We start from the raw sequence: 56800 nt of genomic DNA, 5'->3' as shown, positions 1-56800 counted from the left end.
TCGTAGCCATAGCGCTGAGCGACTTTCAGAAACTCGGCCTCTAGATCGTTCTGCGCCTCATCCGGGAGTTCGCCATATTTAGCGCGCAGATACGGGGTGAAACTTGGTAGCTGCTCCTTGGGCATCCAATTGAGCGATGCGAATAGGTCGCTTACCGGTAGTTCAAGGACGCGGGCGATAGCGACGAGGGTCGTTGGCTGCGGAGGGTGCTGGAGTTGCGCGGCCTCCATCCTCGTGATGGTGCTCGGCTGCACTCCGGCACGGCGAGCCAGTTCGCTCGCTGAGTAGCCCTTTTCAGTGCGGGTCTCCTTGATTATTTTTGCTAGTTGTAGATATTCTTCTGAGCTCATAGTCCACACTCCGTTTTACTTAATTCCTTCCCTTTGATTATCCGCCTATCGTTGCGCGGACGCAACGAGATGTGCATTTTCTACAACACATTCTTTGTTGAATAGGACAGGCTGTCCTTGTGTTGTATCTATTGTTGGTGGATTAATGGGTGGGAGGCGGACGCGTTAGCGCTCCTGCCTCCCACCCGTGGGGGTGTCCGACTCGACCCGTGAGGGGAGTGGGACGGGTCAACCGAGGAGTGTTAGCTCTCCGGCTTGGGGGACGGGGCAGCCTTCTTGGCTGCCGCCGTCTTCCTGGCTGGCGTGGTGCCAGCTGCCTGAGTCGTGGACCCAAACAGCGACTCGATGGCGCCGCGCCGTTCGGCGGCCTCGCGCTCGATGTCCTCGAGTGCCTTGGCAACCCGAGCCTTGAAGTCTGGCTCGGCCTGCTTCTGCTCGACGTAGATCCGCAGTCCGCGGATGCAGGCATCCCGCAGGGAGATGTCGTCGAGCTTGGCGATCATGCTGGCCTGCGAGTGCAGGTCGTTGGGGATCTGTACCCCGATCGTCTTGTAGGTGCCGGGGGCACCGTTGCCGAACTCGCTCATGGCGAGTACCTCCTCAGTGGTGGTGCAGCCGGCCATCTCTTGTGAGATGACGCGTACGGCTGCACGGCACCGACGAGGCGTCGGTATCCGTATTGAGTTGTCAAAGTGCGATAGCTGGGTTCACACCCGGCCGTTGAAGACCCAGACGCCGCCCGGGTGATCGGCAAAACGGAAATCGCCGCTGGTCTCCATCTCGTGGATCATGTACTCGAAGTCAAAGCGCACGATGCCCCGCGTCCACTCGGAGAGCTTGGCTAGTTCCTCGTCGCCGTTCATCTCGTCGACGATGTGCTCGGCGTATTCCTCGCGGGATCCGAAGTCGCCCATGTACGCCTCCGAGAACCGGGCAAGGGTGTAGACATCGCGCTCGTCGTTGATCTCCGCCCACGCGGAGAATGCGAGGCCGTGCTCGGCGATGCCCTTGCCGAGGGCACAAACGACGTCGAGTGATTCGTACTCCGAGAGCGTGATCTGCCCGAAGCCGTCCTGGTCATGGATCGCCCACTCCTCGGCCGGCTGCCCAGTCCAATGCGCGTGCAGCGAGCGGGACAAGATGTTGCGGATGTCGGCGTGGATGTCCTCGAGGTCTTGGCTGGCGTCGATCCAGTCGCCGATGTCGTGGCCTTCGGTGTAGTCGACCAGCGAGCGGACGTAGATGCGCGGGTGGATGCGCCTCTCTGTCTCGCCGGCCTCTGCGGCGTCCCGACGCTCCTTGAGCATGTCTTCGTGCTCGATGAGCGCCTGGGCGTCCTCTTCGTTGAGCCCGTAGCTGACGTAGCGCTCCAGCTTCTCCCGGTTGGACTTTCGCTCCGCGCTCGCAGCCGCTCGGGCCGCCTCGATCTCGGCTTGTCGGTCGGGATCGTCGGTACCGTAGGTCTTGACGCCCTGCTCTGGGTTTGGTGGTTCTGGGGGTTGGTGTTCACTCATGTCACCTCCTTTCTTGTTAGTGGTTGGTTGCGGGAGGGCGGAGCTGCTAGGCGGCTTTGCCCTCCGGGGATACTCGTGCGGCGGCGATGCGCTCGTTCGCCAGCTCAGCGAAGTCGGGGTTGAGCTCGATGCCGAGCCAGTCGCGGCCGTGCTTTTCGGCGCTCACAGCGGTGGTGCCAGCACCCATGAACGGGTCGAGCACGATGGCCGTCTCGCTCGGGGCATCACAGGTACATGTCGCGATGAGGGCACCGCGGATGGCCGTAGCCCCGAGACGCATGGTCACCCGACGATGTGCCTTCAGACAGTTCGAGCAACGAGCTTCAGGACTGCCGGCCAGGATGGCGCGTTCAGCTAGGCGCTCCGGGAAGGTGGCGAAGTGGGCGCCCCGGTAGCTGCTGGTCGGCAGTTGCCACACGTCACCGGGGTTCTTGCCCAACGGGTGCCCAACGATGCCTCGCTGCTTGAGCGCGACCAGGCCACGGATGTTGTCGGTACTGCGAGCCCGCCACTGCCGTGGAATCGAGTCTCTGGCGGACGCCTGCGGCGCGGTGGCCTTGCTTGTGTGCGGGATCCGGATGGCATCCAGGTCGAAGAAGTAGCTGCGCTGCTTGGTGAGAAGGAAGACGACTTCGTAGGTGGTGGTCAGCCGGTCCGGGACGCTGCTCGGCATGGGGTTGGTCTTGCTCCAGATGATCTGGTTTCTGACCAGCCAACCGTCTGCCGCCAGTGCCGCTGAGAGTCGTGCCGGCCCCAGGAGCAGGCTCTTCCTTGGTGAGCCCTCGCGGTCGTGGATGGAGTAGCGGTCGGCCACGTTGAGCCAGAAGGTGCCCGTTGGTGTGAGGACTCGGCGGACTTCACCGGCTACGGCGGTGAGGTTGCTGACCCACTCGTGGATGGTCGCTTCCTGTCCGAGTTGGCCACCGACCTGGTAGTTACGCAGGTTGTAGTACGGCGGACTCGTAAGCACCATATCGACGGAGTCATTTGGGAGCTGTCGGACTTGCTCCCGAGCGTCGCCGACGAGGATGCGGTTTCGGGGTGCTTTGCTCATGCCGCACCTCCGATCACAACGTCGACGAGCTGCCTCATGGTGATGACACGGAACAGGTCCTGATCCAGACGAGAGCCCTGGATCGCAGTGGTGAGCTTGTCGGCGCGCTTCTGGTTCGGCACGACCCAGAGGATGCGGGGAAAGATGCCGCGGGCTTCTTGTTCGACGCCGGATGCCCGGTAGTCCTCGTAGAGCTGGCACTTGCGGATGACAGTGGGCGGGTGCTCGGTACTGAGATCGGCCTCGATGAACCAGTGATCTTCGAACTCGCCCTGAGCGGTGACGACGGCAAGGTCCGGACGGAGGAGTCGCCTTTCGCCACCGAGTCCGAGGAACTGTCGCCAGCTGCCAGGCTCTACATCGACGGTAACGAGTTCCAGCGCGTTGCGTTGCGTCGCTTCAGTAAGGGCCACGTGGATGTCTGCAACGGCGAGGGTGTGGTCAAGCAGTCGGAGCGACGGTTCTCGTAGACGGCGGTGCACGCTGTTTCCGGCTTCGAGCTGGACGATGCGATCTCCGGCAGAAGCGAGTTGCCAGATGTAGCTGGCTGATCCGGCTCGGATGCCTCCTACGCGACGCTCGAGGTGGTCGATGAGCCGGAGATTCTTCAGACGGCTGAGTACCCGGTTGGTGCTCCTGGTCGCAGCAAGTGGCGACCCGTGTGAGTGGAAATAAAGAGACTGAATGTGGCGAGTGGTTAGGAATCTGTGAGTCGAGACCGATTGCAGGATTGCGACGTCTCGGGGGAGTAGGCCGTCTCGGATGGCTTGGAGATCCCGGCGTCCAGCCCGCTTTATGGATGGACGTGGGGTAGGTCTGTCTCCACCAGAGGCGGAGACAGTATTCCCGGCTGTTAACGGCCGATCCTGGCGGTCTGACCTGCGAGGATGCGGATTGGTGGACGACGCGACTGGACGGGCGATCGGACGCCGCTGGTCCTCGTTGAACTCGGTCATGACGTCCTCCTTTTGCGTCCGGTTTGCCCCGTCGTCGTGTTGGCTTCCGTGGCGGTTTGCGCGATCTCGGCGAGATCCTGTTCGATCTCGTCAAGGGGACGGCCGTAGCGATCGCGGCTGAGCCGGCGGATCGCGTCCGGATCGCTGATAGGTGGCGAGAGCGACAAGGTGCGACCAGAGGCGTACGGCGTCACCTGACCGTCCTTGGTAGCCAAGCTGGCGTAGACATTGAAGGCAGGCAGAGCGGTGAAGTCGTTGGCCGTCAGCTCGGGGTGTCCCTTGGCGAGTAGCGTGGCGTCGTCGTGAGCGAGCTGGAACATGACGCGAGATCGGATGTTGCCGAGGAAACCTGCTCGGAGAACCGGAGTCAGCTGGGCGGCGTACTGGTGGGCCAGTACGAAACCAGCTCCGAGACCACGCGCCTGAGCGAGTGCATCCGCTAGATCGGTCGGCAACGTCAGATAGTCCTGGACCTCGTCGATGGCGATGAGGATGGGCGGCCGGTTGGCCGGTGACAAAGCCGTCCGTCGCTGAATGGCGTTCCAGGTCTCAGCTACGACGAGCGACCCGAGAAGGCGAGACGACTCAGCGCCAATGACTTGCTTTCGAAGCGGTACGAGTAGGACCTTGCCCTCAGCAAGGATCTGGTCGATGGTGATGCGTGGCTGTCGCTGGCCGATGACGGCTCGCAGTCCCGGGTTCAGCAAAAGGGGACGCAGCTTGTTCTGTAGGGGCGAGATGACGGTGGCTCGGGAGTCGTCCGACAGAGCTTCGTACCAGGCCCAGAACGGTCCTAGGGCGACGGGATCCGCGGCGGCAATACGTCGGACGATGGAACGGCGAAAGCCGGTGTTCGTCAGGAGCAACGGCACCATCGCGAGGCTGGCATCGCCGCGTCTGGCGAGTGTCAGAAGTGCTGAGTGAAGGATGTCCTGCGTCCGTGGACCAAGCCCGTCGCCGTACAGCGAGCGGAAGACGCTGAGGAGTGCCTCGGCACGGGATTCTGGAGAGTCGGTTCCGGCCAATGCGTTGAGTCCGACTGGAGTGTCATCTGTCGGGTCGAGGACGACGATTCTGTCCCAGTGGGCCTTCTTGACGCGAGCCAGGACGTCGTTCACAAGATCGCTCTTGGGCTCGATGACGACAGCGCCCCGACCCGCCTCAATGTTTTGAACGATTATCGAACAGAGGGCGGTCGACTTCCCAGTTCCATTCGGACCGAGGACCCAGGTGTGTCGCAGCGACGCTTCGACGTCAAGTCCGATAGTCCGTAGGTGTCCGGGTGCGGTTGCCTCAGCGACGACGAGGTCGGGCGTCACAGAGAGCATGTCGGATGGAGGCAATAGGCGAGGGTGAATGCCGGGCACTCCTGGTAGGTCCGAATCACCCATAGGCCACGCGGTAAGACTAAGAAGTTCTGAGCTGTTGAGGACCAGGGGCCACCACCAAGGACTTGACGCAGCGTTGAGTCGACGTGCCCGGTCGGGGACGAGCCTCAGATGTGCACCTGGTGCGTCGAGAGTCCGGGCGGCCGTCAGTAGGCCGGCCATCAGGGAACGGCGACGCTGTTGCGATGCCGCCTTGACGCCGAACCGGATCACGCAGTCGAAGCCTGATTCGCCTTCCTTCGCGAGTTGGGCGCTGCGGGCTTCGGCGTCCGGTCGGGTTGCCGGCCGAGGTCCGAAGATCCCAGCTGAGCGTGACGACTGCCGGGCAGGTACGACGCGAGCGGATTTGCGTGGTCCAAGCACGATCTGGATCACGGCGTGCTCGTTCTTGAGTACCCGATGCAGAGCGGCCAGAAGGGCTCGGGTTGATGGTTCTGGATCCGCTGTTCGGAGCGACCGTGTTCGACTGCTGATGCGGAGAGAGGCGGCGTGACTGACCGCAGGGCGATAGACATCGGCGGTGGTGATCTGTGTCCCGCGGATCGTCTGCTTCACCATGGCGGTGACGGCGCTCTCGGCCCGGCGTGGGACGCCGAGCAGGTACTGGGTCGTCAGGCAGGAACGAACTTCTAGGACGAGCCGTGGGTTGCGGGGATCACCGCTCCACAGGTGGAGGAGTTCAAGGACGGTGGCGGGCGGTACGGGCCGCTGGAAGTGAAGTTGCAGCCAGACGAGTTCGTCAAGGGACCTACGAGTCATCGGCACTCCTCGACGGATCAGCGTCGGGGGTCTTAACGGTCGATGATTGCGCGTTGTTCTCCGCCTGGGCCTCAGCTTCTGCTTGAGCCATGGCCAAGTCAATAATGGCGCGGGCGAGCTTGTTGATGTCCGGCGTTTCGCGGCGGACTGCCCTTACTGACAGCCGGTACTCACGAGTATCACGGCGCTTTCGATTGCTCTTCTTGTTGCTCATATTTGTTCCCTCCTTCCTATTGGTCGTTGCGTGTATGCAACGTTGTGTAACTATTTAATGTTGCCCGAGCGCAACGACCAATAGGGTTTGACGATTTCACAACAGCGATAGGAACGCGCTGTACTCTGATTGCGCGGCTGTTGTTTGCGCGCAATATCTTGTTGTGTATTTACCAACGAGACTGTCGCCACCGGATGATGAGGATGGCGGCCCACAGCACAATGCCGAGGATGACGCCGCCGATGAGCCACGGCATGATTGGCCGCAGAAAGCTGACTGCGAGATTGAGCAGGATCGAGGTGGCGAAGAGCACCAGCGCGCCGCGCCATAGCCACTGAAGCGGACTGGTGACGGGGTCCTTCTTCTCATTCATGAGGTTGGTCCTTGCTGTTGGGCATGGCCGAGCCATTCCTGGTCCTGAAGTCCTCACGGCACCTTGGTTGGGAGCCGTGAGGACGTACTGCGGACGGTCAGATCGGCCGAGCTCCTGGCCGGTGGTTGACGAGGCTGGCGAAGATGGCGCGCGCCACCGTGCCGGGCGGATCGGTGTACGTGGCTTTGGTGATCTGGACCCGTTCGTCCATCAGGCCGTCGACCTGGGTGCCGCCGAGCACGACGGCGTGTACGTCGCCGGGGAAGGTGGCGATGTCAGTTAGCACCCGATTGATATCGGCATCGAACAACTGGAAGTCGGTCAACAAGAGCAATGTGACCTTGTGATTCGGGTATTCATCCGCCAGTTGTCTAGCTGCGGTCAGCGACGGCGCGAGGTTGCTCATCCCGCAGGCGTCCGACGGTACTTTCAGCCCTCGCTCCAGTTCCCTGATGCCGGAGCGATTCAGTGGCATCGGCCCGATATCGCCGCTGGTCGGAGTGTCGAAGTGGACGACAGCCCCGAGTTCGTGCTGGGCGCCTCGCCGCGCGACAGCTTCAAATGCTCGACGGGCCTCTTCGTATCTGCCTGAAATCGGGTCGGCGCCAGCCGGACTGATGACCGAGCCGGAATCGTCCGCTACGACGATCAGGAGCGTCGGCTCCTTGGCAGGCCGGCCGGGGTTTCCGAGCTTGTAGCTGATCGGGTTCCTCCGGACCGGCTTACTGGGTCCGGAGGTCCAACGGAGTTCGACTCGAGCCAGCCGCGCCCGGGACAGTCCTGCACGGATCACTTGCGATCACCCCGCAGCCGGCGCCCCGTGCTGAATGACTTCGGGCCGACACCATGCCCAGCGACACCGGGATTGCGACTAAGAACATGCTTGGACAAAGCGATCAGGTACCACTTGGCAGCCTCGCCGCGGTGGGTGTGCTCTACCCGTAGCGACTTGGCCATCTCGATTGCGTCGGCCTGGCGGACGAACACCGGAGACGATGCGAGTTTGTCGTAGTCGGCAATCGCTTTGCGAAGACTGCGTTCGAGCGAGGCAAGCAGATCGGCGACGTCGTCGGCGTAGCTGTAGGTCGAGACGAAGGAGCCGAGCGCCGTGGCCGCTGCCATCCCACCGAACGCGATCCCTGACGCCAGGCCCTCGACGGACAGCCTCAAGCTGACGATGCCCATGGCGATGATGACCACGACCGTGACGCTGATGAAGCCGACCATCTTCATGATGGAAACGCCGGCCTCCATGCCGCCGAACAGATGCCGGTAGCGCGTCTCATCCTCACTCAAGCTGTCTGTGTCCCGTCGACGCTGACGAGACATCCGCAGATCCTTCAAGTCGGCACCGGCTTGGCCGCTGGCCACTCCGGCAAAGCCAACTGCCAGCGCCTGACCGAAGGCGACGATCGGGTACTCGCCCAGGCTGATCGCCGCCCCGAGGATCCCGGCCGTATCACCGAGAGCGAGAACGACCAGGCCGACGACGTATCGGTACCAGGCGGAGCGATCTCGTCTGGTCAGCACCTTCAAGGTGTCGACCGCGTGCTCGTAGCGCGCTTTGGCGCTGTCGACACTTGCGAGGCGGCGTTCTAGGAGGGCCGTCTTCGCGACCACCTGCTTTTCCAAGCTTCCCGCTATCGCCTGGTGCTGGCGTGCCTTCGCCTCGCCTTGGGCAGCGGTCAGCTCCTGCTGTTCGCTGCCATGGGCCCTGTTCCTCTGCTCGATCCAGTACTCGTGCACATCGCCTGGTTGAGCGACGGCCGTGGCCTGGTCGATCTGTTGCATGCCCTCGTTGTTGGCCTCATCCCGGGCTTGCAGCCAACCGTCGTACTTCGGATCGCTGGCCACGCTGTCACCGACCCAGGCTGAGGTCGGTGACGATGACACACCTGGTGGGTGAACTGCGCCGACAGATCTCTTCCCAGAGAGCGATGGTTCCGTTGACGATGGCCGTGCTCGCAGGCTTGCCAGCGGCGACCTGTCCGATACCTGCCACGGTCACCGTCGACCCTGGCAGTTTGGGTACGTCAAGACGAGCGGCCAACGCGGTGGCTTGCTTGCGGCTCAGCGGACTGCCGCCGAGGTTGACGTCGCCGGCGGCTTGGTAGCCATCAGTAAGGAGCAGGAAGTCCAGCACGTAGCTCGTGCCGAGCTCCCTGATGTACGACCCAGCTTCCTGGTACTCGCCGAGGATGTCCGAACCGTTGGGTGTCAGCTTCTGAAGGCTTGGCTTGTAGCCATCGGTGACGTGACGCATGACCTCGTCAACGGACTTCTGAACTCGCCTCAACCTCGCGTTGGCTGTTGCGCCAGGCAGGTTGAGATCTCCGTCGAACACCGTGACGGTGGCCGCTCGGGTCGCAGAGAACATCCGCACCCTGAGGTGACCACCGCAAATCGCGGTCCGCCGAACCAACGATGCAACTGCGTCTGTTCTCGCTCGGCCCAGCTCGGACGCTCGGCGGCTGCCGCTGACGTCGACGGATGCTTGAGCTGCGACCTTCTTGTCCTTCGGGCAGGTCTTCAAAATCTGGTGATCGCGAGACAGATCGGCTGGACTTGCCGGAGCAGGTCCACAGCCGGCCAAGGCTGCAAGGGTGCAAACGAGGAGTACGCCTGCGCTGAAACCGCGGCGGCGTAGAATCTTGGTGTTCACGATGGTGTTCCTTCCATCTCATGACTTGGGGTGAATCGGAATAAGTTCGTGGGCTAGGGGGTGGTCCGAGCTGGAACTTGGCCACCCCCGCTTAATTGCAGGTTTCACCTGCTGTCCGTTCGTGACAGACGTTTTTTCGCGGCATCTCTTCACTATTGAGTTCTCAAGAAACGAGCAGGAGACAGCGTGTGTGAAGACGATGCCGACCCTTGGTGGTACGGGTGAGGAGATGTCCCCGACGCGTCTTACGGGAGCGGCGCTCCTTGCGGTTGGACTGACACGAAGATCGGAACACGAAAGACGGCCTGAGGTTCGGCTTGTGCGAAGTACGCAGACTGTGTGCATGGCAAACGTGCAGGTCAGAGGCATGCTGTGCGTAGTGCCAGACGTACTACGCACAGCGGTCAGGGCATAGCAAAGGCCACCCGTAGAGACCAGGTGGCCGGGGAGGATCAGCGATCGTCTGCCGACTTCGTCAGCTCGGGCTCATCCGGCTGCTCGCGCGGATCGGGGTACCCGAAGTACTCCTCGAACGTGTCGACCTTCGGGCCGTATACCCAGCTGAGATGTTCGACCGCCGCAATCTCATCTGCGGTCGGATTCGTCGGATCTACTGCAAATTCTTCAATCGTCACCCATGGCCCGCGACGTTTGCCGGTACTGCCCTGGATCTCGCGATGAAGTTCAAAGTCTTCCAACTCTGCTTCTGTCGGAAATCTTCGCTCTACATCGCGATCGACCGACGATTCTTTCGGCTGTGACGATTCATGGCTTTTTGGATACTGCTCTGACATATATTAATAGCTCTATGTTCAGTTATAACATGTCCGGAACGAACGGTCGACAGGCTGCTGCTCCTGCTCTATACTCTGTGCCTTAATTGGGGGTGGCATGAGCGATGCATTGCGGCTTCTTCGGATAGACCTTCGGAGCCAATTGCAGAAGTTGGCGGATGGCCGCGGCGTCTGGCAGGCGGACCTACTTCAGCTACTGGACGGGCGTCTGGGGAACATTGCTTCGCTTTGGAGTATCCAGACAGGCGTCAATCTTGGTACTGCACGCGAGGTGATCACCGAACACCTCGGTGAACTGATTGATCGATTAGATCCGCGCGAGAGCAGAGAAGAGCTCAGCGTTGATCAGAAGAGGTTGCGATACCGATACGGTATCAAGGTTAGTTTCAACATCTTGCCTAAATACCCAGAGCTTCACACGATGCTTCTTGAGGAACGTCGTGCGTGGCTCAAGGAGCATGAGGTTAGGATTCTGCGCACGGCTGTAGATAGGTCTCGACGTGACCTTTCAGACGCCATCGACAAGATGGTCGAAATCTTGGTCGAGCAGCAACGAGTGATTGATCGAAATGTCGCGGTTGAAGTTGATCCGAACCGGCTATCGATAGACGCCTCGCAGTCATCGCTCAGCGTGAAGGTAGCTTCTGAAGCGCCAGACGAGCCAGCGGCACCCGAGCCTCTAGACAATTCGGATTCCCAGCCGAAGTTCTGGCGGAAGCGTCGGGTTCTGGCTCCGACGGTACTGGGCGTAGCGCTCGTGTTGACTGCGGCCGGTTTGAAGATCTTCAATGCCCCAGACTCGGACGGAAACGCTGACGCCCCACAAGTGGCAGTCGAGAAACCGAACTGTGAGCTTGGCTTCTGCGTGACGCAGAACTGGCCGACGCTTCGTGGATGTGACCCGGCAACGAGCGTCGCTATGGTGCCAGGGAAGCTCGCCTTCAATTCGGTCTACGCTAAGAAGACACCCACCTCAGACTTTCGAGTCGCCGTGGCTAATGGGGATGGCGGTGGCTCCTGGAAATTGGGGCACCTCTACATGCTGATGGCCAGTACCGACAGCACTCCAGTGACGATCCAAGACATCAAGCAGAACATCGCCACCGAGCACCTGCCACCTCCTGCTTGGGTCTACGTGCCGAGCGGCGATTGTGGCAGCGATTATTCACGTGTCTTTCGATTTGACCTAGACAACAACACGTTCGTCGACCGCGGGTTGGTCGGCAGCCCCGAGGCCGGTGAGGAGCGTCCCCCTCCGAGTAATCCGCTTGGCCCATCGTTCACCGTGACAGATCGCGAACCGGCGCTCGTAGAGGTGGATGTCGTGAGCTGCAAGGAGAACTACTCGTGGACGCTCGACATCACTTTCACCCGAAACAGCAAGCAAGAGACTCGGACGATCGGGCCGTATCGCTCGATGGGTAAGGCTGTGAACACTGAGTTGCATGAGATGGATCCATATACTGGCGAGCTCGCTTCTGAAGTGAAGAGGTTCACATCCACGCCGAGCGATAAGTGCTAGTGCGTCGGCGCTTCGTGGGACGCAGAACTCCGGAAGGTACTCAGTCATGATTCGCGGATTACGACGCCCGGCCGCCGCAGTCTGTGCTCTGCTGGCGCTCGTGGCATGCTCTCCTCAGAACGAATCGACCAGCACAACTGGGGATCGTTCAACTGCGTCCACGTCTGCGGCCTCTGGCTTGCCCCTGGCAGGTTCACCCTTTGTGGGCGACTGGTTCCACTTCCATGCAAACCTGACGGTTCGCAGCGATGGCACTGCCACCGTGATTGCCAGATGGGATGATTGCGCGGCTGATAATCCCTGCTACCTTGAATACACGATGGGCTCACATCTGACTGAAGACAAGAAGACACTTGTTGCGACGGTGTCAGCGTATCGCCTCGTCGTATATAAGGATTCAGGTCAAGTAGTCCCGATGCCGTCGCCTAACTGGGGTGCTGGAGGTCCACCGAACGATGTCCTCGGTAGATCTTACAATCTGCAATTCGTTAGTCCGAATCTTCTTCATGACACAACGCCGACCAACGAGGGGGTCGACCATTGGTGCAACCTCAAGACTCCGGCGAAGACACGGAGCGTGTGCGGCGGGTAGGCCTCGGTCGCAGTGGCGCGAAGCGATAATGTTCCAGAAGTTGCCGCAGGCGAGCTGATAACCGATACGCGAGAACTAGAGGGAGTGGCATGGCTCAGCGCACGCAGGTTTTTCTTACCGATGACCTCGAAGGTGTCGACATCCCGGCCGGGAAGGGCGAAACCCTGACTTTCGCCCTCGACGGCCAGACCTACGAAATCGACCTCACGAACAAGAATGCGGGAGCGCTTCGGAAGGTACTTTCGCCGTACGTGGGTGCTGGCCGGCGTGTGAAGACGTCCCGAGGTGCGAGGGTTCGGCATACACGGGTTGGCCCAGACGCCACCACCCTGAGGGAGTGGGCCCGAGCCAACGGTTACGAGGTGAACGACCGCGGCCGGGTGCCGAACGAGATCCGTGAGGCGTTTGAAGCTGCGAACTGACAGCGTTACTGCGCCTCGTCTTCTGCTTCGGACAACAGCCACTCGGCGCGGGCGAACAGCTCGTCGAAGGTGAGGACTTCCGGCTCGTAGAGGTTGCGGCGGTACAGCTCGAATGACCGCTGCTTGTCTGGGACGACGCCTCCGCCGCTGCTAAGGAGCTGGCCGAGGTGGCCAACAATCAGGAACGAGCGAGGGCGAATTAGGTAGGTGTCGGTGCCGAGCTTGCCGCCTTCGGCATCCGTGTCAGCGAAGGTGTCCGACAATTCCTGCACAGCGCGGTAGACAGTCTGCTGAACCTGCGTGACCCCGCCGGCAAGCTCTTTGCTTGGCGCCCAACATCCAGATCGGTATGGGGGACCGCCCTCTAGGAGCGGGGTACGGTGGTGCTTGATCTCCGCAAACACCATGGAACGAATGACTCCAGTTGTCCGGAGCAACCCATCCGCACGTTTGCCCGCACCGGCAACGGAGTGGCCTGCGACCACCTGCTCCAGCCGCTCCTGGTCCCACGAGGTCAGCAACTGACCGGCCAGGCCGATACCAAGAACCCAGGGGTTTCGTTCGAGGAACTGCTGCCAGACCTTCTCCGGGCCGCCGACGCGTTCAGCCTCAGCGACGAATCGATCCTCTTCCTCGAGGAGCATTCGGAAGTTCTCAAGCTCCTCCCGGCGGTGAGCCAGCGCGATGACATCGCGCGCGGAGGAGTCGTTCTGGATGAGCTCGGTGAGCTGTCCGCGCTCCTGGCGGTACAGCTCCTCAATGCCGTGTGGATCCTCGATAACCGCCCGCAGGATGTCGTCGTCGACGACAGTGCGGCCATCGCCCTCAATCCGGACCTGATCCAGCAGCTTGATGGTGTTGATGAACCGGCTCGTTTGGTCACGGTTGAGCTTGAGGAGCGTTTCCAGCTTCGCCACCGACCGGGTGGTCTTGACCTTCTGGACCATCATCTGGCGGACGACCCCTTGCTCCCGAGCCAGCATCAGGCGAACTTGGGTGCGGGCGCTCTCGGACAACGTGACTACCTCCCACTCGAACTCGCCCAGATCGAGCGGCTCCTCGTCGAACACTTTGTTGACGTAACGCGCAGGCTGTCCGAAGTCGCGCGACGTATCGAACCTCAGCGGGAAGCTTCGACCGATGTAGGTGCGGGTCGTCAGACGGGCCAACGCGAACTCGGCATCGCTCATCGGCTCGTCTGGGTCGCTGAATGGGTCACTCACCTGGTGCAACCTTCGTCTGCCTCACGGTCTGGACGCTGAACCTCCCCCAGGTACACGGTCCGGCGCTCAGGCACACTACTCTCTGTCGATGCGACGTACGCCAACCGTAGCGGCGTGTCGGCCGATGTGACGCAGAGTAGCGGCAGTCAAGTCCTGGTCGTCAGGTCCGTGGCGGTTCCTCGTCGGGGCGAGGAGTGTCGAGCTTGACGACATCCAGACCAGCCGTACGCGCGCGAGTCGACTGGCTGGTGTCGAAGGTGATGAAGTTGATGGTGCGTCCGGCGAGCGCCTGGATGGCTTGTGCGCGATCAACGATCTCGTCGTCGTTAATCGGTAGTCGACTGTGTCCGGGGGGATCCAGGACGAGTTCAATCGTCACCGCGCCCCGCGGTGACTCACCATCTTCTCTCGGAGCTCGGTCCGCTTCGTGTAGTCGGCCTTCCAGGCCACCGCCGCCGAGAACGCGATCGATGACGGCCAACGTGTAGCCGGCTCGCCAGCGCTTGTGGGGCTTTCCGCTTCGCTTCAGACTGTCGAGCTCATCGATCACCACGATCGGGAGTACGAGGTGGACTGGCTCGTCCCATGCCTTCGTCAGGACGGAAAGATCCAGCTCTTCGAGCTTGTGTTCATGCTCACAGAAGAGGGTCGTATCGGCGACCACGAAGCGGCCTGGTCGCTTCCATCGATCGATAATCTTCGTAAGTTCTCGAATCTCATCTTCGAACATCAGCACGCGTTCGTCGACCTCAGTCGTGAGCAACCTGCCTTTTGGATCGCCTGTTTCCATAGGCAACATAGTCTGCAGCGCCCAGTAGCGCCTGGTCAGAATCAGGCGGTCCAGATCCGCCGCGTTAATCATGGACCGGAGCATGCGCGTTGACTGGTTCGCCCAATCGATATAGGCGTCGTACTGAGATCGGATTGTGTGACCAGCTGATCGAGTGTTCTGGAGGCCAGCGTGAGTCGCACTGAGCGTCTCAAGTAGTCGCGTTCGATCCGTGCCAGGGAGTACTTTGCTGAGCATCGCCCGATGCTGCTCCATATGTGACTGTTCGCGCAAGAGCACACGGCGGCGCGTCCGGTGCCTCTTCCTCACCCTCAGCCCGCTTAGCTCTCTAATGGCCGCAGACGGTAGATTGATGTAGCTGGCGTGCCGGACGCGCTAGTTCAAGGATCGCGGAGCTTCATAGACTCCGACAACTACCTCTTTGTGGCCTGTGGATAACTCGGCGACCGACACTCGGCCTTGATGGATCCCTCTGGCACGTCTACCAGCCCGGCGAGGGATCTCGCTCGATCAGATCCGCGATCGCTCAGCGGACGCCTTCGGGCCACTCTTTCCACTCGAACGATCCTGGCCGTGAGCCGTTGCCGTCGACAAACTCCCTTACGGCCTGACGCAGCTGCTCGACACCGACCTCGGAATCCTGAGGCCAGCCTTCGTCATGATGCATGTAGTTGTAGAAGACTTCGTCGCGTTGGCTTGCCTTGCCCTGCACGTAGGCGACGCCCTTCGTGTCGCCGCCGGCGTAGCGAATGCCTCCGCTGTTGCTCTCGGAAAACCAGGCGATCCGGAGCTCGTGGTCGGGGTAGTCCGGGTTGACTCGCGCTCTCGTCTCGGCGTAGAGCGCCGCAACTGAGTTGTCGAAGCCCTCGCTCAACAGACCATCGATCAGGGCGTCGACGTCCTGCGAGGTCTCCAGGATCACTGGGGCGTCTCCGTGACCGTGCTTGTAGTAGGCCTTGATCCTGACGCTCATGACTGCTCCGTTCACTCGCTCGGTGGGAGGGGATAGGTCCGCTTGAAGCCAGCTGGCCCGAAGACCGTCAGGGTCGCCCCCGGCGGAAGAATATCTCGCAGCAGTTCTCCGCAGCTCCACTCACCCTCGCAGGGGATGTTGTTAATCACGATTGACTCGTGTTTGAGGCCATTTCGCCGCATAAACATACCGAACTTGGTTTCGACATGCGACGGCGACATAATCTCTCCCGTTTCCGGGCCGATATTTCGTTCCCTCAAGAACTCTCGGATTGTTGCACTTTCGTCGTCTTCAGCGCTGACGAGGTCCTGTTCCACACCATCGTGATCTATCCACTTACCTCGGGTTTTGGGCCGCGAGACGCCAGACTTGGTCCGATCTGGCAGCTTCTGAAATAGTCGCCAGGCGTCTTTGTGGGTGAGACGTGGTGCCGACTGGTCATCCTCGGGGCTCGCATCATCGCCGGCTCCCGCGGTCTTTCCCGGCTTGTCGGCTTCCGGCACCGCGCGATCATCGTCCCGCCTGCGTTCTGGGGACCGTGGGCTGCCACCTGGACCGAACGGCTGATCACCTGTCGAGCCGCCACTCGGCTCGGTGGTTCGGATGCCGCTGACCATCTGCTGGACCCATTGGATACCCGGCTGTCGGGCCTGAGTCAGGAAGTGTGCAGCTTCCTCGCAGCGCCGGGCGGCTTCGTCCAGCTGCATCGCCGCCATGCGCGCACTCGGGTTGTTGCTGGTACTGCCAACCCATCCCGCGGCCTCGCGGTACTTCTGTGCTCGGTCGTGTAGGTACGGCACGATGCGCTCGATCTGGTTCAACGCGTCGAGCAGCTCCTGCGCGACACGTTGCAGCTCGGAGGGCATACCTGCTGCCTGGGCCGGCTAGATCTGGTCGGCGTAGCTGCGACAGCCAGCCTCGGCGAGCTGCAACGACTGGACGGCTTGGTCGACCGACTTCGCGGCCGCATCCAACATGGTCGCGATGTCCTGATCTGCCCGTGTCGCCGTCCCGCGGATGAGCGCCTGTACCTGCTGACTGGACTGCTCGAAGCGTTGCTTGAACCCAGCCAAGCTGGCCGCGCCTTGCCGAGACTGGTCAGCCAACCCATGCAGTTGCATCTTGAGCTGCTCGACTTGCGACATATGTAGCTCCTCACTTGGTTGGACAGTCAGCGATCTGCTGCGGTCCGGATTGACAAGTAGCGCGGTGGCGCCGCAATGATGTCTCTTGGAAACGGGAGGTCGGCCGGTCAAATGATTCGACGCAAGAACGCACTGCTGGACACGGCGCTTGTCTGCGTAGAGCGCGGTATTCCGGTGCAGGCGGCAACTATTGCGGGTGCGCCGGACGGCGACTGGATTACGGATGCCAACGAGGCACGCGATGTTTGGGACGTCGACGAACCCCCGAACTTGGCGGTCTGCTCGTCGCCCACCGTCGCGATCTGGCGTCTGCCACGGATTGCTGGCGCTTATGGCAAGCGGCTGTACGAGCAGGAGCGTCCTGATGTGTGGCCGCCGACAATGAAGCTGCCGGACGGCGACTGGATCACGTGCACGCTGCAACCCGACACCAAGCTTGGCCCGCTGGCTACCGGTGTCGAGTACATCGAGCCAGGGGTGCCCGTGGTCATCCCGCCGTCGACGACCATGGATGGCCGGCTGCGGTGGGACGGGTCGAAGTTCCCGCTGCATCCACTGCCGAGCGCCGATGCTGTGTTGTCGAAGGTGCTCCGTGCGGAAGAGGAGTACGTCGAGTTGCACGGCCAGCTCGGCTAACACCTCACAGGCCGTGCATCGGCTTTCCACGTCAGCCTTTCTGACCCACGGCCAGAAACAACGAGCTCGATGCGACCAGCTCCGGCATGCGGTCGGCCAGTCGTGAGCACTCCAGCGCAGTGTCGAGCGGGTCGTGCTCGGCGAGCTTGTCGGTGTAGGGCTGGGTCTTGAAGTGGGCGTCGATCATGACGGTTAACCAGCCACCGGGACCGGTGAGGCCGAAGATGTTGACCGGTCGCAGGCCTGCCCCCACGAGCTCGCTGCGCAGTTCGCTTTCGCGGTGGTAGTAGCAGTGCGCCATACGCTCGTTGTTGGCGCTGTGGCCGGTCTCCAAGATGTCGCGCACGATGCCGTGGCGCGTCAGGAGCGTGTTGGCGAGTGTCGAGCCGATGAGGTTGGCGGCCCGGTTGATCGCCACGGCCGCGAGGACGCCACCGGGGCGAAGGACCCGCAACGCCTCGCGCAGCGCCAGGCGGCGGTCGCTAGCGTCAGGCAGGTGGTAGAGCGGTCCGGCCATGAGCACAGCGTCGAAGGATTCGTTCGCCCACGGCAGCCGGCGACCATCGCCCAGCTCAGCTGTGATGCCCGCTGCGTTGGCCTGGTCGACGTGGCGCTGGACCGGGTCAAGTATCACGACGTCGTGCCCCTGGTCGCGGAGCCACCCGGCGTGCACACCGGGACCGCCGCCGATGTCGGCAACGCGGGCCGGAGCGGGCGGGAACCACTGGCCGAGGAAGTCGTACAGCCGGGCTTGCTCCAGTCGGCCCTTGACCGTGGAGCTCAACCGGGCGGATTCGTCCCAGCGGCTCGAGTAGTGCGTGTCGATCGCTGGATCGACGGTCGGTCGATCCAGCGGGATTACGGGCGTGTCCACAGCGCTCCTGTCATCGAGGTGGAACAGCGGGCGGGCGTCCGCTTCTACTGGCCGTGCGCCCGCCCGCTGGTCTTGAGCTGCGCTAGCCAGGTGGTTGCTCGCCCAGGCGCTTTGCGCCCCAACCACCGAGCCAGCTGTAACCGAGGCACCCGTCCGGGCCTCGGTGCTTCAGGCGGCTGACACGGGATGGACTCGCTTTCGCATCCCGTGCCAGCCGGTCTTGGATCCCTGCCCGAGTCCGCCACAGGGGAGGGGCAGACTCGGACAGGGACCGTCGAGGCGGAATCGGCAGGTGTGCAGGTGATCCACTGCACGTGAGGGGCTGAGGACGACGACTCCCCACCGATTCCGCCTGTTCATGGGGTGGCCTCGTGCAGCATGATGCGAGCCCCCGTGACCCGCTCGAACTGCACGCGGACGTCCGCCGGATCTCCGATCAGCGCCAGGTGGCGGAGATTCGGCAGCACGACCGCCGTGATCTCGTAGCGGTTGACCGAGGCAACCAGTGCCTCGAAGGCCTGCGGGGCAGTTTCAGGATCTTCGACATACACGGAGCCCATGAGAAAGCCTTCGAGCGATGCGAACGCCCCGAGTTCGCGCTTCAGGTCGTCAACGTGTCGGCCGGACAAGTACAGATCCCGCCGTGCATACCCGAGCAGCAATGGCCGGCTGTAGTCGGTCACCGATCCTCGTCCATCCAGCGACGGAAGGTCGCGACCAAGCGTTCCCAGAGCCGGGACCACCAGCCACGTCGGTGCTGGCCGTTCACGAGTCGCTAGCACTCGGTCCCACCGCCGCGGTTGCCGGCTCGATGGTGACGCGGAGACTGGCGAAGCGTCGTGTCATGCCTGCCTGATACTTCATCGCCAGTGCTGGCTCGGCGGTGTAGTCCGCGATGACGTGCTCACCGAACCAGACACGGACGCGGCGTTGCGTTGGTTGCGGGACATCTGCCACCGTCGTCATTCGCCGCGCACCTCCTCCGCGATATCCCGGAGAATGAAGACGTAGAGGACGGCGGCGAGGATGAAAAGAGCGGTCATTTCGTTGCCTTCCCCGTGCTGATCTGCGACTTTCCGACGACTTTGTCTGTCACACCGCTTAGGCTGACCGACAGCAGCACCGGTACAGAAGGTGACGGGAGGTGACTAGAGGTGACTCGTCAAGGTGACGGCCGCGGCCACGAGTCACCCTTGCAGCGCGCCCGTCGCCAGCGCGGCTGGACCCAGGCGGCTGCCATGCGCCGCTTCGAGGCAGCTGTACTGGAACAGGGCGAGCAGAGCCCGACCGGTGCCTCGTTGAAGCGGATGTTCGCCTACTGGGAGAGCGGCCAACGGGCAGTCAGTGTGCCGGTGTACCGACGGGCGTTCGTGGCGATCTACGGCCAGTCGGCCGAGAGCCTAGGATTCGAGACGGCTTTGCCGGACCTCGTAGCGCAGCCGTCACCGTCTGGCCTGGAAGCACTTCGACGCGACCTCGATCGCGTGATGAGCCATGGCGCACCAAGCGACTTTGTGGTGGATGACTGGGAGCAGCTTGCCGAGCGCTACGGCCGGGCCACCCGTGATCGGCCAGCGGGGCTGTTGCTGGCCGACCTGAGCGACGATCTTGGCCAGTTGCAAGCTGCCCTAACTGAGAGCCGGTCATCGGTTGGCAGGCGCCGACTAACGCGGGTCGTGGCGCAGATGTCCGGTCTGATGTTGCTGACGCTCGTCAAACTCGACGATCGCACAGCCTTCCGCCGTTGGGCCCGGACTGCTCGCGTTGCGTCGGCCGAGGCCGGCGATCCACTGACACAATCCTGGATGCTCGCCCAGGAAGCCTACGGTCACTTCTATAGCAACGACCTCTCAGAGGCGATCGCTGTCGCCGAGCGGGCACAGGAGGTCTCTAGCGCGCCCGGTGGGGTCGGCGCACCGCTAGCAGCGGCGCTCGAGGCGCGTGCTTGCGCGGCGATCGGCGATCGGCGCGCCACCACTGCTGCGCTCGGGCGAGCAGAAGAGCATGTCTCACACTTGAGCGGCGACGCGTTGCTGCCTTCGGCGTTCGGCTACAACGAAGCCCAGCTTGCCTTCCATGCAGGCAGTGCCTACACCAGACTGCGCGAGTTGCCGGCTGCCTTCGCCGCGCAGGAACGCGCACTGCTCCTTGCTGCCCCCGGGGACTACACCGATCGTGCCATGACCCGCCTCGATCGTGCGGCCTGCTTCGCCGTTGACGGCGACGTGACGGCATCTGCCCAGGAAATCGCCGGAACCCTGCTTGGCCTCGACGACGAACAGAGGCGCGGCATCATTGATGGGCGCGCTCGTGACGTCATCGGTGGGATGTCCACCAAACAACGCCAGCTGCCAGTCGTGCGCGAGTTGCACGATCTTGTTCGATCAACGTGAGAGGACGACATTCTGTGATTGCGGTCCGCCCAGCCACCTCCGCCGACCTTGACCAGCTGCTGCAGCTGACTGAGGAGATGGACCGTTTCTACGGTGCCACCGAGTTCGACGACTTGGAGCGCCGCCGTCGGCAGCTTCACGATGCGTTGTTCGGCGATGTCCCGGCCGCCACAGCGCTGCTGGCTCTTGACCAGGCCACCGCGGTTGGCTTCGCTGCCTATTCGTTCCTTTGGCCGGCAGTTGGCCTGACGAGGTCGCTCTACCTCAAGGAGCTCTACGTCTCTGACGCGCAGCAACGACGCGGTATTGGGCGTTCCCTGATGGAAGCGCTGTTTGATATGGCGCGCCAGCACGACTGCAGCCGGGTCGAGTGGACGACCGACCGCGACAACTCAGGCGCGCAAGCGTTCTACAAGACATTTGGTGTTGAGCCGAAGGACGGCAAGCTGTTCTATCGGCTCGAGCAATAGGACGCCAGGAGAGACCACGTGACGGGGGACGGCACAACCGAGGTCGACGCACAGCTGCGTCAAGCCCGTCTCAACGCTGGCCTGACGCAAGCCGAGGCCATGCGCCGGTTCGTTGCGGCCGTGCAGGACCTTGGTGAGCAGTCGCCGACTGGCGCTTCGCTCAAGCGGATGTTCGCCTACTGGGAGCGTGGCGAGCGCGCCGTCGGCGTCGAGGCCTACCGGCGAGCATTTGCCACCATCTACCGAGCACCGTACGAGGTGCTCGGCTTCGTGCCGGACGACGGGACCCGACGCATCGCGGCACTTCGGGCGGCGGATTCGTCGCTGCACATTGATGGCGAGCTGGTCGACTTGTTCGAGTCGCAGACACAGAATCTGCGTCTGCTTGACCGTCGCCTTGGGACAACGGCGCTGATTCAGCAGACCGAGCTGCACGTTCGACAGATGCAAGAGGTGCTGGAGCGTTCGGCAAGTGGTCAGCGACAGGAACTCGCCGCCGCCCTGGCAGCAGCCGCTGGCCTGGCCGGCTGGCAGGCGCTCGATCAGGGCGACACACAACGAGCCTGGCAACTCCATGAGACTGCCCGTGCTGCTGCCCGCGAATCAGGCAACGCCGCGGTGCTGGCGCATGTCACGGCACAGAGCGCCAACGTCTTGCTGGATGCCCGCCAGAACCACCTGGCGCTCAGCCTCATCCAGTCATCCCGGACCGTGCTCGGCACGAAGGCACCACGGCTGCTGCTGAGCTGGCTGGCGGCTGCCGAGGCCGAAGCTGCGGCCGCGACCGGCGACCGCAGTCATGCTGAACGCCAACTCGACTGGGCGCAGTCTCGACTCGACGCCGACGGCGCAGCCGAGCTGCCCTTCTTGATGCTTGACGATGGCCACCTGGCTCGGTGGCGCGGACACTGCCTGGCTCGACTCGGTCGGCGCGAAGCTATCCAGGACCTGACTGCCGCAATAGCCAACGCCGGCGACTCGGTGCGAGCGGCCACTGGCCTCTACGTCGACCTGGCGCACGCCTACCAGGTCGCTGGCCATGCCGCCGAGGCGACGACGCACCTCCGGACAGCCACACAAATGGCTGACCGGTATGGCTCGCGCCGCCAGCAGAACCGGCTACGTGCCCTGAGCGTCGCCGCCCAACGCTAGGTAATGCAGTAGGCCGACCAGAGTGCCCGAGTTACGGATATCACCTTTGGCGACGAGGGCTGGTACCTGGACGAGCGGCACCCATTGGAAGCGACCCTCGTTGAGTTCGGTGGGATCACCGACATGATGGATGTCGGTCGCCAGATAAACGTGATGCGGCGAGGTAACCATGCCGATCATCGGCTCGAAGCTGACCAGATGCTCGATGGAGTCCGCCCGGTAGCCAGTCTCCTCGATGAGCTCGCGCGCGATCGTCTCCGTCGGCGATTCGCCCTCGTCAACCAGGCCGCCAGGAAGCTCCCAGTTCCAGACATCGGAGACGAAGCGATGACGCCAGCTCATCAACACGGCTGTCTGGTCCGCATCGAGTAGCACTGCCATCGCCGCCGCTGGCATCTTCACGACGTGGTGACGTGGGTTGTGCTCGCCTGACGGCAGCATGACGTCTGCGTGAGCGAGCTGGATCCACTTGCTGTCGTAAAAGGGCGTGACGCTACGGACCTCCCACGCTCCCTCTGAATTGGGTCGGGGCACATCTGAGGATGACTCGGACGAACTCACGTCATGACCCTATGTCGTGTCGACAAAACACACAGCATGTACCCGCCCGACTCGCGCCGTGAAACTGCCGCCTGGTCTGTCAGCACGTTCATGCAGACTGTTCGCCCTGACAGGTAACTCGCCCAACGAGGACAGCAGCGATCGCGTGGTGGTCGCTCAAGCCATCGGGACAAACGTCGCGCCGGCCTCGTGGCTGCGGCGGGGCTCCTCGATGTCCATGTGACCCTCGCCGGGGAATCGGGCCCGGATGACGATGTCTGCTCCATCGTTGACGCCGAAGTTGGCCGCTCTTGCCTCGTGTGAACGCCGTCACGTCCCAGCCTCGAGCCAACGCGTCACCGATGAGGGTTCGACCGAGGAACCGACTGCCACCGAGGATGAGGGTCGCATGGCGACGATCTTGTCGGATCAGCCGCCCCACCGTGACTCACGGGTGGGGCTTGGTATCGGCTCGCCGCTCCAGCCGATCCTGCTCCTCGTATTGCTCGGCCATCTCCATCATGGCGAAGTCGTAAGAGTTGTGCATCTGGCGGAGGAGGTCCTTTAGTTCGGGGATGTCGTCTCCGCGGATATAGGCGGTGACAGCGCTGATACCGTCCCTGGTCCCGATTGCCACCAACTGGCGGGCGTCGAACTCGGGCAGCCCCCACTGGCTGGTGTCGTCAGGTCGGCTCAGGACATCCTGAACGATCGCCAGCCGACCACGAAGAGCCCGATCAGGCGTAATAGGCGTCACCCGTTTGAGCTCAGCTAGTGCGGTACGAGATCGCTCGCTTCGCTCCTCGCTGTGCCGTCCCCGGACGGTGTACGGAAGATCTTCGCTCAGGATGTTCAGCTGGGTCAGCGCAACATCGGCAAGCTTGAGCCCCTCTGCTCTGGCCGCGTCTTCTAGCTGGGCCTTGCGCTGCAGATGCCACATCTTCTCGGCATGGCGACGGGACAGTTGACCGGTCACCAGCGTCGCGATTATCCCAAGGACGACACCGACGAACGTCGGAGCCAGCCACGCTTGCCAATCCATCGCTACCTCCGAGCTGAGCACCATCTTCTGCGAACAGTTTGGCACCTCGGAGGGTGCCGGTCCCGGAGTCCGCCTCGGGGGTCATGAGGCGACAGCGTCGCGCTCAGCCGAACATACGTTCTATCGTGTGACGCGTGGGGGACCAGTAGGCGCTTCCCGAGAGATCCGCTCCCAGGTCTGAAACGTCGACACTGCTGGGTGCTGGGTGCGGCTCGTGGCTGGGTCTGATCCTCGAGTGGCGAAAGACTCCTTCAGATGATTGGCAGGCTCGCGTCGTACACGCCAGATCACCGGCAGCCTCGATCAGTCGAAGCATGGTTTGCCGCCGGCCTCTCGCGACCTCTGGACTCGTGGCCAACGAGGGAGGCGGCGCGGTACGTCGAGACTGGGGGGCGCTCGGATGACGCGCTGCTCCTGACTGCGGCGACCCGTTGTAACGACTGATGACACTGGGTCGATGTAAGGAAGTATCGGGGGACGTTCGAGCGTGGTGCGGTTAGGGCGTGGCTCGGCCGCCTGGACAGTCGCGCAACCCCACCAGATCGCAATGCAATGACTCACGTGGGGGCGGGCGTGTCTCGGTTGATCAGCGCGGCAACCATCGATGTCGGTCCTCGCTGATCAGAGATGCGGGAACTAGTGTTGGGAACGAGCGACCACGGGCTGATGATCGACAACGAAAGGCAAGCTGGACGGTCTTGAGCCTCCTAGTCGCCAGGCGCAATGGGCGAAAGCCGGTTAACTTTAAACTATGTGCTCGATGTAATAAATGATAAACTCACAATAGAAATATGAACAAACAAAACACGACAGGAAGACCGGCTGTGGCCCTCAAGAAATCGGATCTCTACAGTTCACTGTGGAAGAGCTGCGATGAACTTCGTGGCGGCATGGATGCCTCGCAATATAAGGACTACATCCTGACACTCCTGTTCGTGAAGTATGTCTCAGACAAGCAGAAGTCAGATCCGAACAGCCTGATTGAGGTGCCAGCCGGCGGGTCGTTCGACGACATGGTCGCGCTCAAGGGTGACAAGGAGATCGGCGAAAAGATCAACAAGATCATTGGCAAGCTCGCCGAGGCGAACGGGCTGCAGAAGGTGATCGATCTGGCTGAGTTCAACGACGAGGAAAAACTCGGCAAGGGCAAGGAGATGCAGGACCGGCTCTCCAAGCTCGTGGCGATCTTCGCTGACCTCGACTTCCGTGGCAGTCGGGCAGAGGGCGACGACCTACTGGGGGACGCCTACGAGTACCTGATGCGCCACTTCGCAACGGAGTCGGGCAAGTCCAAGGGTCAGTTCTACACGCCAGCCGAGGTCTCCCGGATTCTTGCCAAGGTGGTCGGCATCAACGCCGCGACCAAGCAAGATCAGACGGTATATGACCCAACTTGCGGTTCCGGTTCGCTCCTCTTGAAGGTTGCGGCCGAGGCGCCGCGCGGCATCACGATCTACGGCCAAGAGAAGGACAACGCCACCTGGGCGTTATCCAAAATGAACATGATTCTGCATGGCAACGAAGATGCCGAGATCGAAAAGGGCGACACGATCACCAGTCCGAAGTTCACCAAGGGTTCGAACCTGACCACCTTTGACTTCGCCGTCGCCAACCCGCCGTTCTCCGTCAAGTCCTGGGCCAACGGCCTCGAGAATGAGTTCGGTCGCTTCGAGTTCGGCACGCCCCCTGACAAGAACGGTGACTACGCCTTCTTGCTGCACATCCTGAAGTCACTGAAGAGCACTGGCAAAGCCGCTGTGATCCTGCCGCACGGAGTGCTGTTTCGCGCCAACGCCGAGGCCACAATCCGCAAGCGCTTGCTTGACCATGGCTACATCAAGGGCATCATCGGACTGCCTGCCAATTTGTTCTTCGGCACGGGCATCCCCGCCTGCATCGTCGTGCTCGACAAGGAGAACGCCCACGCCCGTACGGGCATCTTTATGATTGATGCATCCAAGGGCTTGATAAAAGACGGTCCGAAGAACCGGCTTCGCAGCCAGGACATTCACAAGATCGTCGACGTCTTCAATAAGCAGACCGAGATCGAGCGCTACTCGCGCATGGTACCGCTGGCCGAGATTGCCGACCTGAAGAACGACTATAACCTCAACATCCCGCGCTACATCGACTCATCCGAGCCAGAGGACATCCAGGACCTGCACGCGCATCTGCACGGAGGCATCCCTGAGCGCGACATCGACGCTCTCGGTGACTACTGGAACGCCTTTCCGCAGCTTCGCTCCATGCTGTTCAAGACGAACCGACCCCACTACGTCGACCTGGCCATCGATGTTGCCGACGTCCAGCAGACAATCCTCGACGCTTCGGAGTTCAAGAAGTTCTCTGACGACGTGCGCACCTTGGTGAGTGATTGGTTCGCAGCGCACCGTCCCGCGTTGGAGTCCATTACGGAGGACACGAAGCCGAACGATCTGATCGCCGAGCTCGGTGACGACCTACTGACGTGTTTCAAGTCGACCCCTCTTCTTGATGAGTACGACGTATACGAGCAGCTCATGACCTACTGGCACGGCACGATGCATGACGACGTCTTCCTCGTCATGAACGATGGTTGGGTGGCTGCAGCAAAGCCGCGTAGGACGATCGAGGACAGAGATCGCAAGCTCTCCGAGACACCCGACCTCGCGATCGGCTCGGGCCGCAGCGCAACCAAGTACAAGATGGATCTCATCCCTCCCGCGCTGATCGTTTCCCGCTACTTCGCAGATGAGCAGGCCAAAGTCGACGAGCTCGCCGCGGCCGCAGGGGAAGCGACCCGTACTGTCGAGGAATATATCGAGGAGTATGCCGTCGAGGACGGCCCCCTCGCCGAGGCCATGGATGACGACAAGATCAGCAAGGTGCTGACCTCGGCACGGCTCAAGATCGCTAAGCGCGATGGCTCGGACCCCGATGAGATCAACGCGCTGGAGCACTTGATCAAGCTCTGCGACGACGAGGCGGCCGCCAAGAAGGCTGTCAAAGACGCCCAAGCTGCGCTCGATCTCGCGACGCTCAAGAAGTATGGCGAACTCAGCGAGCCTGAGATCAAGCAGCTCGTGCTCGATGACAAGTGGCATGCCACCGTTGCCGCTCGGATCTCCGGCGAAGTCAACTCGCTGACGCTCGACCTGGTTGGGCGCGTGCGGCAGCTCGGTGAGCGCTACGCCGAGACCTTGGATGATCTTGAGGCCGCACTCGCAGAACTTGATAGCCGCGTCGTGGGCCATCTCGCGGATATGGGGATCAAATAATGGAGGCGGGGGCGGAAGTGGACGGCTGGAGGAAGGTCCGGCTGGGCGACATCGGCCAGAGCCTCATCGGACTCACGTATGAGCCTAAATCGGTGAAGCGTGCCGGCACTCTTGTCCTGCGATCCTCGAACATTCAGGACGGCCAGCTCGCGTTTGGCGACAACGTGTATGTCGACTGCTCGATCCCAGAACGGATCCGGATTCGAGAGCAAGATATCTTGATCTGCGTTCGTAATGGAAGTCGTCGCCTTATCGGCAAGAGCATCATTCTTGATGCTCGAGTTGTCGGTGAGACCTTTGGGGCTTTCATGGCGATCTACCGTTCAAACTTGAACGGGTTTCTTCAGTACTTCTTTCAGTCCGATGACTTCAAGCATCAGATCGATGAGCATCTGGGCGCGACCATCAACCAAATCACCAACGGCAGCCTCAACAGCTTTGTGGTCGCCTTGCCGGGCTCGGCCGAGCGAGAAGAGATTGCTCGCCGACTGGCCGATGTCGACCGGCTGATTGCCAAATTGAATCGCATTGTCACCAAGAAGCAAGAGATCAAACAGGGCATGATGCAGCAGCTACTCACGGGCGGGACTCGCCTCCCCGGATTCAATGAGCCCTGGACCGAGATCCGCCTCGGCGAGATCGGTCAGAGCCTGATTGGGCTAACGTACAGCCCGAGTTCTGTAAAGCGATCCGGCACCCTCGTGTTGCGCTCCTCGAACATCCAAGACGGCCGCATAGACTTCAATGACAACGTGTTCGTGGACAGCCCAATCCCTGACAAGATTCGGATTCGTGCCAACGACATCCTGATCTGCGTTCGGAACGGAAGTCGTCGCCTCATCGGCAAGAGTGTCCTGCTTGATGAGCGTGTTACCGGGCAGACGTTCGGCGCATTCATGGCCGTTTACCGATCGGATGCAAACCCGTTCCTTCAGTACTTCTTTCAGTCCGACGAGTTCAAGCGTCAGATCGACGAGCATCTCGGGGCGACGATCAACCAGATCACTAACGGAAGCTTAAACCGCTTTGTTGTCGCCCTACCGAGTCCGGCTGAGCAAAAAGAAATAGCTTCTCGGCTCAATGATGTCGACACAGAGATTGCATTCCTCCGCAAACGGCTCGACAAGGCGCAAGTCGTCAAGCAGGGCATGATGCAAGAACTGCTCACGGGCCGAACCCGGCTCCCAGTCACGGAGCCAGCCCTATGAGCGACGTTGGCCAGATCGAGCGCAAAGCACAAGACCGAGTCATCAGGCACTTCCAGGATGCGCTCGGGTTTGAGTACCTGGGCAAATGGGACACGCGGGAGAACAATTCGAACGTCGAAGTCGACCTGCTCGTCCAGAACCTTCGTGCTCGCGGTTACGGCGACAATCTGATCAACAGAGCCGTCGACCAGTTCAAGAAAGAAGCCTCACTCGGCGGCGGACGTGACCTGTACGAGGCGAACCGCGATGTCTACAACCTGTTGCGCTACGGCGTGAAAGTGAAGCCGGGAGTCGGTGAGCAGATTGAGACAGTCTGGCTCATCGACTGGCACAACCCGCAGGCGAATCACTTCGTCGTCGTCGAAGAAGTTACTGTGCTCGGGCCGCACACCAAGCGTCCGGACGTAGTGCTCTACGTCAACGGCATCGCGATCGCGGTCCTTGAGCTTAAGCGATCCAAGGTCGCCGTGTCAGAAGGCATCCGCCAGACCATCGGGAACCAAAAGCCTGAGTTCATCCGTCAGTTCTTCACCACGGTCCAGTTCGTCATGGCCGGCAACGATGTTGAAGGCCTTCGCTACGCCGTCATCGATACGCCCGAGAAGTACTGGCTCGAGTGGCGCGAACCATCGGACATTGAGGATCCACTCGACCGGGCCCTGAGTCAGATGTGCTCGAAGGAGCGCATCCTCGAATTGATTCACGACTACATGGTCTATGACGCGGGCATTAAGAAGGCCTGTCGTCACAACCAGTACTTCGGCGTCAAGGCAGCCCAAGCACGCATCGCCAAGCGCGAAGGCGGCATCATTTGGCACACACAAGGCTCGGGTAAGTCGCTGACGATGGTTTGGCTAGCCAAGTGGCTTCGGCAGCACCAGGCCGATGCGCGGGTCCTGCTGATCACCGACCGTACAGAACTTGACGACCAAATCGAGAAGGTCTTCAACGGTGTCAACGAGACCATCTATCGCACGAGCAGCGGCGCCGACATGCTCGACACCCTCAACAAGTCATCCGAGTGGCTCATCTGCTCTCTCGTGCACAAGTTCGGTGGATCGGATGGCGAATCAGCACGCGGGAAGACCGAAGGCGACTTCATCAAGGACCTCAACGCCAAGATTCCCCCGAACTTCAGCGCAAAGGGCAACATCTTTGTCTTCGTCGATGAGGCGCACCGCACTCAATCCGGCAAGATGCACGACGCCATGAAACAGTTGCTTCCAGGAGCCATGTTCATCGGCTTCACTGGCACGCCGCTCCTGAAGGCCGACAAGGCCACGAGTATCGAAACGTTCGGCAGCTTCATCCATACCTACAAGTTCGATGAAGCCGTGGAAGACGGCGTGGTGCTGGACCTGCGCTACGAAGCCCGCAACATCGACCAGAACCTGACCTCGCCCGCGCAAGTGGACAAGTGGTTCGACGTCAAGACCAAGGGCATGACCGATCTTTCGAAGGCCGAGCTCAAGAAGCGTTGGGGCACGATGCAGAAAGTCGTCAGTTCCGAGCCCCGCGCTAAACAGATCGTTAATGACATCCTACTCGACATGGAGACCAAGCCACGCCTCATGGACGGCCGCGGCAATGCCATGCTGGTCGGCGCCAGCATCTACCAAGCGTGCAAGTTCTACGAACTGTTCAGCCAGGCTGGATTCAAGGGCAAATGCGCAATCGTCACGAGCTACGAACCGCAAGCCGGCGACATCTCCAAGGAAGACTCCGGACACGGCGCTACTGAAAAACTGCGTCAGTACGACATCTATCGACAGATGCTGGCAGATCACTTCAACGAGCCCGCCGACGCCGCGATGAACAAGGTCGAGCAGTTCGAGAAAGAGGTTAAAGAGCGCTTCGTCAAGAACCCGGGCCAGATGCGCCTGCTCATCGTCGTGGACAAGCTCCTCACTGGCTTCGACGCGCCGGCCGCCACATACCTCTACATCGACAAGAAGATGCGCAACCACGGCCTCTTCCAAGCCATCTGCCGAGTCAACCGCCTCGACGGTGACGACAAGGACTACGGCTACATCGTCGACTACCAGGACCTCTTCAACTCTCTCGAAGACGCCATTACGGATTACACCAGCGGCGCGCTCGACGGCTATGAGAAGCAGGACATCGAAGGCCTGCTATCGGACCGCATCGACAAGGCCCGCGAAGACCTCGACGAGGCGCTGGAGACGGTCCGTGCGATCTGTGAACCCGTCGTGCCGCCGAAGGGCACGCTGCAGTACCAGCAGTACTTCTGCGCCAAGGACCAAGGCAACGCCGAGCAGCTCAAGGCCAACGAGCCGAAGCGTGTCGATCTCTACAAGGCAGTTGCCGCCGTCGTGCGAGCGTTCGGCTCTATCGCCAACGAAATGGCGGTCGCCGGCTACACGTCAGACGAGGCTAATGAGATCAGGAAGGAGATCGCGCACTACGCCAACGTACGCGACGAGGTGAAGCTCGGCGCCGGTGAAGACATCGACTTCAAGCAGTACGAGGCTGGCATGCGCTTCCTGCTCGATACCTACATCCAGGCCAGCGCTTCTGAAACGGTGTCGAACTTCGAGGACACCAGCCTGATTCAGCTAATCGTCCAGATGGGCCCGGCCGCGATCGACAAGTTGCCCGAGGGGATCAAGAGGGACCCCGAGGCTGTCGCCGAGACCATCACCAACAACATGCGCAAGGTCATCATCGACGAGCGAGCGATGAACCCGAAGTACTACGACAAGATGTCCGAGTTGCTCGACGCGTTGATCGAACAGCGCCGACAGGGCGCCCTCGACTACCAAACCTACTTGGCACAGCTGCTCGAGCAAGCAAGGAAACTTGGCGCCAAGGAATCCGACACGAAGTATCCGGATTGGGCGGACACCGGAGCCCGGAGAGCTCTCTTCGACTTCTTCTCCCCGCAGCACGCGGTGGCTATCGAGGTGGACACCATCGTGCGGCAAACGAAGCCCGACTCATGGATCGGCAGCCCTCTGAAGGAGAAGAAGGTCAAGCGGGCGATTGCCAAGGCTCTGCCAGATGACTTCGACCGACTCGATGAACTCTTTGAACTGGTGAAGGCTCGTCATGAGTACCGCTAGTGCCTACCTGACCGTTCGCGGCATCGATATCGACGTCATCTACAAGGACATCAAGAACCTGCACATCGGCGTCTACCCGCCCATGGGCCGCGTCCGCGTGGCGGCACCCGAACGACTCGACGATGAGCGCGTGCGCTTGGCTGTGATCCAACGCCTGCCCTGGATCAAGAAGCAGCGCGAACAGATGCGCACAGCCCAGCGCCAGACGGAGCGCGAGATGATCACGGGGGAGTCTCACTACGTCTGGGGAGTCCGCCACCGGCTCAAGGTCATAGAACGGCCAGGGCGAGCCCATTTCGAAGTCGATGGCGAGCGTCTGCTGCTGTACGTCCCCGTGGCCACTTCGACAGAGCGCCGTCGCGAACTTCTCGATCACTGGCACCGTGAGCAACTGCGCTCAGCAATCCCTGACCTGATCGCCCGCTGGGAACCGATCCTAGATGTGTCGGTGGCGCGGTGGAGTATTCGTCGCATGAAGACCAAGTGGGGATCGTGCAACCGCGAGACCGGTCATATCTGGTTCAACGTGGAGCTGGCGAAGAAGCACCCGGAGTGCCTCGAATACATCCTCGTCCATGAGATGACGCACTTGCTGGAACGCAACCACGGTCAACGTTTCACCAAGCTCATGGACAAGTTCCTGCCGAGCTGGAAAAGCCGCCGCGATCAATTGAACGAGGCTCCGTTGGGCCATGAAGAATGGTCGCACGGAGAGTAAGGGTGAAGGTGGGTTGACTTGCGGGCCTCTAAGCTCCTGGCCGACCTCCAAAACATCATTCCCGATTACTGGCGAATGTGTCATAGTTAGAAGCAGCAAAGATTGAGGATACTCAATGGGGGATCAACAAGTAATGCCTGAGGCCGAACTATCTGTATATCCACTGTGGTCGGATGAACCGTCTGCAACGGACTTATTATCATTTGATGCAATTGCCTCGGCGCTCGTTGATGCCGTCTTCGACGATGACCTCGATCCAATCGCGTTAGGTCTATCTGGATCATGGGGGAGCGGGAAGACCACAGTTCTGGAGTTGGTCAAGGCTCAGATCAACTCGCGCTCCGAGCAGGTGGGCGAGAAGGTGCTGGTTATACCCGTTGATCCATGGCGGTTCGATCCATCGGTTGGCCCGAAAGAGAGCCTCATCTCCGCGGTCCTCGACACGCTCCAGGATGAACTCAAGGGGCAAGAGGACAACTCTGACAAGGCCAAGAACCTCCTGAAGAGTCTGGTCAAGCGCGTCAACTGGGCCAAGGCACTCAAGATGGCCGCAATGACAGGCATGACCCTGCAACTCCCGAAGCCCGAGGACCTGCTCGACCTCGTCAAAGAGGGTGCGCCTGACGAGACAGGCGGGGAGCGAGGTCTTGGCGAGTTCCGCGAGGACTTCGCAAAGCTTCTGGGCTCAGATGCCCTGTTGCATGTCACCCGAGTGGTCGTCCTTGTAGATGACCTTGACCGGTGCCTGCCGGAGACTGTCGTCGAGACCCTGGAAGCCGTGCGACTGTTCCTCTCCGCGAAGGGGATGTCGTTCGTCATAGCCGCAGACGAGGATCGGGTTGCCGACGCGATCCAAGCGCGCCTGGGCACCCCAGCGGTGAGCCCAGACGCTGAGAGCGAAAGTGTCGCGAAGCTCTATCTGCACAAGATCGTTCAGACGACAATTCCGATTCCGGCTCTCAGCAGGTTCGACACGCACGCCTACCTACTCCTTCTCCTCAGCCAGTCCGCTATGTCTGCCGATGACTATGCACAACTAGTCGAGCAGTGCTCGGATTTGCGGAGGTCGTCTGGAGATATCGACGAACTCAAGCTGCCTCAGGGCGTCGACCTAAGTGAGCATCTCGCGACCGCGGCCCGCCTGACGCCGATCCTCTACGAAAAGTTCAAGGGCAACCCGCGTCGGATCAAGCGCTTCTTGAACGACCTCAATGTGAGGCAGACAATCGCTCACCGTCGGGGCATCAGCCTGCCGCCGGACGCTATTGCGAAGCTGATGGTGCTCGAGCGGTTGCTGCCTGAAGACTTCGATCGAGTGCTTGGTTGGCTGGCCAAGAACGAGTTGCGAGATCGGCTGGAACAGCTCGACGCCGTTGCGAACCGCCCTGATGAACCGGCAGAAGAGTCCGACGAGCAGAAGCCGAAGCGTGGAAGTAGAAGCAAGCCGGCGGCTGCGGTCAAGCTGGCGGAAGCAGGCGGCGCGCCCGACGCCGAAATCACCGATACGCTGATCCGCTGGGCCAAGCTGCCGCCTTCTCTCGACGCGGCGAAGGTCTCCGGCTACCTGTACCTCGCGGCATCCTTTGCCCGAGTGCAGGTGCTTGATACAGGTCTGCCGGAGAGGCTGCGGGACATCGCGGTTGGCCTAACTTCGAGTCTCCGTGTAGATCGTGCGTCGGTCACCGATGCTGACCTCAAAGCTCTTAGCGAAGTCGATGTGCGTGCGCTGATCACTTACCTGGGTCGTCGCACGACTGATCAGCCGACACTTCAGAAGTACACAGTTGCGGCCATGCTGCGTCTCGTAGACGTGCATCCAGGAGTGACCTCCCACGCGGTGGGCGTCCTGAAGTTGCTGCCCGCTCAAGACCTTGATCCGGTGACAGCGCTGAAGTTCAAGTCCTTGGACATGCAGACCTACTTGCCTGTTATGGAGATGTGGAAGAACGCGGCGACGTCACAAGAGTTTGGCCGCGCAGTCGATGTGGTTATCGACGGATGGGACGGGCAGCATGGGAACTAGTGGCTCGTTCGGTGGTAGCGGCGGAGCGGACGCGGGTGATCTGCGTGACTCCATCGCGGAGTGGCTGGACGACGCGGTGGCTGCCGCACCCGCGGATCCCGGCTCCACAGAAAGCCACGACGACGCTCGGCCGGCTGACGATAGGCCACCAACGCCTAGAGTCCTGCCGAAAGCGATCGACTTAGGCCCGACCATCAGGATCCTCTCGCGGTCCGGCGGACGCAGCGATGGCCCTGGCGGAGGCGGCAGCAGTCGGTCCAGTGGTGGGCCGACTCGGTCTGTGTCGCGAATGTCCGCGGCTGCCAGTCGTGCTGGCAGCCTGGCCTCGGCCTACGCGACCGGTGATCGGGAGCGCCTTGCCGAGGCAGGGCTCAACTACGATGAACTGCTCGCGCTCGGTGATCCGGTGCGGGTTGGTATCCGCATCGTCGAGGCGTCCTTTGAGACGCAGCCCGACAGCACGATTGACGACGGTGAGGCTCGTGACATCGCGGCTGAGGTCGTGGCCTGGATCCTTGAGTCACCGCCCAACGCTGTGCCGTCGCCTGATGACATCGTGCGCAAGTCCATAGAGCTGATGATCGCTGAGATCACCTTGACGGAGGTGGCGGAGAAGATCCGCACCGATGGGGCGACGGCTGACGATCGACGTAGTGCCGAGACGATGATTCGAGACGCCGCAGAGGAGGTTGCCTCCCAGGTCCAACTGACCGCAACCGGAGCAACCGACGCGGAGATCGCAAAGGCAATTCAGGATGGCATCGATCAGCTCGGTCGCATCTTCGGGAGCCGATCATGAGGCGTCATCTCTTGTCACTGTCTGCGGAGGGTGCCAAGACCGCTGAGGGCTACGACGAGGTCTTTCTCTGGTCCGATGGCAAGGACTCCTCGTTCAAGTCGGTCGGTCCCAAGCTCAAGGAACTTGGCTCTGTACCGCCACTCAACGCCGACATGGTGCGGATCGCCCTGGCCGTCTTCGCGTCCGATCGCTCTGTCCCTCGCAAGGGTCAGGGATCGAACTGGAACAGCCGCAGCTTTCAGGTAACAGTGCCAGTGTCCAATTCGGACGTCTGGAGCGAGCGAACCGACCAGCTATCGAACCTGGTCAATTTCTTGACCGGCGATAAGTGGACTTTTGAGTTCGTTGGTGATGCGTCCCTGGACGCCGCAGTGCCGGCGAACGATGCCGGCAACCATCGGGTCGTGCTGCTCAGCGGTGGAGCTGATTCGGCGACCGGTGCGTTGGTATCACGGCAAGGGCTCGGGAAGGGTGAGCAGCACACGCTCGTCTCACACTTCAGTGCCACCTCGATCTCGCCGTACCAGAAGGACATTGCCGCACGCATCGACAAGCTGATGCCGAACGGGACGCAGGCCCACATCCAGGTGCAACTGAACCGCGGGAAGTTCAAGCTGGACGGCAGCGAATTCAAGAACGAGTCGTCGAGCCGTTCGAGGTCCCTGTTGTTCCTGTCGCTTGGGCTGGCGGTTGCCGCACAAGGCAAGGTGCCGCTGTGGATCCCTGAGAATGGTTTTGCCTCCCTTAACCCACCTCTCGGGCCTGAGCGTCGCGGCAGTCTCACCACACACACCACACATCCAAAATTCTTATACGAACTGTCGGCGCTCCTGACCGATGTTGGCGCTCATGGTGGAATTATCAACCCATTCCTTCATAAGACCAAGGGTGAAATGTTCCAGCAGGTGGCGTCGATCCTTGGCGCTGATGCGGCATCGGACTACTTGAGTGCTACCAACTCTTGCGCCCACACACATGCGCGATTCGCAAGCGCGCCGCAGGGAAGCTCATGCGGCGAGTGTTTCGGCTGCATCGTGAGGCGAGCGTCATTCGTTGCAGCCGGCATCGAAGATAGGACGACCTATCTCAGCGAGGATCCATCGAACGCCTACGATGCGTTCGTCAAGACAACTTCCAGTCGAGTGGCGATTCAGGACTTCGCAATGGCGGGTGTAGTTGGCTCGCAAGTGATGGCTATGAACCTCCCTCCCGACTACGACGCGGTCGAGGCGCTTGATCTTTGCGCTCGTGCCGTCGCCGAACTGAGAGAGTTCTTTGCATGAGTCGTGCTCTCCCGCCGCTTGATCTCCATGCGCACCTCGAAACTGATCTCTCAGCGCGCGACCTCGAGGGTCTCGGCGCAGTCGTGTTTGCAGCCACACGATCGCTGGCGGAGTTCGATCAGACTCTGACAAGGAAGGACTTGGTTACGGTCTGGGGCGTCGGATGCCATCCCGGGCTGCGGGTCGCCCAGGAGGCGTTCGATTCCGAGGCGTTTGCTGCGGCGATGCGGGTTACGCCGTTTGTCAGCGAGATTGGTCTGGACGGACGGTCCGCAGTGCCGGCAGCTCTGCAGACCGCAACCTTCACATCGATCCTCCGTCTGGCAACTGCAACCCCTCGTCTGCTGTCTGTGCACAGCTACGGTGCGACAAGTGCTGTAGTCGATCTGCTTGAATCACATGACTTTAAGGGCGCAATCCTGCACTGGTGGCTGGGGACTGCTGATGAGACACAACGCGCCATAGATCTTGGGTGCTACTTTTCGGTCAACCATTCGATGGCTAGGAAGGCGGGCCTGATAAGCAGCCTGCCTGTGGATCGGTTGTTGTTTGAAACTGACCATCCGTCGGGTGATCGGTCGTCGCCGCAACCGAGGCGACCGGGCACGGTGCAACCCGTGGAGCAGTTGCTTGCAGCGCAACGGAACATGAGCATGATGGCAATCCGCGAGCAAGCATGGCGCAACTTCGGTAGGCTCGTGGAGCAACTGGGCGTGGCGGCGATGATGACAACACCGATTCAGAAGATGATCGAAGCAGCTCGTTAGGCGCGTTCCTCATTGCATTCTCGCGATGTGATCGTAGTCGAAGGGTTTAAGCTAGGCGCTATTTGGAATGTGCGCTAATATAATATTATGATTGCTACACCAAAACCACGAACCGGAGGACCCAAACTAAACATAAAGCTGCTGATAGCGGGAGGCGTCTTGTTCTTTATCTGGCCCGTCATTATCGCGCTGTCATCTGGCCACTTGTTCTACTGCGGCTTAGCGAGCGCTGCTGGTTGTACGGATGCCGGAAATTGGCAAGATTCTTTGGCTCTCGGGCCAACTGTTATTGGTGCTTTCATCCTCTCCCTCGCGTTCTTCTACAATGCGAATGTCGATAGAGCCTTGAAGGTTGGCGGTGTTATCGCAGCGACCGCAGCTCTATCTTTCCTCGGGTACTGGCTTACATTCGTCTTGTTTTGGGCCGAGATGTGGCTCCGCAACACCCTGGTGTACTGATAGATCGACAACTTGATAATTCCAGACATGAAGTAGCCCCCAGCTCCGTCTCGCCTTTCGGCAAGGAGGAACTGAGGGCATTTGGCTCTTCAGTCAAGCTCAGCTGGAAGCGTTAATCGTCCCGCCTACAATTGTTGCGTAGGCGTTCTGTCCGAGCTGGTTCGGATGGAAGATATACCTCCGATCGGGGTTGATTTGATCGACGTTCTGGAAGAAGGACGTGGTGCTGACACCACAAATCTCATGTCCCACGAACGGCGAGGTCGCCGGGTCGTTCATGAAAACGAAGCGAAGGCGGGTGTTATCCGTGCTCAAGGCGCGGAGCTCGAAGATCTTCTGACTGATCTTCTCGTTCAACTTCTGCACGATGTCTCGTGCCGCCCGGGCGTCGCCCCACTTGGTGACTCCGTCCTGCATGTAGACGCAGCGGATGTCGTCGGGAGCGGAGACGGACTTGTCCGCGATGACCTGTGGGTACCCAACCACGTAGATCTTGGCGTTCGGGGCGTACTGAAGGAGCTTCTTGTAAGTTGTCTCCAGCTTGCCCGGGATCTCGTTGGTGATCTTGTTGAGCGCCGTGTTGTACGCAGCGCTCCCGACGTCGCATGTGCTGATGACGCACTGCGTGGCGAAGTCGGAGAAGCCCATGTCGTTTCCACCGATGCTGATGGTCACCAGCTGGATGGTGGGGTCGGGGTATCGGTCGATCTGGATGCCCTCGTTTGCCTGAGGAACATCCCACACGTTGTCAGTCACTGCCCCCGAGCAAGCTCGGAAGCCGCCAGAGCCGATCGCGGGGATCTTGGCACTAGTTCCGGCGATTTGCCGGGCATAGGGGGTGGTGCTTCGGTGACACGTGTTGACTCCGGTGGTGTCCGTCCCGCTCTCGAAGGGCGGGACGCCTTCACCAGAGGAAAACGAGTCACCAAGTGCCACGTAGGGTGAAGCCGGCCGCGGGGATGGGTTGGTCACCGCACCTCGCGGGTAGTCCATCCCCAACCCCTGCACCTTGACGGCGCGAAGGGTCAGGTCATAGCCGTAGCAGTTGGAGTCACCACACTTCCGTGTGTTCAGGTACAGAGTGTTGGGACTGATCGGGAAAGTCCCCGACTGGTCTTCTACTCTGTAGCCGTACACCTGCCCCTGCGTCTTGTCGATGTTGCCCCGGATTTCGGCCGAGTACACGACGTTCAGACTCGGGAGTCCCATGACAGCGATTTCGTTTGCTTCTGACTGCCAGGGTGACGACGTGAGCTGGATCATTTTGGCGCGCACGATGGCAAGCTTGCCCGTCGTGTCAGTCGCCACAGAGTAGTTGCCGTAGGCATTACCGCTGGCATCAACATTCGGCAGGGTAGTCGAGTTGACCACCTGTCCGTTGACGTTCAGGATGACGAGGCGGTACACCCATTCCAGGGGTATCACCTCGACACCTCCCTGTGACTTCCGCTCCCTGACCATGGCTGCCACACCCCCACCCGCCGTTGGGTAGAGGTTGTAGATCCCAAGGCCATTGATGCCCGGCGTCGACACGGTCGTTGACCAGCTGACTGAGGCCGTCGCGGGATTGTAGGCAGTGACCTGGTAGCTGTTCGGGCTACCCGAAATCACCTTCGTGGCGAAGACGACGCCATCGGCGTTGATCTTGGCCTGTCCCTGGATGTATCCGACGCTCGTCGGAAGATCACCGAGCATCTTGCCGCCGTAGCTGACGTACTTCAGTTTGGTGCCGTAACTCCACTCAACGGCAATGCCGTCCTTGTAGGCGAAGAGCAAGTTGCCTTGTGAGCAACTTGATCCCACCACGACATCGAGCACCTTGGTGGGTGTCGTCTGCCCTGACGCAAGGTTAGGAGCGATCCCAATCAAGTGTTGCTGACTGTCCACGAAGTAGATGTTCCCATCCGCTCCGACGGTCGGCTCACCTTTGGAGCACCCAGTGCTGTAGGTCCACTTGACGACGTTGCCGTTGTAGGCGAATAGGGTTGAGCCCCCGTCCACCTTTCCGTACAGATCTCCGACCTTGTCGACGACCGGCCGCATGATGCAGTTCTTCCACGTTCCGTCGACCGGAACAGTTCGGTCCAGCTGACGCGTGATGGCGCCCGTCGGACCGTACGTAATCAGGTTCTGGTCGGGATTGCCGATGTTCCTGCATCCGACCGTGACATCACCTTGAGGACTGGTCGTCGTCTGGTGATATGTGTAGGCGCTGGAGGCAGTGGCCGGCCACTGCAGTTCCGGCATGGTCTCCGCTGCTACGGCCGTCCCCGAAGAGACGAACGTGACGAGCGACGCCAGGATGCCCGCCAAAGCGAGTATGCCTGTCGTTCGTCGTGTTTTAGACATGCGTGTTCCACCAACTTTCATTTTGCCGAGTTGTGAATGAGCGAGAACGAAATAGGGGCAAAGCAATTGAGCGTCGCCTCATCCATGTCGCTTCTCATTGAATAGCTTGAAGAGCCTTATTGCTTATAACACAATTGAACCGATCTGCAAAACATGAGCGCAATGCAAAGCACCCCTGATTCAACGTGAATCAGGGGTGAGGTAACGATGTGGCAAATAGGGCCGCTCAACGAGCGGGAGGTGCTACCTGCTCCTATGATGGCCGTCTATAACTATCCCGCATCCGCACTCCCACACGTCTCAACACCTTGTAGATCGTTGAGTGCTCGCGATCTAGTTGCTGACCGACTAATCGAGTATAGGCCGTGTTCGGATTCCAGTCATCGTGCGGTTACGAAGCTTTCCTGATCTCGGATACCGGAATTTGACGCACGATTTCTAGACTGTCTACGTCGATCAAGCGACCGCACTGGAAGCACGCATAAAGGTTGGTTGTCCACTCGTCCGGCGTGGGTTCCACTTCTTCGTTCTGATCATTAATTGGATAGAAGCCGTAGGCGGTCGCTTCGTTTCCGCATAAACACTCCCAGCCGCCGTAGCTGTTCTCTGTTATCTTGCTCGGTGCTTGTGTTGATTCAACTGCTTTCATATGTATTCATTTTAACATTTCTTGAGTCAGTGTAAAGCGGTGCCGAAATGGCGATCACCGCACTGATCGGGCACTTGATAGGCGGAGCGGTCTAGCTGCTGAGGGTTGGCTTCGCGCTCGGTCCTAGGCTTCGCCTCGGTTCGTAGACTCACGATCGTCCGTGCGTATCTCGCAGCCTCATGCCTGCCCGCTTGAGGGACTTGTAGATCGTCGAGTGGTCACGGCCTAGCCTCTTGCCAACCTCCACGAGAGAGCATCCGTCGTTGTAGAGCATCGTTGCTCGCCTGAGTTCAGACTCCGTCATCCGCGGATAGCGGACCTTGATGCCAGCTTCTCGGAGAACCTTGACGACGCTCTTCTTGCTCAGCGAGAAGAGCGAACCGATGGCTGCGGACGATGCTCCAGCCTCGTACTCGGCGACGATCCGGGCCACAGTCTCACTGCCAAGCCTGTCGTCGAGCTTGTGAACTCGTGGGACTGACGTGGCTTCGGTCACGGGTTTCTGAGGCGTTGTTTCAAGTGCGACGGACACTGCCAGATTTTGGAGCTTCTCCAGTAGTAGGGGCTGGTTCGAGTAACGGGACATAACCTCCACCGAGAGACATTGCAGACCAGGAGGCATCTTCGCCCCCTGGTCTGTTTTCGTTTGAGGGCCCCAGTGGGAGAGATTTGGGAGAACCGCTCGCCAACTTGGCTGCCAGGTTTGAGCCTCCCGCTGAGCCCTCTCGATGGTGTCGCAGAGGTGCGACACATCTCCGCCAACTGATGCGCGACAGGCTAGGCGTCTGGCGACCGACTGAGGGAGACGGCCAACGCGAGGCGCAGCCTATGTGCGGATGCTGGAGCGCGTCGTGAACCAGCCGGGCAGTGCCGCCTTGGTCATAGGCAGCGCCGCGACCTGTTCAGTGGGCTTCCAGCTCGAAGAACAGGAAGCAGATGAATGAGCGACCGTCCGGGTTGGGGAGCAGCTCGGCTGGAGTGTTGGCTGCGGGTGGTGGCTCAGTGACGGTCTTGATGCCGAACCTCGCGTCGATGAACGTGTTGATGACGTCCTGCAGGGGGCGGTGCCAGTAGGTCATCCATACGGTTCCTTCGCCGAAGTCGTAGTCCTCGGAGTACTGGGTGAGGGCGAAGTAGTCGGCGTCGGGGTACACGACCGCGTAGACCGTGGGATGGATGATCGAGACGATGAGCCGGCCGCCGGGTTTGAGTACACGCCGCAGCTCGGCCAGTGCCGAGGCCCAGTCCTTGACGTAGTGCAAGGACAGTGATGCGACGACGCTGTCGAACGCGTCGTCGGGATAGGGAAGGGGCGCACCAAGGTCGGCGACTTTCAGGTCAGCGTCCTCGCCGAGCCTTTCGCGGGCGAGTTCGATCATGGCGGGGCTCAGGTCGAAGCCGGACACCGACGCATCCTTGCCGCGCAGAGCTTCCATCAAAGGGCCTGAACCGCAGCCGGCGTCGAGAATCTCCAGGCCCGCGACGTCGCCGGCGAGACGAATCATCTCCGGACGCGCGTAGTAGGCGTTGAAGAGGTTGTTCTCGTTGCTGGCCGAGTATGCGGCGGCGAAGCCGTCGTAGTCAGCGACTGGGGCAGCGGACTTGCTCACCGAATCGGGCATGACAGGTTTCTACTACGCCGGGGGCGCATGTGCGCGCCAACCAAGCACTCGGTCCAGTTGGCGACGCACCCATCCGCCGCGATACGCGCTTCCGACTGTCGAGCTCACCTGGCGCACGAGTGCCGCACATCAGGCGACGGAGGACAGCCGCGGGACGACGAACGCCTGACAAGTTTCTCTACGTTTCAAGACGGGCCCCTCAGGGCCCGAAAGCGCGCCGCCACCACAGGGCGGGACGCCTCCGCTTCGCTGCGCTCCCGGCGCGTCCCTTGGCGCGCAGGTGCAGAACTCGAGCCATGAACGATCCGACACCCTGTCGGTGCTTCACTCGCCGGAATGGCCAGCTACCCGCCTAACGCCCGGTTGCCCAAGTTGCCGCGCCTTCCTGGGTTTCCGCATCGCCCCGATAGCAACCGTGGAGAATTGTGGTGCGGCACGTGTCATGGGCGCCTACGGCGTGCTCGCGATCGAGCATGCTCGACGCTTGAGCACGGACCGGACCACACCTAAGGTCGGCGGCTATCGGGGCGATGCGGGAGGACTGGCCTCGCCTGTCGGTCCGACTGGCCATGGCGCAGCATTCACCAAAGACTTCTGTGCCCGACGCCTGCGCGAAAGCCTCGTGAGTCGATTTCTGCGCCCACGTTCGACTCCATCAGATTGATGTCCGCGCGGAGCACGCGAAACCCTGTCCAGATCGGCAAGGGTCATATTTGTGGGTGCTCTCCACTCGGCCTCGTCCGACTCAACTCCGTGGGTCAACTGCATCAGCAGCACTTGCTGACGGCTTCTCATTCCGAGCCTGATCCCTACTTTCGATTCCTGCGACTCCAGTGCCTTGGCTCCATAACGAACTCCGAGCAAGGCAGCGCCAGCTGCAACCAACGGGGACACGAGCACAGCTTCGTCTCTCCTCGACGTGTCGATGGTCTGTCACTCAGGCCTTGGCAACAGAGCGTAATCGGTGCATAGTCGTCTGCTACGACTGAAATCAGACGTATGGCGCGTCCGCTGGGGTGGCTGATGCGCTTGGGGAGGGGGCGGTGTGGCAGCAAAGCGAGGAATTAATGCGCCGATCTATAAGATCGACGTGGATTCGGCAATGGAAGTCTTGGGTGAAGGCGGTCAAGTGGCCGATCTCCATGAGTTGATTGTTACTGAATACAATAAGAGCAAGGGTGGGCCCGAGACCTATAAAGCCCAGGGCTCTGCGCAGGTCGGTGGAGCCAAGTTTGACCTATATCTAAATGACACCGCTCGGCCGAATTTGAGCGCGTGGGTAAAATTCTTCAAAGGATCTGGCATCGAACTTGACGATATTTACAACCAGATGCAGCACCTGGTGTGCTTCGTGACTGTTGATGACGACCTCTATGCCTACACGTCGGGTCAGGCATTAGTAGTGTTTGAGCGCTTCATTGATATTTCATTTCCGATTGAAGTTGGCCGCCGCATTGCTAAGCCGGAAGTGACAGGTGTCCGGTCCAGTCAAATCACCGGTGACGCACTGGCCAGCAACATTCATTTCCGGGACCCTCGTCGAATCACCTACACCGAATCTCTCTCCAATGTATGGACAGCATTGAGTGGTCAGGTTCGGGATGAGGTCCTTGGTGAAAGCGCACTCGTCTCCGTGTTTGGGGAGAAGAGTAAGATTCGACTGGACGTAAGTGCCTCAGTAAGACTTGGGCCCCGGATTGAAAAGCCGGAGAAAATTCTTGAACTAATCAAGTGGCTTGCCGTGAAGGCAGAATCTCCGCTGCCGAACGATGACGGCTGGGGGGCGCTTGACGCTATCAAAATCCTTAATCCACGCAAAAAGAAAGATCTTATCGCCGCGCTTCGGCTGGCTCTGGCCCGAAGGATCTTTGTTGATCACGACTACGCGAACCTGGCTGTTTCGCATGTCGACGCGTCAACGTATGACAACGCCAGTGAGTACGTAGTCAGTCAAGGTAAGGAATCGATCTATGAAGGCGACAGTCCGCCTGGCTTGGAAGACATTGTAGGCGGTGTCCAGATCGATGAATCTGATCTGGTGAAGAGCCTTACTTCGGTGTCGATTCGCACTACCAATCTTGACTATGGGTCGTTTATTAACACATCCGGGACGCTATTGAGCCACCTTCAGGGTGAGTTGCGGCATGAGAGTAAGACCTACTTCTTGCTGTCTGGCAAGTGGTATGAGGTCGATGCCAGTTACATCGAACAGGTCACTAAAGATTTCCTGGTTGTCATGAAGGACCGTGACGTGGATTCTTCGGCCGTAGGGCTCCGAGAATGGAATGAGGCTGTTGCTGAAGGTGTCTACAATGAAACGGCCATTAATGGTCGTTTCTTCATCAATGGCGACAAGGTACTGACCGATAACGTCGAGCTTTTCGATGGGCTTGCCTCAGATGGCAAGACTACCTATGTCATCCATGTTAAACGTGACTTTGACGTGAAGGTCAGAGATGTGCGCTCGCAGGTTATAAATTCGGCGCAGCTGATCGAGAATGACCTGCGCATCGGGACCCGCGTCAAGCTGCGCGACCACTACAAGCGTCTCGTTGCAAGGGGACGGGCAACCCTCTCGGAAGAAGAGTTCTTGTCACTGTTTGAGCTGCCACGAACGTATATTTTAGCTTATGGGACCAAGGTTAAAGTTGACGAATCATCTCTAGACGCATTCAGATCTAGTGTAGCGCGGATGGAAATCGTGTCGCTCGACAATCAATTCCGCCAAATTGGTAGTGGAGAATCGCAAGCGAAGCTGCAAATTGCCTGGGTGAAGGTTGTAGAAGCAGCATAGGGCGGTCAGCGGTCAGCAGTCGCAGGACGGGGGAGCGTCTGGGGAGCGAGTGTCTAACTGAGTGACAGCGGGCCTACACCGGCGTGGACGATGCCGAACTTCTCCCGATGAGCCATACCGCGTCCAAAGCGGCAGGGTGTGAATGGCGTGGAAGCGGTCAGGGGTTCGAAATGCACGAAGCTCCACTGCAGTCAGAGGCCGGTTGTCCGTTCGGAGAACTGGCCTTTCGCATGAACCAGGTCACCGAGGAGTTGCGAGCACGTTGCTGATGGCGTGGCGCGCGGAGGTTGCGAGTGACGGGTTGGTGTCCTTGAGGTGGTGCAGGACGGTTAGGGCCTGCGAGAGGACGCGGCCGCGGCCGCGGAGCCAGGTGGGGGTGTCTAGGTTCAGGGTGGTGCGGAAGTCGGCGTGGACGGTGGCTTGGACGGTGGCGGGGAGGAGGTACCAGATGGGGAAGAGGTCGCAGGCTGGGTCGCCGAGGCCGGAGGTTTCGAAGTCTAGGACTGCGGTTAGGCGGCCTTCCGGGGAGATGAGTAAGTTGCTTGGGGTGAGGTCTGAGTGGACCCAGACTTCGCGGCCGTCGTAGGGGGCCGCGAGGGATTCCTCCCATGATGCAAGGGCTGCGCGGGTGTCGATCAGGTCGGCCAGGTCGTCGATTGCCTTCCGTGTCGGGGAGTCCAGTGAGGCCATCGGGGCTCGGGTGCGGCGTTCGCCTGGGTAGGCCGGTGGGCGGTCCGGGAGGTTGATTTGGCGGAAGGCGTCGATGAAGGTCGCGAGGTCCGTTGCCAGGCCGCGCGGATCGACCAGCGTGGTGGGGGAGGGGTGCGTGCCGGGGAGCCAGCGGTGGATGGACCACTCGCCGGGGTACGCCTCGGTGGGTGAGCCGATCGCCTCGACGGAAGGGATGGCCACGGGCAGGAACGGCGCTAGTGCTGCGAGTTTGGCCTGCTCTCGTTGGACTATGCCGGCGGTCGAGGGGCGGAGCGGTAGGCGTACGGACAGGTCTGGGCCGAGGCGGTAGATCGCGTTCACCAGTCCGCCGGAGTCGATCGGCTCCAGTGGCAACGCGGCCCATTGCGGGAACTGTGCGGCTACTAGTTCGCGGACGAGCGGGGTGTCGATGTCGGCCTGGTCGGCGTACACCTTGCGGGGACTCACAAGGCCATCGGATCGATCGGAGCCGTCTGCCGTCAACCGAGTATCTAGATCCCCACAGCGGCGCAATCACCCATGCCGGACGATGACTCGGGGCGCTGGGGCTCCGACGATGGGTTCCTGACGAGTGTCGCCCGGCGCGCGTGACGCGACTTTGGGAGTCGTGATCGGACAGGACATGACGGAGCGACGCGAGGTCTACGAAACGCTCGATCTGGCGTTGCGGATCGGCGAGGTGCTCCTGTCGTCGGGGGCCGGGGCGGCTGATGTCACGGTCGCCATGCTGGCGGTGACACGGGCCTGCGGGGTGAGTCACGTGACCGCGGACGTGACGTTCGTGAACCTGACCCTCCGCCACCAACCGACGCGTGACGAGCCCGCCGCGATCCAGGTACGCCGGGTGACCCGGCGCCCGGTCGACTATGCGCACCTGATCGAGGTCGACGAAACGCTGACCAGCCTCGTCGCCGGCGACATCACCAGGGCCGAGGCTCGTGATCAGGTCGCCCGGATCGTGTCCACCGGTCACCACCGACGCCGCTGGGCGGTGACCATCGGTTGGGGCGTGATGGGAACCGGAATCGCGCTCACCCTGGGCGGCGGCCCGGTCGTTTGTCTGCTCGCGTTCCTGGCGGCCTGTGCGATCGACGGGACACAGCTGCTCCTGCCACTGCATCGCATCCCGGCGTTCTACCAGCAGGCGGCGGGAGGCTTCGTCGCCACGCTCGTAGCGGTGATCGCCTCGGCAACAGAGCTCGAGGTGGACCCGTCCCGCGTCGTCACAGCGGGGATCGTCATGCTCCTGGCCGGCGTCGGCATCATGGGTGCCACCCAGGACGCCTTGACCGGCTTCCCGGTAACGGCCAGCGCCCGGTTGATCGATGCCGTACTGAACACGGCGGGCATCATCGCCGGGGTGGGTGCCGGGCTCACCGTCGGTGACCTGCTCGGCGTGGGCCTGACGACCTTCACACCTGGCGCGGCCGGTCCGGCGGAGGTCGGGGTCACGGTGTTCGGCGCCGCCCTGGCCGCTGCGGCTTTCGCGTTCGCGTCGTACTCCCCGCCGCGGTCCCTCATAGCGGTGGCCCTGGTTGCGGCGCTCGGGCAGGGGGTTCTGCTGGCTGTCGACAGGTCCGAGGTCGGCCGGACCTGGGGGTCGGCGGTCGCTGCCGTCACCATCGGCGCGGTCTGCTACCTCGTTGCCGGTCGCTTCCGGGTCCCGGCGCTCGGCGTCGTCGTCCCCGCGATCGTGCCGCTCCTACCGGGCCTCGACATCTACCGGGGCCTCGCCCTCTTCGCGGAAGGCAAGGACGGCGCCCTCGAGTTGGCCTCCGCGCTTGCCACCGCGCTCGCGCTCGCGTCCGGCGTGATCCTCGGTCAGTACCTCGCGCAGCCGGTCAAGCGTGAGGCACATCGATTGGAGACCCGGCTCGCCGGCCCACACATGGTCGGCCCGTTGCGACGCCGCGCCGGCAAGGACACCTAGCCCGGGCAAAGGTCGAGCGGGCAGGCCACCTAGCCAGGGCAGAGGTCGAACGGTCAGGCCACCTAGCCCGGGCAGCGGTCGAACGGTCAGGGCATCTGGCGGCGTACCCAGTGGTCGCTGACGATGACGCCGGCGGCGATCGCCAACGCCACGGTCGGGACCTGGAGGGCAAAGTCTGACAGGTTCTGCAGTCCGGTGACGATGTCCCCGCCGAGGAGGGCGGTGGCGCCGCGTACGCCGACCCCGCCCACGGTGAGGACGAAGAACCCGCCCAGCAAGAGGATGAGGCGCGGGGGTCGTTGCGGGTGGGCGCCTACAAGGTTGCCGCAGGCACCGAGTACGGTACCGGCCACGAGCGTGCCGAGGACCGCGCCGGCGAGACGGGTCACTCCCTGCTGGACGAGGAACGTGCCGATCACGCCGGGCACCAACCAGACGAGCGCTCCGGGTTCGGCGTTGAACGCGAGCACCAGGCCCACCGAGAACACCACCCATCCGGCCAGGACGACGATGAAGGAGAGCTCCGGCGGGGGCAGTGTCTCGGCCAGGGCGGATCCGTTGCCGGTGGCACCGGTTGCCGCGACGATGCCGATCACGATCAGGCCGAGTGTGAGGAACCCGGACACGAGGCGCACCGCGCCGGCGGTGAGGCGGCCACCCAGGAGTTCCTCGGCGGCCGCCGACAGAGTGTCGCCGGGGACCACGATGAACAGCGCCGGCAGGACCATGAGCGTGACGCCCGTGGTCTCGGCGAGGCCCGACATCACGGTGAGCGCGAGCGTGGTGACGATGAAGGCGCCGAAGAACGGGACCAGCCCTTCGAGGGGACGCCCGGCGGTGAGGACGACGAGCGCGCCCATGACCAACCCAAGGATGGCGGCCGCACCCGCCTCGCCCCAGGTCGCCACCACGCTCGGGGCGAACCCCGCCGCGAACAGGGCGACCCCGAGGATCCGCACCCACGCAGGCCAACGGGGCTTCGACTGTGCGATCGCGTCGAGACGACGGCACGCCTCGTCGGGGTCGATCGGCTGTCGTTGCACCTGGACGAGAAACCGCTTGATGGCGGCGACCTGGTCGAGCCGGAAAATGCCGGGCGCCGCCCTCACCACCGCTGCCCGCCCGACCTCCCTGGACGACCGCTCCGTAAGCAGGATCTGCTCGGGAAGGACCACCAGGTCGACATGCAGGCCGTACGCCGAGGCCGCCTTGGTGACCGAATCCTCCAGCGTCTCGACACCCTCGGCACTGGACTCCAGGGCGAGCCTGGCGACGCGGACCACGACGTCGAAGCGGGTCACGTCACGCCGACGTCTCAGCTGTTCAGGGAGGCGTAGTGCTGGAGGAACAGTGCCTCGGTCAGGGCCATGCCCTCGATCTCGGTCGGGTCCACGCTCTCGTTGGGGGCGTGGATGAGGGCCAAGGGCTCTTCGACCCCCATCAGGATGAGCTCGGCGTCGGGGTACGTCTCCTCGAACACGTTGCACAGGGGAATCGAGCCGCCCTGCCCGAGGCTCGCCATCGGCCGGCCGTACGCCTCCTGCATCGCCGTCGCCAACGCCCGGTACGCCGGGCCGTCGGTGGACGCCTCGAACGGAGCACCGGTCGCCTCGACCTCGACCGTGACATGCACGCCCCACGGAGCGGCAGCCTTCAGGTGCTCGATGAGGGCACGCTTGGCAACGTCGGGCGACAGGCCGGGCGGGATGCGCAGGTTCAGCCGTGCCGAGGTCTTCGGGACCACGGCGGCAGCCGAGCCGACCACCGGCGGGCAGTCGATGCCGAGGATGGTCACCGCCGGTCGGGCCCACAGCATGTCGGACACGCTGCCGTCCCCGAGCAGTGAGACTCCGTCGAGGACCCCGGCATCCGAGGTGAACTGCTCGGTCGGGTACGGCGCACCCGACCAGGTACGGGTGTTGTCCAGCCCGGTGATCGTGGTGTTCCCCTTCGCGTCGCGCAGTGAGGACAGCATCGCCACCAGGGCGGCGAGGGCATCGGGGGCGGGGCCGCCGAACATCCCGGAGTGGATCTCCGATGCCAGGGCCTCGACGGTGACGACGACGTTGACCATGCCGCGGAGACTCACGGTGGCCGCCGGACGGCCGACCGCGGCGTTGCCCGTATCGCAGACGAGAATCGCATCGGCGCGGAGGAGATCCGCGTGCTCAGGGACGAACGCCTCGAGGCCGCCGGTGCCCTGCTCCTCGGAACCCTCGACCACCAGCCTCAGGTCGACCGGGACTTCATCCCCGAGTGCCCGCAGAGCCGCCAGATGCATGACGATATTGCCCTTGCAGTCGGCGGCCCCGCGGCCGTACCAGCGTCCGTCGACCTCGGTCAGCTCGAACGGGGGCGTGCGCCAGGCGGCGTCGTCGAGCGGAGGCTGCACGTCGTAGTGGGCGTAGAGCAGCACGGTCGGAGCCGCCGTACCTGAGCTCTTCCTGGATCCGACGACCGCCATGCTGCCGTCCGCGGTCTCTTCGAGATGGGCGTCGGTGAAACCGATGTCGGCGAACTTCTCCAGCACCCATTGAGCAGTGCGCTCGCACTCGGCGGCGGGGTACTGGCGGGGGTCGGCCACCGATCGCAGTGCGACGAGCTCGGCGAGTTCGTCGCGCGCCACCGGCATCAGGTCCGCGATGCGCTGCCGCAGGTCCGCCATCTCAGTCGCCCACCACGTCGTCGGTCTTGAGATCCTCGACGAACTTCTGGAAGTCCTTCAGCTCGTTGGGACAGTAGATCTGGATGATCAGGAGCTGGCCCTTGAGCGCCCGGCTGTCGACGATGACCGGCCTGGCCCCCGGGCCGGCAGCGCCGTTGGCGAGTTGGGTGAACAGCACGGCCCGGCCCAGCGCGTTGTTCGGGTCCTCGCAGGTCGCGCCTCCGTCGCTGCCGAGCACACGCACGATCTGGTCCTTATCCGGCGTACGGGATCCGGTGGCCGCCAGTGCGGCGATCAGCTGGTCGGCCTTCTGGTCGGCCTCGTTGCTCTCCTTCCGGGAGTGGAAGGTGAGCAGCCCGATGATCAGCAGGACGGCGAGGATGACGCAGGCAGTGATGTAGATCCAGGACCGTTCGCGTCCGGACTGGGTCTCGACAGGTGTGCTCATTCCGGACTCACCCCCTGCGGCTCAGGCTGCTTCCAGGAAGGCTTGCGCAGCCGGTAGAACAGGAAGGGCACCAGCAGGCCGAGACCGAGGGCGCCGCCGCCGACGACCAAGAGGTACACGGCGGTGTTGCCGGACTCGAACTGCGACGGCGGGATGAACCCGACCAGCAAGGCCGCCAGCGAGGCGGCGAACCCGACGCCGCACAGCCCGACCAGCATCGGCGCCCGGTAGCCACGGGGGTGGTCCGGATCCTTGCGACGCAGTTGGACCGCGGCCACGAACATCAGCAGGTACATGATCAGATAGACCTGCGTGGTGATCACCGAGAAGATCCAGTACGCGCTCGACACATCGGGGATGAACGCGTACGCGAGGCCGATCAGGGTGGTGATCAGGCCTTGGACGACGAGGATGTTCTGCTGTACGCCGTTCTTGTTGAGTCGCTGCAGGAACGGCGGGAGGTAGCCCTCCTGGCGGGAGATCAGCAGCAGGCCCCTGGAGGGTCCGGCCAGCCAGGTCAGCATGCCGGCGAGGGACGCGGTGACCAGCATGATCCCGACGATCGGCGTCAGCCATTGCCAACCGAAGTTCGCGAAGACCGCGTCGAAGGCCTGCATGACGCCGGCCGTGAGCGAGAGCTCCTTGGCGGGCACGATCCAGCTGATCGCCAACGCGGGGAGGATGAAGATCGCGAGCACCAGCCCCATGGCCAGGAAGATCGCCTTCGGGAACTCCTTGGCCGGCTTCTTCAGGGACGACACGTGCACCGCGTTCATCTCCATGCCGGAGTAGGACAGGAAGTTGTTGACGATCAGCACGAGGCTCGAAAGCCCTGCCCAGGCAGGGAGAATGTTGTCCGACGTCATCGGTGCGGCCGACTGGTTGCCTTGGCCAAGGAAGACGATGCCGAGCGTCACCAGCACGACGCCCGGGATCAACGTCCCGATGATCAGACCGCCGCTGGCCAGGCCGGCGACGCCCTTGGTGCCGCGCGAGGAGACCCAGACGCCGGACCAGTACACGACGATGATGACCGCCGCGGTCCACGCCCCGCTGCTGGCCAGCTCGGGGTTGAACACATACGCGAGGGTGCTCGCGACGAACCCGAGGAGACTCGGGTAGTAGAAGATGGTCATCGCGAACTGGCACCAGACGGCCAGGAAGCCGGCCGGCTTCGAGATGCCTTGCGAGACCCAGTTGTAGATCCCGCCGTTCCAGCCCGATGCCAACTCCGCGGAAACGAGCGAGGTCGGCAGCAGGAACACGACGGCCGGGAGCAGGTACAAGAAGACGCAGGCGAGTCCGTAGACCGCCATCGTCGGCGCGGCCCTGAGGCTGGCCACCGAACTCGTCGTCATCATCGCCAGCGCGACCCATGAGATCCACTGGGTGTTGGTGCGTGTGCGTCCGGCGGCGACGGCTTCGGTGTGGTCGGCCGGTACTTCCGCTGCGCCCATCAGATTCCTCGAGGTAAAGCTCGTCCATCCATGAGAGAGCCTCCGCAGTAGGCCCCAGAAAGTGGGCCACCGGTGACAGTCTGGAACCGGCCGGGCTGCCCGATCTTCATCCTCGGCGGATGAGCTGCCGCGTCGACCTCCGCCTGATGCGCCGGCTCTACTCGACGATGCGGAGGTCGCGCTCGGTGTTGTTGAGCCGACGACCGCCGTCCCCGGTGACGGTCACGATGTCCTCGATCCGGACCCCGAAATCCCCGGCCAGGTAGATGCCGGGCTCAACGGAGAAGCACATCCCGGGGACGAGTTGTTGCTCCTCACCCTCGATCATGTACGGCGGTTCGTGGGTCGTCGTACCGATGCCGTGGCCGGTGCGATGAATGAACCGCTCGCCGTAGCCCGCGTCCGTGATCACCTTGCGGGCCGCGCGATCGATCTCCTGACAGGCAACGCCCGGCCGGACCGCCTCGACGCCGGCCTGCTGGGCCAACCGGACGATCTCGTGCACCTCACGGACCTCGGCGGACGGCTCGCCGACACAGACCGTGCGGCTGGTGTCCGAGCCGTAGCCGTACATCAGTCCGCCGAAGTCGAGGACCACCACGTCGCCGACCTCGATGGTGCGGTCACCGGCCTCGTGGTGCGGATTGGCGCCGTTGGGGCCCGAGCCGACCACGGTGAAGTCGACCTGCTCGTGCCCGAACTCCCGCAGCAGCCGGGCCAGATCGGCCGCGACGTCGGTCTCCTTCCGACCGGCGAACCGGACTCCGACGATCTGCTCGTACGTCGCATCCGCGGCCGCGCCCGCCGCGTCCAGCCGGGCGAGCTCGTCGGCGTCCTTGACCGCCCGGAGCATCGGCAGGCTCTGCGTCAGCGATCGATAGGAAGATCCGGGCAGCGCCTCCTGCAGGCCGAGCAGGTGCATCGCCCAGGCCGAGTCCGCGATGCCCATCGTCGCGGTCGCGCGAAGGTAGCTGCCGGCCTTCGCGAACGGGTCGTCCCCGTCGGCCCAGTCCACGATCGTGAGGCTCGGCGCACCGACGGCCGCTTCGGCGTCCGGCCGCTCCAGGGTCGGCACCAGCAGCGTCGGGTCCTTGCCCGGGGCAAGGATGAGCATCGTCAGCCGCTCGGTGATGGCGGTGGGTTGGTATCCGGTGAGCCAGACCAGGTCAGGCCCGGGGGTGATGAGCAGCCCGTCCAGTCCCGCGCGCTCGGCGTCGCCCACGACGCGTCGCATGCGGTCCGAGTAGTCCTCGGTCGTGAAGGGTGCCGGTGGTGTCGGCTGGGTCGTGGTCATCGATTCCTCCCGGGACGTACGCCTTCAGCTTCGCTCGGGCGCGGCTCGGCCGGCGGTTGCCGAGGTTGGCAGGGTGTGGGTGTGGGCGGCCGCTGCCGAGGCGGCGTCGTACAACGTTCCGGTCGCCGCGCGGTGCCGGCCGATCACGAACGCCATCAGGACGCCGAGGAAGCTGAAGATCGCCATCATCCAGGAGGCCGCGGCCAGGCCCGAGGCGAGAGCATCACCCTTCGGCGCGCCGTCGGCGGTGTGGTTGCCGATCACCGTGCCGTAGATGGTGGCGGCCAGCGCGGTCGCCACCGCGGCGCCGACGTACCGGGCCATGTTGGAGACACCGGAGGCACCGCCGACCTGGTTCTCCGGCACCGATGCTGTCGCCGCCGACGACGCGGGACCGTTGGACAATCCCATGCCCACCGCGATGGCAACCAGCGGCAGCAGGAACGCGGCGTACTTCCATGAAGCGTCGACGAACCCCACGATGACGAACCCGATGGTCGTGAGGGCGAACCCGACGCCGATCGTCTGCCGTCCGCCGAACTTCTTGGCCAACCGGGGTACGAAGGGCGCCACGACGACGAGTCCGATGGTCGCGGGCAACGTCGCCAGACCGGCCTGGAGCGAGCTGAAGTCGAGGGTGGAGGGATCCTGGAAATAGAGGCTGAGCAGGTACATCAGCCCGTTGATCGTGCCCGCGCCGATCAGGATCGCGATGGTCGAGCCCACCAGGACTCGGTTGCGTAGCAGCGAGAGGTCCAGCAGCGGTACGGCGACCCGTCCCTCGACGGCGATGAACGCGTACCCCGCCGCGATCGAGATCGCGAAGCAACCCAAGGTGGCGAAGGAGATCCAGCCCCAGTCGCCGCTCTTGGTGACCCCGAGGATCAGCGGCGTCAGCGTCAGCGCGACGAGCACGGTGCCCGCGTAATCGATCGTTCTCGGTCGATCCGGATCCCTCGACTCGCTCACGGTCGCCGCGGTCAGCACCATGCAGAGCACCGCCACACCGGCGTCGATCCAGAACAGCCCCTGCCATCCGCTGAGCTCGACGAGCACGCCACCGACCAACGGACCAGCGGCCGCGCCGACCGCCGCGGCCGCGCCCCACAGCGACACCGCCCGCAGTTGCGCGGCATCCTTGTTGGCGACCGTGAGCAGGCTCAGGCCGCACGCGAGAATGGTCGCCCCGGCCGCGCCCTGGATGACGCGTCCGGCGATCACCAGCCCGCCGGACCTGGCGAGCGCGATCATCACGCACGACACCACGAACAACAGCAGGCCCAATTGGAACACCCGCTTGCGGCCGAAGACGTCACCCAGCGAGCCCGAGGTGACGATCACCGCGGCACCGACCAGCGAATAGCCGGTGACCGCCCACTGCAGCGTCTGGACCGACGTACCGGTGTCCTCCGAGATCGCGGGAAGGAGGATGCTGACCGCCGAGGTGTTCGCGTTCACCACGAGCGTCGAGATGCACGTGGCGGCGAGTACCCCACGCGCTCGGCTCCTGACCTGTACGGCGTCGCTCACGCGCTTCCTCCCGTCATCGGCCAGAGTCCGAACCAACGGTAGGGCGGCCACCCGGCAACAGCCCTCATCCGCTACGGACGAGCCTGAGGTTGTCGGATCCGGAACGTAGTGTTGGTTGAACAGGTGAAGGGTGGCCGATCTCGGGAGGCGATGTGAAGCTGCTTTTGACATCCGGAGGCGTCACGAACGAGAGCATCCGTGAGGCGCTGGTCGAGCTGCTGGGCAAGCCGATCTCCGAGGCCCGTGCGCTCTGCATCCCCACAGCGCAGTGGGGCCACCCGATGCTGGGACCTGCCTCGGTGCGAGGTGTCATCGCCGGCGAGCCCCCGTTCCACATGTTGACCAGCCTGGGCTGGGCGTCCTTGGGCGTGCTGGAACTGACCGCGCTGCCCAGCATCGGCGAGGAGCGGTGGGTGCCGTGGGTGCGAGAGGCCGACGTGCTCCTGGTGGACGGCGGCGACGCGACGTACCTCTATCACTGGATGCGGGAATCAGGGCTGGCGGACGTCATCTCGTCGCTACCCGAGACCGTCTGGGTGGGGCTCAGTGCCGGCAGCATGGTGATGACACCGCGAATCGGTGACGGCTTCGTGAAGTGGCCTTCTGCGCCGGACGACCGCACGCTCGGGGTCGTCGACTTCTCGATCTACCCGCACCTGGACCATGAGCTCATGCCGAGCAACACCATGGCCGACGCGGAGAAATGGGCCGCCGAGATCGCCGGTCCGGCGTACGCCATCGACGATCAGACCGCCATCAAGGTGACCGATGGCACCGTCGAGGTCATCTCCGAGGGGCACTGGAAGGCCTTCCCGGCCTAGTCGCCGATCGGCGGGTTGCGCGGTCAGATTCATCCCCGTGGGGTGACGTTCTTGCGTTTGTCCGGGGTGACGATGGGCTGCGGCAAGTACAGCGCAGCAAGCGTGCTCGGTTTGATTGACGGCAAGGAGTGGACCATGACCGCCTTTACGGTGTGGAAGTTCGACAGTCCGGGTGGAGCTGAGGGCGCTGCTTCGATCCTGAAGGGCTGTGAGGCAGACGGGCTGGTGAAGGTCCTCGACCACGCGGTCGTCTCGTGGCCCCAGGGTGACTCGCATCCGACCACCAAGCAGAGCCACGAGGAAACCTGGCGCGGAACCGGGTGGGGTGCGTTGTGGGGAGTCCTCCTGGGCGCCCTCTTCTTCGTGCCCGTGATCGGCGGCGTGGCCGGGGCCGCGATCGGCGCGATCAGCAAGGTCACACAGGACTCCGGGATCACCAAGGAGCAGCTGCACAAGATCCGTACCGAGGTCACCCCCGGAACCTCGGCCCTCTTCGCGGTCACCGAGAACGGCAACCTCGACCGGGTCGGCGAACGCTTCCACGGCATGCACAGCAAGCTCATCGACACGAACCTGACCGAAGGCGAACGGGAAATCCTGCTGGAGACCTTCGGCGGCAAATAGCACCTAGCCGCCCGCCGGCGGCCAGTGATGGTTGCGCCACTCTTTCCAGGTCGCGAATCCGCCGGGCGGGTTGTCGATAGGTTCGGTGCCGTCGAGTTCGCCTGGCGTCGGGATCTCGATGCTGGCTGCCCACTCGGCGAGTTCCTCGTCGGACATGGGCCAGGTCGTGTGGGGCGCTTCGGCCTGGCGTTGGTCGAGTCGTTTGCGCTGCTCGGCTGCGGGGAGTTCGAAGTACCGCAGCTCTACCGTTGCGCCGAGGTCTGCCGCGGCCTGCCGTAGAGCGGAGCGCTCGTCGCGGCTCCAGAGGCCGTAGTCGATCACGACGTTGTTGCCGAGCTCGAGAGCACGCAGCCCGATCTCGATCAGCCGTCCTTCGATCACCCGTTGGGCCGAGTCCGGGTTGTCGTGCCCGTAGAGAGCCTTCACCCATTCGTCCTTGGTCAGACGAAGTGCGCCGTGCTCGATCTCTAT

Annotated in this window: 53 protein-coding genes (2 of these 53 only partly in view); 19 read left to right on the top strand and 34 right to left on the bottom strand. The window is 62.2% G+C overall.

Annotation, left to right across the window (positions count from 1 at the left end; all coding sequences use genetic code 11):
* The 12 genes from ACFWUU_RS04285 to ACFWUU_RS04230 form a co-directional block, all read right to left on the bottom strand.
* Positions 1-350 carry the 5' portion of a helix-turn-helix domain-containing protein gene (locus ACFWUU_RS04285; RefSeq protein ID WP_380172601.1) on the bottom strand. 37 nt of this gene lie to the left of the window's left edge, so only the first 350 of its 387 coding nucleotides appear in the window; its start codon is at positions 348-350; its stop codon lies beyond the left edge, outside the window.
* A gap of 242 nt (positions 351-592) precedes the next feature.
* A complete protein-coding gene (locus ACFWUU_RS04280; RefSeq protein WP_380172600.1) occupies positions 593-937 on the bottom strand; it encodes a hypothetical protein in 345 nt (114 codons plus the stop codon).
* A 120-nt stretch (positions 938-1057) separates the two neighbouring features.
* On the bottom strand, positions 1058-1864 hold the full coding sequence (locus ACFWUU_RS04275) for an antirestriction protein ArdA (protein ID WP_380172598.1): 807 nt from the start codon (positions 1862-1864) through the stop codon (positions 1058-1060).
* A gap of 46 nt (positions 1865-1910) precedes the next feature.
* Positions 1911-2918, bottom strand: a complete 1008-nt coding sequence (locus ACFWUU_RS04270; protein ID WP_380172596.1) for a DNA-methyltransferase — start codon at positions 2916-2918, stop codon at positions 1911-1913.
* On the bottom strand, positions 2915-3874 hold the full coding sequence (locus ACFWUU_RS04265) for a replication-relaxation family protein (RefSeq protein WP_380172594.1): 960 nt from the start codon (positions 3872-3874) through the stop codon (positions 2915-2917). The genes ACFWUU_RS04270 and ACFWUU_RS04265 overlap by 4 nt, the downstream gene beginning before the upstream one ends.
* Positions 3871-4992: a type IV secretory system conjugative DNA transfer family protein gene (locus ACFWUU_RS04260; protein WP_380172592.1), complete on the bottom strand. Its 1122-nt coding sequence runs from the start codon at positions 4990-4992 to the stop codon at positions 3871-3873. The genes ACFWUU_RS04265 and ACFWUU_RS04260 overlap by 4 nt, the downstream gene beginning before the upstream one ends.
* Before the next feature lie 1018 nt (positions 4993-6010).
* Complete coding sequence (locus ACFWUU_RS04255) at positions 6011-6235, bottom strand: hypothetical protein (protein ID WP_380172590.1); 225 nt, start codon at positions 6233-6235, stop codon at positions 6011-6013.
* 169 nt (positions 6236-6404) lie between these two features.
* Entirely contained in the window at positions 6405-6608 is a 204-nt protein-coding gene (locus tag ACFWUU_RS04250; RefSeq protein ID WP_380172588.1) for a hypothetical protein, read from the bottom strand.
* Between the two features lie 97 nt (positions 6609-6705).
* Positions 6706-7014 carry a hypothetical protein gene (locus ACFWUU_RS04245; RefSeq protein WP_380172586.1) on the bottom strand — a complete coding sequence of 103 codons (309 nt, stop codon included), beginning with the start codon at positions 7012-7014 and terminating at the stop codon, positions 6706-6708.
* A 383-nt stretch (positions 7015-7397) separates the two neighbouring features.
* Positions 7398-8462, bottom strand: a complete 1065-nt coding sequence (locus ACFWUU_RS04240; protein WP_380172584.1) for a hypothetical protein — start codon at positions 8460-8462, stop codon at positions 7398-7400.
* A 4-nt stretch (positions 8463-8466) separates the two neighbouring features.
* Positions 8467-8985, bottom strand: a complete 519-nt coding sequence (locus ACFWUU_RS04235; RefSeq protein WP_380172582.1) for a hypothetical protein — start codon at positions 8983-8985, stop codon at positions 8467-8469.
* 737 nt (positions 8986-9722) lie between these two features.
* A complete protein-coding gene (locus ACFWUU_RS04230) occupies positions 9723-10064 on the bottom strand; it encodes a hypothetical protein (protein WP_380172580.1) in 342 nt (113 codons plus the stop codon).
* 97 nt (positions 10065-10161) lie between these two features.
* On the opposite strand from ACFWUU_RS04230, the gene ACFWUU_RS04225 reads away from it, so the two are divergent.
* On the top strand, positions 10162-11586 hold the full coding sequence (locus ACFWUU_RS04225; RefSeq protein ID WP_380172578.1) for a hypothetical protein: 1425 nt from the start codon (positions 10162-10164) through the stop codon (positions 11584-11586).
* 681 nt (positions 11587-12267) lie between these two features.
* Positions 12268-12600, top strand: a complete 333-nt coding sequence (locus tag ACFWUU_RS04220; protein ID WP_380172577.1) for an Lsr2 family protein — start codon at positions 12268-12270, stop codon at positions 12598-12600.
* Between the two features lie 5 nt (positions 12601-12605).
* Here ACFWUU_RS04220 and ACFWUU_RS04215 read toward each other — a convergent pair whose 3' ends face one another.
* The 5 genes from ACFWUU_RS04215 to ACFWUU_RS04195 form a co-directional block, all read right to left on the bottom strand.
* Complete coding sequence (locus ACFWUU_RS04215; protein ID WP_380172575.1) at positions 12606-13823, bottom strand: Shedu immune nuclease family protein; 1218 nt, start codon at positions 13821-13823, stop codon at positions 12606-12608.
* Between the two features lie 160 nt (positions 13824-13983).
* A complete protein-coding gene (locus ACFWUU_RS04210; RefSeq protein ID WP_380172573.1) occupies positions 13984-14685 on the bottom strand; it encodes a PIN domain-containing protein in 702 nt (233 codons plus the stop codon).
* 454 nt (positions 14686-15139) lie between these two features.
* Positions 15140-15586 carry an Imm1 family immunity protein gene (locus ACFWUU_RS04205; RefSeq protein WP_380172571.1) on the bottom strand — a complete coding sequence of 149 codons (447 nt, stop codon included), beginning with the start codon at positions 15584-15586 and terminating at the stop codon, positions 15140-15142.
* Between the two features lie 11 nt (positions 15587-15597).
* Positions 15598-16452 carry a DddA-like double-stranded DNA deaminase toxin gene (locus ACFWUU_RS04200; protein WP_380172569.1) on the bottom strand — a complete coding sequence of 285 codons (855 nt, stop codon included), beginning with the start codon at positions 16450-16452 and terminating at the stop codon, positions 15598-15600.
* Between the two features lie 18 nt (positions 16453-16470).
* The gene (locus ACFWUU_RS04195) at positions 16471-16731 is read right to left on the bottom strand and encodes a hypothetical protein (protein ID WP_380172567.1); all 261 of its coding nucleotides are present in this window, start codon (positions 16729-16731) and stop codon (positions 16471-16473) included.
* A gap of 111 nt (positions 16732-16842) precedes the next feature.
* On the opposite strand from ACFWUU_RS04195, the gene ACFWUU_RS04190 reads away from it, so the two are divergent.
* Positions 16843-17367 (top strand): hypothetical protein, encoded by a 525-nt coding sequence (locus tag ACFWUU_RS04190; RefSeq protein ID WP_380172565.1) that lies wholly within the window; start codon positions 16843-16845, stop codon positions 17365-17367.
* A 31-nt stretch (positions 17368-17398) separates the two neighbouring features.
* Here the strand turns inward: ACFWUU_RS04190 and ACFWUU_RS04185 are convergent, their stop codons facing one another.
* The 3 genes from ACFWUU_RS04185 to ACFWUU_RS04175 form a co-directional block, all read right to left on the bottom strand.
* Positions 17399-18241 (bottom strand): class I SAM-dependent methyltransferase, encoded by an 843-nt coding sequence (locus ACFWUU_RS04185; protein WP_380172563.1) that lies wholly within the window; start codon positions 18239-18241, stop codon positions 17399-17401.
* Between the two features lie 356 nt (positions 18242-18597).
* Positions 18598-18924: a hypothetical protein gene (locus ACFWUU_RS04180; protein ID WP_380172561.1), complete on the bottom strand. Its 327-nt coding sequence runs from the start codon at positions 18922-18924 to the stop codon at positions 18598-18600.
* An 82-nt stretch (positions 18925-19006) separates the two neighbouring features.
* Entirely contained in the window at positions 19007-19207 is a 201-nt protein-coding gene (locus ACFWUU_RS04175) for a hypothetical protein (RefSeq protein WP_380172559.1), read from the bottom strand.
* Positions 19208-19395: 188 nt separating this feature from the next.
* Between ACFWUU_RS04175 and ACFWUU_RS04170 the strand changes: the two genes are divergently transcribed.
* From ACFWUU_RS04170 to ACFWUU_RS04160, 3 genes are read left to right on the top strand one after another with little or no spacing between them, the layout of a single operon-like run.
* Entirely contained in the window at positions 19396-20634 is a 1239-nt protein-coding gene (locus ACFWUU_RS04170) for a hypothetical protein (protein ID WP_380172557.1), read from the top strand.
* 14 nt (positions 20635-20648) lie between these two features.
* Entirely contained in the window at positions 20649-21104 is a 456-nt protein-coding gene (locus tag ACFWUU_RS04165) for a GNAT family N-acetyltransferase (RefSeq protein WP_380172555.1), read from the top strand.
* An 18-nt stretch (positions 21105-21122) separates the two neighbouring features.
* Entirely contained in the window at positions 21123-22256 is a 1134-nt protein-coding gene (locus tag ACFWUU_RS04160) for a hypothetical protein (protein WP_380172553.1), read from the top strand.
* On the opposite strand, the gene ACFWUU_RS04155 is transcribed toward ACFWUU_RS04160, so the two are convergent.
* The gene (locus ACFWUU_RS04155; protein WP_380172551.1) at positions 22224-22817 is read right to left on the bottom strand and encodes an NUDIX hydrolase; all 594 of its coding nucleotides are present in this window, start codon (positions 22815-22817) and stop codon (positions 22224-22226) included. The genes ACFWUU_RS04160 and ACFWUU_RS04155 overlap by 33 nt on opposite strands.
* A gap of 427 nt (positions 22818-23244) precedes the next feature.
* On the bottom strand, positions 23245-23838 hold the full coding sequence (locus ACFWUU_RS04150; protein WP_380172549.1) for a hypothetical protein: 594 nt from the start codon (positions 23836-23838) through the stop codon (positions 23245-23247).
* A gap of 791 nt (positions 23839-24629) precedes the next feature.
* Between ACFWUU_RS04150 and ACFWUU_RS04145 the strand changes: the two genes are divergently transcribed.
* From ACFWUU_RS04145 to ACFWUU_RS04105, 9 genes are all read left to right on the top strand, one after another.
* The gene (locus ACFWUU_RS04145) at positions 24630-27095 is read left to right on the top strand and encodes a type I restriction-modification system subunit M (RefSeq protein WP_380172547.1); all 2466 of its coding nucleotides are present in this window, start codon (positions 24630-24632) and stop codon (positions 27093-27095) included.
* Complete coding sequence (locus tag ACFWUU_RS04140; RefSeq protein WP_380172545.1) at positions 27095-28303, top strand: restriction endonuclease subunit S; 1209 nt, start codon at positions 27095-27097, stop codon at positions 28301-28303. The genes ACFWUU_RS04145 and ACFWUU_RS04140 overlap by 1 nt, the downstream gene beginning before the upstream one ends.
* Complete coding sequence (locus ACFWUU_RS04135) at positions 28300-31386, top strand: type I restriction endonuclease subunit R (protein ID WP_380172543.1); 3087 nt, start codon at positions 28300-28302, stop codon at positions 31384-31386. The genes ACFWUU_RS04140 and ACFWUU_RS04135 overlap by 4 nt, the downstream gene beginning before the upstream one ends.
* Positions 31373-32104 carry a M48 family metallopeptidase gene (locus ACFWUU_RS04130; protein WP_380172541.1) on the top strand — a complete coding sequence of 244 codons (732 nt, stop codon included), beginning with the start codon at positions 31373-31375 and terminating at the stop codon, positions 32102-32104. Before ACFWUU_RS04135 ends, ACFWUU_RS04130 begins: the two co-directional genes overlap by 14 nt.
* A 115-nt stretch (positions 32105-32219) precedes the next feature.
* The gene (locus ACFWUU_RS04125; protein WP_380172539.1) at positions 32220-34127 is read left to right on the top strand and encodes a P-loop NTPase fold protein; all 1908 of its coding nucleotides are present in this window, start codon (positions 32220-32222) and stop codon (positions 34125-34127) included.
* Between the two features lie 289 nt (positions 34128-34416).
* Positions 34417-34926 carry a hypothetical protein gene (locus ACFWUU_RS04120; protein WP_380172538.1) on the top strand — a complete coding sequence of 170 codons (510 nt, stop codon included), beginning with the start codon at positions 34417-34419 and terminating at the stop codon, positions 34924-34926.
* On the top strand, positions 34923-36209 hold the full coding sequence (locus ACFWUU_RS04115; protein WP_380172536.1) for a hypothetical protein: 1287 nt from the start codon (positions 34923-34925) through the stop codon (positions 36207-36209). The genes ACFWUU_RS04120 and ACFWUU_RS04115 overlap by 4 nt, the downstream gene beginning before the upstream one ends.
* The gene (locus ACFWUU_RS04110; protein ID WP_380172534.1) at positions 36206-36976 is read left to right on the top strand and encodes a TatD family hydrolase; all 771 of its coding nucleotides are present in this window, start codon (positions 36206-36208) and stop codon (positions 36974-36976) included. Before ACFWUU_RS04115 ends, ACFWUU_RS04110 begins: the two co-directional genes overlap by 4 nt.
* An 87-nt stretch (positions 36977-37063) precedes the next feature.
* Positions 37064-37435, top strand: coding sequence for a hypothetical protein (locus ACFWUU_RS04105; RefSeq protein ID WP_380172533.1), 372 nt, complete (start codon positions 37064-37066; stop codon positions 37433-37435).
* A gap of 99 nt (positions 37436-37534) precedes the next feature.
* On the opposite strand, the gene ACFWUU_RS04100 is transcribed toward ACFWUU_RS04105, so the two are convergent.
* From ACFWUU_RS04100 to ACFWUU_RS04085, 4 genes are all read right to left on the bottom strand, one after another.
* Entirely contained in the window at positions 37535-39784 is a 2250-nt protein-coding gene (locus ACFWUU_RS04100; protein WP_380172531.1) for an SGNH/GDSL hydrolase family protein, read from the bottom strand.
* A 391-nt stretch (positions 39785-40175) separates the two neighbouring features.
* Positions 40176-40433, bottom strand: coding sequence for a hypothetical protein (locus ACFWUU_RS04095; RefSeq protein ID WP_380172529.1), 258 nt, complete (start codon positions 40431-40433; stop codon positions 40176-40178).
* A gap of 148 nt (positions 40434-40581) precedes the next feature.
* A complete protein-coding gene (locus ACFWUU_RS04090; protein ID WP_380174265.1) occupies positions 40582-41019 on the bottom strand; it encodes a helix-turn-helix domain-containing protein in 438 nt (145 codons plus the stop codon).
* A gap of 316 nt (positions 41020-41335) precedes the next feature.
* Positions 41336-42055 (bottom strand): class I SAM-dependent methyltransferase, encoded by a 720-nt coding sequence (locus ACFWUU_RS04085; RefSeq protein ID WP_380172528.1) that lies wholly within the window; start codon positions 42053-42055, stop codon positions 41336-41338.
* Positions 42056-43100: 1045 nt separating this feature from the next.
* Here ACFWUU_RS04085 and ACFWUU_RS04080 point away from each other — a divergent pair.
* Complete coding sequence (locus ACFWUU_RS04080) at positions 43101-44849, top strand: DUF6119 family protein (protein WP_380172526.1); 1749 nt, start codon at positions 43101-43103, stop codon at positions 44847-44849.
* Positions 44850-45089: 240 nt separating this feature from the next.
* On the opposite strand, the gene ACFWUU_RS04075 is transcribed toward ACFWUU_RS04080, so the two are convergent.
* Positions 45090-46007, bottom strand: a complete 918-nt coding sequence (locus ACFWUU_RS04075; protein WP_380172524.1) for an aminoglycoside phosphotransferase family protein — start codon at positions 46005-46007, stop codon at positions 45090-45092.
* Between the two features lie 175 nt (positions 46008-46182).
* Between ACFWUU_RS04075 and ACFWUU_RS04070 the strand changes: the two genes are divergently transcribed.
* The gene (locus ACFWUU_RS04070) at positions 46183-47490 is read left to right on the top strand and encodes a threonine/serine exporter ThrE family protein (protein ID WP_380172522.1); all 1308 of its coding nucleotides are present in this window, start codon (positions 46183-46185) and stop codon (positions 47488-47490) included.
* An 86-nt stretch (positions 47491-47576) separates the two neighbouring features.
* On the opposite strand, the gene ACFWUU_RS04065 is transcribed toward ACFWUU_RS04070, so the two are convergent.
* The 6 genes from ACFWUU_RS04065 to ACFWUU_RS04040 form a co-directional block, all read right to left on the bottom strand.
* Positions 47577-48791 (bottom strand): threonine/serine exporter ThrE family protein, encoded by a 1215-nt coding sequence (locus ACFWUU_RS04065; protein WP_380172520.1) that lies wholly within the window; start codon positions 48789-48791, stop codon positions 47577-47579.
* Between the two features lie 14 nt (positions 48792-48805).
* Positions 48806-50155, bottom strand: coding sequence for a dipeptidase (locus ACFWUU_RS04060; RefSeq protein ID WP_380172518.1), 1350 nt, complete (start codon positions 50153-50155; stop codon positions 48806-48808).
* Between the two features lies 1 nt (position 50156).
* Positions 50157-50603, bottom strand: coding sequence for a hypothetical protein (locus tag ACFWUU_RS04055; RefSeq protein ID WP_137253697.1), 447 nt, complete (start codon positions 50601-50603; stop codon positions 50157-50159).
* Complete coding sequence (locus tag ACFWUU_RS04050; RefSeq protein ID WP_380172516.1) at positions 50600-52060, bottom strand: APC family permease; 1461 nt, start codon at positions 52058-52060, stop codon at positions 50600-50602. Before ACFWUU_RS04050 ends, ACFWUU_RS04055 begins: the two co-directional genes overlap by 4 nt.
* A gap of 157 nt (positions 52061-52217) precedes the next feature.
* On the bottom strand, positions 52218-53354 hold the full coding sequence (locus tag ACFWUU_RS04045; protein WP_380172514.1) for an aminopeptidase P family protein: 1137 nt from the start codon (positions 53352-53354) through the stop codon (positions 52218-52220).
* 24 nt (positions 53355-53378) lie between these two features.
* Positions 53379-54884 (bottom strand): MFS transporter, encoded by a 1506-nt coding sequence (locus tag ACFWUU_RS04040; RefSeq protein WP_380172512.1) that lies wholly within the window; start codon positions 54882-54884, stop codon positions 53379-53381.
* A gap of 152 nt (positions 54885-55036) precedes the next feature.
* Here ACFWUU_RS04040 and ACFWUU_RS04035 point away from each other — a divergent pair, with 152 nt between their 5' ends.
* Together ACFWUU_RS04035 and ACFWUU_RS04030 are read left to right on the top strand one after the other, a co-directional pair.
* On the top strand, positions 55037-55705 hold the full coding sequence (locus ACFWUU_RS04035; RefSeq protein WP_380172510.1) for a Type 1 glutamine amidotransferase-like domain-containing protein: 669 nt from the start codon (positions 55037-55039) through the stop codon (positions 55703-55705).
* A 135-nt stretch (positions 55706-55840) separates the two neighbouring features.
* Positions 55841-56329: a DUF1269 domain-containing protein gene (locus tag ACFWUU_RS04030; RefSeq protein ID WP_380172508.1), complete on the top strand. Its 489-nt coding sequence runs from the start codon at positions 55841-55843 to the stop codon at positions 56327-56329.
* A 3-nt stretch (positions 56330-56332) separates the two neighbouring features.
* Here ACFWUU_RS04030 and ACFWUU_RS04025 read toward each other — a convergent pair whose 3' ends face one another.
* Positions 56333-56800: the 3' portion of an ATP-binding protein gene (locus ACFWUU_RS04025; protein WP_380172506.1), read on the bottom strand. It continues 72 nt past the right edge of the window; 468 of the gene's 540 nt are visible here — the last part of the coding sequence; its start codon lies off the right edge, out of view — the gene reads right to left on this strand; it ends in the stop codon at positions 56333-56335.

The organism is Kribbella sp. NPDC058693 (assembly GCF_042715335.1).
GTDB lineage: Bacteria > Actinomycetota > Actinomycetes > Propionibacteriales > Kribbellaceae > Kribbella > Kribbella jiaozuonensis.
The sequence above is the reverse complement of the archived record's forward strand: the minus strand, read 5'-3'. Positions and strand labels throughout refer to the sequence as shown.

What these genes read in the sequence shown, in the direction of transcription:
- ACFWUU_RS04060 (WP_380172518.1), bottom strand. Translation starts at nt 50,155, where the DNA reads ATGGCGGACCTGCGGCAGCGCATCGCGGACCTGATGCCGGTGGCGCGC.
- ACFWUU_RS04110 (WP_380172534.1), top strand. Translation starts at nt 36,206, where the DNA reads ATGAGTCGTGCTCTCCCGCCGCTTGATCTCCATGCGCACCTCGAAACT.
- ACFWUU_RS04135 (WP_380172543.1), top strand. Translation starts at nt 28,300, where the DNA reads ATGAGCGACGTTGGCCAGATCGAGCGCAAAGCACAAGACCGAGTCATC.
- ACFWUU_RS04275 (WP_380172598.1), bottom strand. Translation starts at nt 1,864, where the DNA reads ATGAGTGAACACCAACCCCCAGAACCACCAAACCCAGAGCAGGGCGTC.
- ACFWUU_RS04270 (WP_380172596.1), bottom strand. Translation starts at nt 2,918, where the DNA reads ATGAGCAAAGCACCCCGAAACCGCATCCTCGTCGGCGACGCTCGGGAG.
- ACFWUU_RS04115 (WP_380172536.1), top strand. Translation starts at nt 34,923, where the DNA reads ATGAGGCGTCATCTCTTGTCACTGTCTGCGGAGGGTGCCAAGACCGCT.
- ACFWUU_RS04105 (WP_380172533.1), top strand. Translation starts at nt 37,064, where the DNA reads ATGATTGCTACACCAAAACCACGAACCGGAGGACCCAAACTAAACATA.
- ACFWUU_RS04220 (WP_380172577.1), top strand. Translation starts at nt 12,268, where the DNA reads ATGGCTCAGCGCACGCAGGTTTTTCTTACCGATGACCTCGAAGGTGTC.
- ACFWUU_RS04150 (WP_380172549.1), bottom strand. Translation starts at nt 23,838, where the DNA reads ATGGATTGGCAAGCGTGGCTGGCTCCGACGTTCGTCGGTGTCGTCCTT.
- ACFWUU_RS04230 (WP_380172580.1), bottom strand. Translation starts at nt 10,064, where the DNA reads ATGTCAGAGCAGTATCCAAAAAGCCATGAATCGTCACAGCCGAAAGAA.
- ACFWUU_RS04190 (WP_380172565.1), top strand. Translation starts at nt 16,843, where the DNA reads ATGATTCGACGCAAGAACGCACTGCTGGACACGGCGCTTGTCTGCGTA.
- ACFWUU_RS04120 (WP_380172538.1), top strand. Translation starts at nt 34,417, where the DNA reads ATGTCCGCGGCTGCCAGTCGTGCTGGCAGCCTGGCCTCGGCCTACGCG.
- ACFWUU_RS04095 (WP_380172529.1), bottom strand. Translation starts at nt 40,433, where the DNA reads ATGAAAGCAGTTGAATCAACACAAGCACCGAGCAAGATAACAGAGAAC.
- ACFWUU_RS04225 (WP_380172578.1), top strand. Translation starts at nt 10,162, where the DNA reads ATGAGCGATGCATTGCGGCTTCTTCGGATAGACCTTCGGAGCCAATTG.
- ACFWUU_RS04130 (WP_380172541.1), top strand. Translation starts at nt 31,373, where the DNA reads ATGAGTACCGCTAGTGCCTACCTGACCGTTCGCGGCATCGATATCGAC.
- ACFWUU_RS04205 (WP_380172571.1), bottom strand. Translation starts at nt 15,586, where the DNA reads ATGAGCGTCAGGATCAAGGCCTACTACAAGCACGGTCACGGAGACGCC.
- ACFWUU_RS04235 (WP_380172582.1), bottom strand. Translation starts at nt 8,985, where the DNA reads ATGTTCTCTGCGACCCGAGCGGCCACCGTCACGGTGTTCGACGGAGAT.
- ACFWUU_RS04100 (WP_380172531.1), bottom strand. Translation starts at nt 39,784, where the DNA reads ATGTCTAAAACACGACGAACGACAGGCATACTCGCTTTGGCGGGCATC.
- ACFWUU_RS04045 (WP_380172514.1), bottom strand. Translation starts at nt 53,354, where the DNA reads ATGACCACGACCCAGCCGACACCACCGGCACCCTTCACGACCGAGGAC.
- ACFWUU_RS04055 (WP_137253697.1), bottom strand. Translation starts at nt 50,603, where the DNA reads ATGAGCACACCTGTCGAGACCCAGTCCGGACGCGAACGGTCCTGGATC.
- ACFWUU_RS04280 (WP_380172600.1), bottom strand. Translation starts at nt 937, where the DNA reads ATGAGCGAGTTCGGCAACGGTGCCCCCGGCACCTACAAGACGATCGGG.
- ACFWUU_RS04175 (WP_380172559.1), bottom strand. Translation starts at nt 19,207, where the DNA reads ATGACGACGGTGGCAGATGTCCCGCAACCAACGCAACGCCGCGTCCGT.
- ACFWUU_RS04210 (WP_380172573.1), bottom strand. Translation starts at nt 14,685, where the DNA reads ATGATTAACGCGGCGGATCTGGACCGCCTGATTCTGACCAGGCGCTAC.
- ACFWUU_RS04090 (WP_380174265.1), bottom strand. Translation starts at nt 41,019, where the DNA reads ATGTCCCGTTACTCGAACCAGCCCCTACTACTGGAGAAGCTCCAAAAT.
- ACFWUU_RS04200 (WP_380172569.1), bottom strand. Translation starts at nt 16,452, where the DNA reads ATGCCCTCCGAGCTGCAACGTGTCGCGCAGGAGCTGCTCGACGCGTTG.
- ACFWUU_RS04195 (WP_380172567.1), bottom strand. Translation starts at nt 16,731, where the DNA reads ATGTCGCAAGTCGAGCAGCTCAAGATGCAACTGCATGGGTTGGCTGAC.
- ACFWUU_RS04250 (WP_380172588.1), bottom strand. Translation starts at nt 6,608, where the DNA reads ATGAATGAGAAGAAGGACCCCGTCACCAGTCCGCTTCAGTGGCTATGG.
- ACFWUU_RS04265 (WP_380172594.1), bottom strand. Translation starts at nt 3,874, where the DNA reads ATGACCGAGTTCAACGAGGACCAGCGGCGTCCGATCGCCCGTCCAGTC.
- ACFWUU_RS04085 (WP_380172528.1), bottom strand. Translation starts at nt 42,055, where the DNA reads ATGCCCGATTCGGTGAGCAAGTCCGCTGCCCCAGTCGCTGACTACGAC.
- ACFWUU_RS04070 (WP_380172522.1), top strand. Translation starts at nt 46,183, where the DNA reads ATGACGGAGCGACGCGAGGTCTACGAAACGCTCGATCTGGCGTTGCGG.
- ACFWUU_RS04245 (WP_380172586.1), bottom strand. Translation starts at nt 7,014, where the DNA reads ATGAGCAACCTCGCGCCGTCGCTGACCGCAGCTAGACAACTGGCGGAT.
- ACFWUU_RS04125 (WP_380172539.1), top strand. Translation starts at nt 32,220, where the DNA reads ATGGGGGATCAACAAGTAATGCCTGAGGCCGAACTATCTGTATATCCA.
- ACFWUU_RS04140 (WP_380172545.1), top strand. Translation starts at nt 27,095, where the DNA reads ATGGAGGCGGGGGCGGAAGTGGACGGCTGGAGGAAGGTCCGGCTGGGC.
- ACFWUU_RS04145 (WP_380172547.1), top strand. Translation starts at nt 24,630, where the DNA reads ATGAACAAACAAAACACGACAGGAAGACCGGCTGTGGCCCTCAAGAAA.
- ACFWUU_RS04255 (WP_380172590.1), bottom strand. Translation starts at nt 6,235, where the DNA reads ATGAGCAACAAGAAGAGCAATCGAAAGCGCCGTGATACTCGTGAGTAC.
- ACFWUU_RS04050 (WP_380172516.1), bottom strand. Translation starts at nt 52,060, where the DNA reads ATGGGCGCAGCGGAAGTACCGGCCGACCACACCGAAGCCGTCGCCGCC.
- ACFWUU_RS04030 (WP_380172508.1), top strand. Translation starts at nt 55,841, where the DNA reads ATGACCGCCTTTACGGTGTGGAAGTTCGACAGTCCGGGTGGAGCTGAG.